The sequence below is a fragment of the Paenibacillus sp. Dod16 genome, assembly GCF_049893405.1.
Classification (GTDB): domain Bacteria; phylum Bacillota; class Bacilli; order Paenibacillales; family Paenibacillaceae; genus Paenibacillus_AQ.
This window is the reverse complement of the sequence record NZ_JBNDYG010000007.1, coordinates 253,161-294,323: the sequence shown is the minus strand read 5'-3', so window position 1 is coordinate 294,323 and position 41,163 is coordinate 253,161. Positions and strand designations below refer to the sequence as shown.

General features: G+C 46.4%; 36 protein-coding genes and 1 pseudogene (1 of these 37 cut by a window edge). 29 read left to right on the top strand and 8 right to left on the bottom strand.

Annotation, left to right across the window (positions count from 1 at the left end):
• Window positions 1-204: transposase (locus ACPV3A_RS09075; RefSeq protein ID WP_426199074.1), on the top strand; the 204-nt coding region annotated here is incomplete at its 5' end.
• A gap of 219 nt (window positions 205-423) precedes the next feature.
• Here the strand turns inward: ACPV3A_RS09075 and ACPV3A_RS09070 are convergent.
• Window positions 424-1,014: a hypothetical protein gene (locus tag ACPV3A_RS09070; RefSeq protein ID WP_426199072.1), complete on the bottom strand. Its 591-nt coding sequence runs from the start codon at window positions 1,012-1,014 to the stop codon at window positions 424-426.
• A gap of 1,077 nt (window positions 1,015-2,091) precedes the next feature.
• Here ACPV3A_RS09070 and ACPV3A_RS09065 point away from each other — a divergent pair.
• Window positions 2,092-2,340, top strand: coding sequence for a helix-turn-helix domain-containing protein (locus ACPV3A_RS09065; protein ID WP_426199070.1), 249 nt, complete (start codon window positions 2,092-2,094; stop codon window positions 2,338-2,340).
• A 41-nt stretch (window positions 2,341-2,381) separates the two neighbouring features.
• Here the strand turns inward: ACPV3A_RS09065 and ACPV3A_RS09060 are convergent, their stop codons facing one another.
• The gene (locus tag ACPV3A_RS09060; protein WP_426199087.1) at window positions 2,382-2,705 is read right to left on the bottom strand and encodes a transposase; all 324 of its coding nucleotides are present in this window, start codon (window positions 2,703-2,705) and stop codon (window positions 2,382-2,384) included.
• A gap of 214 nt (window positions 2,706-2,919) precedes the next feature.
• On the opposite strand from ACPV3A_RS09060, the gene ACPV3A_RS09055 reads away from it, so the two are divergent.
• Window positions 2,920-3,285 carry a YrhK family protein gene (locus tag ACPV3A_RS09055; protein WP_426199068.1) on the top strand — a complete coding sequence of 122 codons (366 nt, stop codon included), beginning with the start codon at window positions 2,920-2,922 and terminating at the stop codon, window positions 3,283-3,285.
• 215 nt (window positions 3,286-3,500) lie between these two features.
• Here the strand turns inward: ACPV3A_RS09055 and ACPV3A_RS09050 are convergent, their stop codons facing one another.
• Window positions 3,501-4,112, bottom strand: a complete 612-nt coding sequence (locus ACPV3A_RS09050) for a hypothetical protein (protein ID WP_426199066.1) — start codon at window positions 4,110-4,112, stop codon at window positions 3,501-3,503.
• A gap of 288 nt (window positions 4,113-4,400) precedes the next feature.
• Here ACPV3A_RS09050 and ACPV3A_RS09045 point away from each other — a divergent pair, with 288 nt between their 5' ends.
• The 4 genes from ACPV3A_RS09045 to rlmD all read left to right on the top strand — a co-directional run bounded on the left by ACPV3A_RS09045 (window position 4,401) and on the right by rlmD (window position 8,226).
• Window positions 4,401-4,691, top strand: a complete 291-nt coding sequence (locus ACPV3A_RS09045) for a YerC/YecD family TrpR-related protein (protein ID WP_053489879.1) — start codon at window positions 4,401-4,403, stop codon at window positions 4,689-4,691.
• A gap of 4 nt (window positions 4,692-4,695) precedes the next feature.
• On the top strand, window positions 4,696-5,460 hold the full coding sequence (locus tag ACPV3A_RS09040; protein WP_426199064.1) for a sirohydrochlorin chelatase: 765 nt from the start codon (window positions 4,696-4,698) through the stop codon (window positions 5,458-5,460).
• An 18-nt stretch (window positions 5,461-5,478) separates the two neighbouring features.
• A complete protein-coding gene (locus ACPV3A_RS09035; protein ID WP_009592325.1) occupies window positions 5,479-6,360 on the top strand; it encodes a diacylglycerol kinase in 882 nt (293 codons plus the stop codon).
• 285 nt (window positions 6,361-6,645) lie between these two features.
• Entirely contained in the window at window positions 6,646-8,226 is a 1,581-nt protein-coding gene (gene rlmD / locus ACPV3A_RS09030) for a 23S rRNA (uracil(1939)-C(5))-methyltransferase RlmD (protein WP_426199061.1), read from the top strand.
• Between the two features lie 362 nt (window positions 8,227-8,588).
• Here the strand turns inward: rlmD and ACPV3A_RS09025 are convergent, their stop codons facing one another.
• Both ACPV3A_RS09025 and ACPV3A_RS09020 read right to left on the bottom strand, forming a co-directional pair.
• Window positions 8,589-10,835 (bottom strand): ATP-binding protein, encoded by a 2,247-nt coding sequence (locus ACPV3A_RS09025; RefSeq protein WP_426199059.1) that lies wholly within the window; start codon window positions 10,833-10,835, stop codon window positions 8,589-8,591.
• A gap of 642 nt (window positions 10,836-11,477) precedes the next feature.
• Window positions 11,478-11,867 (bottom strand): EcoRII N-terminal effector-binding domain-containing protein, encoded by a 390-nt coding sequence (locus ACPV3A_RS09020; RefSeq protein WP_426199057.1) that lies wholly within the window; start codon window positions 11,865-11,867, stop codon window positions 11,478-11,480.
• A gap of 216 nt (window positions 11,868-12,083) precedes the next feature.
• Between ACPV3A_RS09020 and dcm the strand changes: the two genes are divergently transcribed.
• From dcm to ACPV3A_RS09000, 4 genes are all read left to right on the top strand, one after another.
• Complete coding sequence (gene dcm / locus ACPV3A_RS09015; RefSeq protein WP_426199055.1) at window positions 12,084-13,364, top strand: DNA (cytosine-5-)-methyltransferase; 1,281 nt, start codon at window positions 12,084-12,086, stop codon at window positions 13,362-13,364.
• Window positions 13,357-13,815, top strand: a complete 459-nt coding sequence (locus tag ACPV3A_RS09010) for a very short patch repair endonuclease (protein ID WP_426199053.1) — start codon at window positions 13,357-13,359, stop codon at window positions 13,813-13,815. Before dcm ends, ACPV3A_RS09010 begins: the two co-directional genes overlap by 8 nt.
• A 29-nt stretch (window positions 13,816-13,844) precedes the next feature.
• Complete coding sequence (locus tag ACPV3A_RS09005; RefSeq protein ID WP_426199051.1) at window positions 13,845-15,056, top strand: type II restriction endonuclease; 1,212 nt, start codon at window positions 13,845-13,847, stop codon at window positions 15,054-15,056.
• A gap of 244 nt (window positions 15,057-15,300) precedes the next feature.
• On the top strand, window positions 15,301-16,014 hold the full coding sequence (locus ACPV3A_RS09000; protein ID WP_426199049.1) for a nuclease-related domain-containing protein: 714 nt from the start codon (window positions 15,301-15,303) through the stop codon (window positions 16,012-16,014).
• Between the two features lie 36 nt (window positions 16,015-16,050).
• Here ACPV3A_RS09000 and ACPV3A_RS08995 read toward each other — a convergent pair whose 3' ends face one another.
• On the bottom strand, window positions 16,051-16,302 hold the full coding sequence (locus ACPV3A_RS08995) for a helix-turn-helix domain-containing protein (RefSeq protein ID WP_426199047.1): 252 nt from the start codon (window positions 16,300-16,302) through the stop codon (window positions 16,051-16,053).
• 168 nt (window positions 16,303-16,470) lie between these two features.
• Here ACPV3A_RS08995 and ACPV3A_RS08990 point away from each other — a divergent pair, with 168 nt between their 5' ends.
• Together ACPV3A_RS08990 and ACPV3A_RS08985 are read left to right on the top strand one after the other, a co-directional pair.
• Window positions 16,471-16,950, top strand: coding sequence for a hypothetical protein (locus tag ACPV3A_RS08990; protein WP_426199045.1), 480 nt, complete (start codon window positions 16,471-16,473; stop codon window positions 16,948-16,950).
• A gap of 190 nt (window positions 16,951-17,140) precedes the next feature.
• The gene (locus ACPV3A_RS08985; RefSeq protein WP_426199043.1) at window positions 17,141-18,157 is read left to right on the top strand and encodes a carbohydrate-binding protein; all 1,017 of its coding nucleotides are present in this window, start codon (window positions 17,141-17,143) and stop codon (window positions 18,155-18,157) included.
• A 163-nt stretch (window positions 18,158-18,320) separates the two neighbouring features.
• Here the strand turns inward: ACPV3A_RS08985 and hcp are convergent, their stop codons facing one another.
• Window positions 18,321-20,006 carry a hydroxylamine reductase gene (gene hcp, locus ACPV3A_RS08980; protein ID WP_426199041.1) on the bottom strand — a complete coding sequence of 562 codons (1,686 nt, stop codon included), beginning with the start codon at window positions 20,004-20,006 and terminating at the stop codon, window positions 18,321-18,323.
• Between the two features lie 209 nt (window positions 20,007-20,215).
• On the opposite strand from hcp, the gene ACPV3A_RS08975 reads away from it, so the two are divergent.
• The 16 genes and pseudogenes from ACPV3A_RS08975 to ACPV3A_RS08900 all read left to right on the top strand — a co-directional run bounded on the left by ACPV3A_RS08975 (window position 20,216) and on the right by ACPV3A_RS08900 (window position 40,784).
• A complete protein-coding gene (locus ACPV3A_RS08975; RefSeq protein ID WP_426199039.1) occupies window positions 20,216-21,238 on the top strand; it encodes a 2-oxoacid:acceptor oxidoreductase family protein in 1,023 nt (340 codons plus the stop codon).
• Complete coding sequence (locus ACPV3A_RS08970) at window positions 21,235-23,535, top strand: thiamine pyrophosphate-dependent enzyme (protein ID WP_426199037.1); 2,301 nt, start codon at window positions 21,235-21,237, stop codon at window positions 23,533-23,535. Before ACPV3A_RS08975 ends, ACPV3A_RS08970 begins: the two co-directional genes overlap by 4 nt.
• Before the next feature lie 287 nt (window positions 23,536-23,822).
• Window positions 23,823-24,389, top strand: a complete 567-nt coding sequence (locus ACPV3A_RS08965) for an SF0329 family protein (protein ID WP_426199035.1) — start codon at window positions 23,823-23,825, stop codon at window positions 24,387-24,389.
• 60 nt (window positions 24,390-24,449) lie between these two features.
• Entirely contained in the window at window positions 24,450-25,154 is a 705-nt protein-coding gene (locus tag ACPV3A_RS08960; protein ID WP_426199033.1) for a demethylmenaquinone methyltransferase, read from the top strand.
• Between the two features lie 145 nt (window positions 25,155-25,299).
• Complete coding sequence (locus ACPV3A_RS08955) at window positions 25,300-26,289, top strand: tRNA dihydrouridine synthase (RefSeq protein WP_426199031.1); 990 nt, start codon at window positions 25,300-25,302, stop codon at window positions 26,287-26,289.
• A 442-nt stretch (window positions 26,290-26,731) separates the two neighbouring features.
• Window positions 26,732-26,914, top strand: a pseudogene (locus ACPV3A_RS08950) (HNH endonuclease); the annotation flags it as partial.
• Window positions 26,915-27,019: 105 nt separating this feature from the next.
• A complete protein-coding gene (locus ACPV3A_RS08945) occupies window positions 27,020-27,223 on the top strand; it encodes a hypothetical protein (protein WP_426199029.1) in 204 nt (67 codons plus the stop codon).
• 72 nt (window positions 27,224-27,295) lie between these two features.
• Window positions 27,296-28,360, top strand: a complete 1,065-nt coding sequence (locus tag ACPV3A_RS08940; protein WP_426199027.1) for a hypothetical protein — start codon at window positions 27,296-27,298, stop codon at window positions 28,358-28,360.
• Window positions 28,361-28,737: 377 nt separating this feature from the next.
• A complete protein-coding gene (locus tag ACPV3A_RS08935) occupies window positions 28,738-29,898 on the top strand; it encodes a cobalamin-independent methionine synthase II family protein (protein ID WP_260065026.1) in 1,161 nt (386 codons plus the stop codon).
• A gap of 206 nt (window positions 29,899-30,104) precedes the next feature.
• Window positions 30,105-33,476, top strand: coding sequence for a HEAT repeat domain-containing protein (locus ACPV3A_RS08930; RefSeq protein WP_426199025.1), 3,372 nt, complete (start codon window positions 30,105-30,107; stop codon window positions 33,474-33,476).
• A gap of 14 nt (window positions 33,477-33,490) precedes the next feature.
• The gene (locus tag ACPV3A_RS08925; protein WP_426199023.1) at window positions 33,491-34,300 is read left to right on the top strand and encodes an AAA family ATPase; all 810 of its coding nucleotides are present in this window, start codon (window positions 33,491-33,493) and stop codon (window positions 34,298-34,300) included.
• A 216-nt stretch (window positions 34,301-34,516) separates the two neighbouring features.
• Window positions 34,517-35,098: a TetR/AcrR family transcriptional regulator gene (locus ACPV3A_RS08920; RefSeq protein WP_426199021.1), complete on the top strand. Its 582-nt coding sequence runs from the start codon at window positions 34,517-34,519 to the stop codon at window positions 35,096-35,098.
• Window positions 35,099-35,136: 38 nt separating this feature from the next.
• The gene (locus ACPV3A_RS08915) at window positions 35,137-36,426 is read left to right on the top strand and encodes a cytosine permease (RefSeq protein WP_194541050.1); all 1,290 of its coding nucleotides are present in this window, start codon (window positions 35,137-35,139) and stop codon (window positions 36,424-36,426) included.
• Window positions 36,427-36,430: 4 nt separating this feature from the next.
• The gene (locus ACPV3A_RS08910) at window positions 36,431-37,546 is read left to right on the top strand and encodes a DUF917 domain-containing protein (protein ID WP_426199019.1); all 1,116 of its coding nucleotides are present in this window, start codon (window positions 36,431-36,433) and stop codon (window positions 37,544-37,546) included.
• Window positions 37,543-39,120, top strand: coding sequence for an ROK family protein (locus ACPV3A_RS08905; RefSeq protein WP_426199017.1), 1,578 nt, complete (start codon window positions 37,543-37,545; stop codon window positions 39,118-39,120). The genes ACPV3A_RS08910 and ACPV3A_RS08905 overlap by 4 nt, the downstream gene beginning before the upstream one ends.
• A 488-nt stretch (window positions 39,121-39,608) precedes the next feature.
• Window positions 39,609-40,784, top strand: coding sequence for a DUF4317 domain-containing protein (locus ACPV3A_RS08900; RefSeq protein ID WP_194541054.1), 1,176 nt, complete (start codon window positions 39,609-39,611; stop codon window positions 40,782-40,784).
• Between the two features lie 291 nt (window positions 40,785-41,075).
• Here the strand turns inward: ACPV3A_RS08900 and ACPV3A_RS08895 are convergent, their stop codons facing one another.
• Window positions 41,076-41,163, bottom strand: the 3' end of a protein-coding gene (locus ACPV3A_RS08895) for an MBL fold metallo-hydrolase (protein WP_426199015.1). Its footprint extends 674 nt past the window's final position; 88 of the gene's 762 nt are visible here — the last part of the coding sequence; the start codon falls outside the window, past its right edge; the stop codon is at window positions 41,076-41,078.

Below are 41,163 nucleotides of genomic sequence, written 5' to 3'. Positions count from 1 at the left end.
CTCAGCCGATCCGGCAAGTATTTATACCGAAAACGAAAAGAAACGATTGAGCGAAGCTTCGCGGATGCCAAAGAGCTCCATGGGTTTCGCTGTTGCCGGTTGCGCGGGTTGCAAAACGTCAGGGAACAAGCTCTGATGACAGCAACCGTGCAGAATATGAAGAAGATGGCGATCCACTTGGATCGCCTGGAAAACAGGGGGTAATCCCCCCATTTCCCCTCTTGAAGTGACCACTTAAAAAGGAAGAAACCCTGTACTTTGAAAAAAGTGCAGGGTTTCTCGACAATCTGAGGAGCCCTGAAGGGCTCCTTTTTTATATTTTTCTGTTCCAATGAAACCAACGAACAACTAATTTCGTTGGTGATTATTTCTTTTTCTTAGCATTAAGCTAGGATAAATGATTCTCATGATAAACTTCTTTTATTAATTTTCGTAAAGATTGAATGAGTTACCATCAACAAATCCCGTATAAGTGAAGGCTGTAACTGATACTCCCACACCTGAGAGACTATCACCAAAGTTAAGCGCAACATAGTTAGTGTTATTTTCGTTTTTAGAATAAGTCTGATCAAAAATTTTACCAATTCCACCAGAACCTAAAATACCGTAAGCAGTAATCCTTGCTGACACTCCAAGACTGCTACGTTTACCGAGGTCTTTAGTCTGGACATTAATATAACCCTCAAAAGATCCTCCAAAATAACCTATGTCACCTTTAAAAAAACCAAACCCTTCTGTGTTACTCAATGAACCACTAAAGGTTCTATGAATACTTGCCATAGGCTGAGCACTATTTTCAGATGGCGAACTAACATACTCCTTCACAAAACTCGCATCTTCCTCACTAAACTCTTCTCCGACCTCATAACGAGTATTAATTTCATCCAATTTTTCTCGAATTTGAAGATCAGATAATTCTACTTCAGGCGATGCAAATGCCATACCAAATCCGCTAAAAGTAAGCCCCAAAACAAGTAATGGTGTTAAAGCTAGCCTCATGATTTTCTTTAACATAATAATAAATCCTCCCTTGTATGTAATTGTGGTTCTAATAATATAAGCGCTTAAAAAATAGAAAATTTATACAAAATATTAAAGATAATTCCCTTGCAGGTAAATTTAAACTGGATTAGCATCGGAAAATAAAGTTATAGACTGTCACGTCGGCGGACAGCTGCACTGCGAAGCTGCAGCTCGTGCTCCTGGTTGTTCTTCCGGAGGCGCTGATTCAGGGCGATTGGTTAGCCGGCGGTGCTAGCCGACCAGCGAAATTGCAGTTGGCTTTCCAGTCTAATCCTGGGGACTTTAGTCTACCCCTCATGACCATGATTCGTACCCATTTCAAGCAAGGACAAGGTGCTACCAATTTCAATTCGAGGATGGTATGAAGACGAGTGACAATAATGAAGGGAGATGTTAGTGCAATTAGACTGTTATGATACCAATTCATAAGCCGGCCGAAGTAAACCAAGAAATAATGAATAGATAACGAGGGGATTGGAAACGAGAGAACTTGATAATGGTAAAATGTTAAGAGAACAGACCGCCTCCAAATTTGAGGTGGTCTGTTTTTAATAGTCGTTATGTCATTTCGGATTCAGAGATCCTTATAGAATCTGCGACGTCACGCTGCCTCCAGACCAGAAAAGTATTTGCAATTATATGCTAAAGCGTCAATGGAATCCATATTAGGGGCCCTCCTCTGTCCCTCCCGATCAATAACCGAACCGTATTTTCAGCCCACAATCCAGCCAGTAGAGTCAGCTGAGAACCAAGTAAAGACCTGGAGTAGTTTACTGCTCCCTCCGAGGAAATGAAAGTTCTGTTCAGGAAAGAGTTTAAATACCCAGCGGAATAAACGAGCTCTTCTTTTCTCTGACATTCCCACTGTTCCACCAATTGCAATGATCGCTTGATCCTCTCTGACCAAAGATGCCAGTTCATGAATGTTACTCCCTGCATGCCATACCTCAATGGGGTTAAGGCCGTGATTCTTCATGTATTTTGCATTTGCCTTACTAGTGCCCCTTCTGAGATCGTACTTGGGAAAATGGGTAATAACGTATAATCCATCGATTTGAGGTGAGGGACGTGACCGTATTTGTTCGCGATTTATCGAAAGAAGAAAGAAATCGACTTGTACGGATTGCCCGTAAAGGCGCAGATCCGGTGCAGGTTCGCCGTGCCCTGCTTATCCTGGCTTCGGCACAAAAAATGAAAGTGCCGGAAATCAGCCGGCTGTACCATATCTCGGGTGAACATATTCGTCATACCATCCACCGTTTCAACGAGGAAGGCATGGACTCTTTAAAGCCCCGGTACTGTGGAGGGCGGCCATAGACATTCACGGCCGAACAACGGACAAAGATCACGGAACTGGCTCAGATCCCTCCCCAGAGTGCGGGGTACCCTTTCGTAAACTGGTCTCTGTCCAAACTGAAGCCGGCCGTGGAAGACCGACACATCGCCTGAATCGCTAATCCGAGATCTTGGTGTTTGGCAAAGTCACTCCCTTCCAGGACAAACTTCCGAAGCGGTCCAAAATGGCACTCGATTCGATTCAGCCAGGAAGCATAGGTCGGGGTAAACACGAGTTCTACATTGTTCTCGGAGGCCCACTTTTTCACTTTCCTATGATGGTGCGGAGAGCCCTGCAGCTGTAGGCCGGCGCGAGCAGCTCCGGACGGATCCGGATGAGATACCAGGAAGGCGGCCAGCCGACGGCGGATGTACGCGATGGCGGCTTTGGAGCTGCGAGGCCGGCGAGCAGCTGCGTGCGGATCCGGACAAACACTAAGTCTGTGCTATACAGTCATCTAATATATGGTAAGGTTGTCCTGCATCATAAGGCGAATGCTAAATCGCTATCGTTTCTTGTTCCTTCGTAAGGGGTAAAGGCTTGCAGAGGAGGGACTGCATATGAAACTCAGGCTCAGACCACATCCCAAGAAGCGTTCATCGCATCAACCAGATGAGCCTTTGCGTTCCCGGCTGCTGCGCCGGATGCTTCGCTTGGCTTGGAAACGAAAACGAAAGCTCGCCGTGACGAACCGCTATGAGGTGGGCATGGTCATCAGCGAAATTGCGACCGGCCTGTTGTTCATCACTGGCAGCATACTCATGTTCTATCCCCATATGAAACGGATCCCGACCGTGCTGTATCTGATGGGCAGCATCATGATGCTGCTGCGTTCCGGTCTGTGCGGATCCTATTGGTTTCGGTTAAAATCACTCGAAAGCGCCGAGAATAAAGAAGCCGGTCCCGAAGGGGACTGGACGCGCTGATGAGGATATCATAGGTTGATAAAAGGATATGGCTCCAGTCTAGGGGAACCGACTGGAGCCAACTGCATGATGTATGATGGTTCGGATGATTCCGCCTATGGTGAGTTTTAGGGACTTATCTGCTAAACCCATCGAGGCACATATCCTTTGATGATCAGAGGCTGCCGTGTTTTGTGAAACGCACGGTAGGTTTAAAGTTTATCCATTTACATAGGTCAACGACGACGTTTTTTGCCAGAGCCGGATGGTCTGCGCGAGCCGGAGCGGCGCCGGCTTCCCGAGGAACGGCGTCTTCGCGGTTTATATTCGTAGCCGTCTTCATTCTGGTCCGTAAATGCGCTTGGAGAGGATCCGCTGCCGCCTCCGCCTTTCTTCTTGCCGAGCGCGCCTGCAAGCAGAGAAACCATAGGCGCAAGCTGCTGGAAGCCCTGCATGACCTTTTGTACCTTGCCAATGTTGTTGACGATGCCGTCGATGCCCCCCATCCGATCGATGAGGCCTTTGATGTCGCTCATATTATTGACCCCGAGCCCGCCAAGGAGCTTACCTAATCCGCCTCCACCGCCGCTGCTGCCTCCACCGCCTAGGAGACCTGCCAGACCGCCTCCGCCGGAGTTCGTGGATGGAGCCAGAGCCGAAGCTGAAGCCTCCATGTCCGTTACGCCGTCGGTATATGGATATAACGCGGTTTCACCCACTTCCGGATAATCGGTGTATGGAGTAATGCCAGGGTATGGCGATGGCGTCTGCGGCAGTGATTCATATTCATTGAGGGAGCGCTGGTTATTCGTGGGTCGGCGGTGATAATAGTGAGAATGACGCGTCATGATATCACTTTCCTTTTTGAGTTAAGATACTATACTGTATGATACGGGCGGGCGATGGGTTTAGGCGGATGTCCCGATTTTCGGGATAGGAGCGGAATCGGGCGGTAGCCCAGGAAGATTTTGGCGAGCATTGGAGCGGTGAAATGTGAGCGTATATAAGGGATGCTGCCTCCGGGTGATGGTTGTCCTGTAGTGCGTGAAATCGTTAATGCTTGAAAATACTAGTTCGGCTCGGGTACAATGGGAGTGCGAGTGTTATACACAGTAACAATAGGGGATGATCATCCAGTGCAATTAAAGAAGCTAAATGATAAAAGCATCGATCAATTATTCGAAGCGATATTAACCCTGGGCAGTGTGGAAGAGTGCTATGTATTCTTCGATGATCTCTGCACCGTTAACGAAATTCAGTCTTTGTCGCAGCGGCTGGAAGTGGCGCGCATGCTGGGCAAGGGATGCACATACAACCAGATTGAAGCAGAAACGGGAGCCAGCACCGCAACGATTTCGCGCGTGAAGCGTTGCCTGAACTACGGCAATGACGGTTATAAAATGACGCTGGAGCGTCTAGGACGTTAAGAATATGACGAAACCGGGTGTGCTGGTTATTAGTCATGGTTCGCGTGAACAGAAATGGGTGTCGCTTGTGGACGAAGCCGTCCATAGATTGGCGTCCCGTATGGATATACCGGTCGTCTCTTCGTACCTGGAACTGGTAGAGGGCCGTCTGATTCAGGACGGCATCACGGCCTTGGAAGACCAGGGTGTCACCGACATTGTGGTCATTCCTCTATTTGTCTCGTCCGGCAGCACACATGTCGACGAAATAGCTTATGCTATAGGAGCGAAGGCCGTTCCGGACATGGAGACGGACCTGGCGCCGTTTCGGGTCCGGTCCCGGGTTCATTTTGGCACGCCGATGGACGATGACCCCGAGATTGCGGCCATGGTATGGGATAAGGTAAAAGAGCTGTCCGTGAACCCGGCGCAGGAGGTTATTCTTCTCGTCGGACACGGAAGCCGGCATGATCTGTTTCGCAGCCGCTGGGAAAAGGGTATTAACTCTTTGGCACAGCGAGTTAGCGAGATAAGCGGAACAAGCGCGGATTATGCTTTACTCAGTCCCGGCGATGTTCGGGACAAGGTGACAGCATGGATGGAGCGCGGCTGCGATGTGATCGTAGCTCCGCTTTTTTTGAGTGAGGGGTATTTTACGGAGAAGGTGATACCTGATCGGCTCGAGGGGCTGGATTGCCGATATTCCGGCAGAACCTTGCTTCCGCACCCGCTGCTGCCGCAGTGGATGGAGTCGCAGGCCAAACTTCTTCTTCTATCCTTGAAATCATAAGTAGGTGGCGTATCGTTAATGAGAAATGCAAGGTTAATCTATAACCCAACCTCCGGCCGGGAGGAAATGAAGCGTCGGCTTGCGGATATATTGCACCGTCTGGACAGTGCTGGCATCGAAACCTCCTGTCATGCAACGACCGGAGAGGGGGATGCGACCCGTGAAGCGGCGGATGCCGTCGAACGCGGATACGATCTTGTGATCGCGGCCGGCGGAGACGGTACGCTTAATGAGGTCATCAACGGGATGGCCGGCAGGGATAATCTCCCTCCGCTGGGTATTTTCCCGCTGGGGACCACGAACGATTTTGCGCGGGCGCTCGGCATCTCGAAGAACTGGGAGGAGTATTGCGATCTGGTCATTCGGGGCGAGACGCGTCCGATTGATGTGGGCAAAGCGAATGATCGTTACTTCATTAATATCGCGGGCGGCGGTACGCTGACCGAGCTCACGTATGAGGTGCCAAGCAAGCTGAAGACGATGATCGGGCAGCTGGCGTATTATTTGAAGGGGATCGAGAAAATGGTCAGCCTCGCGCCGCAGGAGCTCATCATCAACGCCAGCGGTCATCCGGCGATCCATGACGAGTTCATGGTGTTCCTCATCGCGAACAGCAACTCGGTTGGCGGCTTCGACAAAATCGCGCCGGGCGCGAGCATCGACGACGGCCTGTTCGACGTCATTGCGCTGCGCAAGTGCAATCTGGCGGAGTTCGTACGCGTGGCTACGCTAGCTCTTCGCGGCGAGCATATCAACGACAAGCGAGTCGTGCATTTCCGCACCGACTATATGGAGGTCGTCTCTCCGGGACCGGTTCAGCTGAACCTGGACGGCGAGTTCGGCGGCGTCCTGCCGGGCACGTTCCGCGTCCTGCCGCAGCATTTAAGGATTTTTGGCTGAGATGGGCCATTTTAAATGATGGAACAGGCCGAGGATCGCCGCTTAGGCTCCAGGCTCTTGTAAGTAAATGATTGGATTTGCAGGCGGAATGGATTGAATAACATACGAGGCTCCCGTATAATGATGGACGTGAGCTTGTGCGCTAAGCTCCCTTGGGGGAGCTTTTTGTTGTTTAAGCGAATGAAGTTTAACGGAAGATCATCCGCTTCGATTATGGATGGTGTTCCGATTGGGAATATAGAGTGGTAAGGGACAAGTTGAACGGAAAGAAGTGAACAGCACATCATGAAAAAGAACCGCAAGGGAAGCGACACGCGCCGCAGCGGCAAGCCGGCGGCTTCGGCGGCCCTCCTGGATCTGCCGGTGGCGAAGAACGACGAGGTCGTGATCGATATTATAGGAATGAACCATGACGGGGAAGGGGTCGGCCGTGCCGACGGCTACACCTTGTTCGTTCAGGGCGCCCTGCCTGGCGAGAAGGCCCGGGTGAAGGTGCTCAAGACCAAGAAGCAGTATGGCTACGCCAAGCTGCTGGAGCTGGTCGAGCAGAGCCCGAACCGCATCGCGGCCCCGTGCCCGATCTACGACCAATGCGGCGGCTGCCAGCTGCAGCATATGAGTTATACCGGACAGCTGGAGTGGAAGCGCCAGTTGGTGGTGGACAACCTGGAGCGGATCGGGAAGCTGCAGGTGGTGCGAGAGGCGGAAGGTGCTGGAGAGACGTCTGTGGACGATGTGCGGAGTGGCACAGATGGTGGAGGGAACATTGAGAATTCTAAAACCAACGGGGCGAATCCTGCCGTGTCCGGCCTTGAATCAGATCAAGAGGGGATCCTCGTTCGGCCGACACTCGGTATGAGCGAGCCTTGGCGCTACCGCAACAAGTCCCAGGTGCCGATCGGTGTAACGGAAGGTGGCCTGGTCGGTGGCTTCTACGCCCGGGGCAGCCACCGGATCGTGGACATGGAGACGTGCCTCATCCAACACGAACAGAACGACGAGGTCGTCAGCCGTGTCAAAGCCATCGGACGGAAGCTAGGCATCACCGCGTACAATGAAGAGACAGGTCAGGGCCTGCTTCGCCATGTCGTGGTGAAGATCGGTTTTGCTACCCGGGAGATGATGATTGTACTCGTTACGAATGGTGAGCACATTCCGCGTGTGGATGAGTGGATCTCTGCCATCCGTGAGGAGCTCCCAGCAGTGGTGAGTGTTTGCCAGAACGTAAACACACGTAAAACGAACGTTATTTTTGGTGATGTGACTCGAGTGTTATGGGGCCGCGAGGTTATCCATGACTATATCGGCGACGTGAAGTTCGCGATTTCCGCACGTTCCTTCTATCAGGTAAACCCGGCTCAGACGGAAGTACTGTATGGTAAGACGGTTGAGTATGCGGGATTGACCGGGGAGGAGACCGTGATCGATGCGTATTGCGGCATCGGGACGATATCTCTGTTCTTAGCGCAACATGCCAAGAAGGTGTATGGGGTCGAGATCGTGAAGGAAGCGATCGAGGATGCACGTGCGAATGCGGAGCTAAACGGTATGACGCATGTGGAGTTTGAAGTCGGTGCTTCTGAAGACGTGATTCCGCGCTGGAAAGAGCAGGGAGTTGAGGCTGACGTCATCGTGGTCGATCCGCCGCGTAAAGGGTGCGACCCGCGCCTCTTGGAGACGATTCTTGAGATGAAACCGGAACGGGTGGTGTATGTGAGTTGTAATCCATCTACGTTGGCAAGGGATTTGCGGGTGTTGGAGGATGGCGGGTATCGGACGGTGGAGGTAACACCGGTGGATATGTTTCCGCATACGGTGCATGTTGAGGTGATTGTGAGACTTGAAAGAAAAGATACAGTGAAATAAACTGTACCTAATTTGAGGGGAGAGGGTTGGAAAGATTATAGTGAATCTTTATCTTTCCGCCCTCGAAGACTTCAATTTTGTGGATATCCTTAGGGAGGATTTGCTTCAACACCAGTTCATCTTCAATGTCTAGGTTAACGAAGCGTTCTACTTCTTTTCTAAAGGCTTGTAGCTGTTAGTTGGGGCCCTTCTTTGCTTCTAGGGCTAACTGCAATTTAAGTTTCTTGTTCGCTAGGTCGTTGTTGTTGAGTGATACGCTCATTCTGTTGCTTAAAATTGCTCCGTTGATACGCACGGAAACGGAAAAATCGAATTGGAGGTTTACAACGGTATTTTACAAGTATATTGAGTGTATAAAATTACTATTTCTCAATTACCTGTTTTAAATATGTTTCTAATCTTCCTGTGCTAAAATCTGAACGGTATTCAGATGCGTAAAATAGAGAAACTTCTTCATTGAGGTCGGATGATTCGTTTGAAAGAAACTCATTATAAAATTCACTGTAATTTTCAAAAGATTTCCGACCATTTTTAGAATAAAAGAAAATGACCATTTTATTCCTTTTATTTGTTTCAATATTATATTCTTTTAAAAGTTGTACACTCTTATGAACTAACGTAATATCTTTTTTACTAATTGAGTTTTTATGTATAACCTCAAACAATATATCTGCGTTTCCTTCGATACTATTCCTGGCAATAAAATCATAATTATTTACTCTAATCTTTGATTCAATAGGTTTAGAGACATAAAAGTTGTACTGTTCCAAATATTTTTTTGTAACATAAAAAGTATAGTCCTCATATAGTTGATACAAATATATCGGTAATTTAAAAGTAAATTTATCTACTTTTTTTGTATCTTCCTCACTAATCTCTTCACCATGTCTTAATCTATTATTGAGATTAATGAATTCGTTAATCTGATTACTAGGCCAATTAGTTAACATACCGATTTGAATTAGCGCTTGAATTAATGATCTCAAACTATTTGGTTTCTTATTTTGTGAGAGATGATTTGAAGTTAAGTCATTGTATGCATTTCTTAGAGCTTTTTCAAACTCAATCATATCTAAAACAAATTTGGATTTTATTTGGTTTAAGTCTTTAACATTTACATCAGTTTTAATATTTGCATTTTCACTCCATTTATATTGAATTACTTTTTCACCATCTATATTTTTTTCCATTTCATCCAATAAATTATCTTTCTTTAGTTCTTCTGCTAAAAAAGCGAATATTTGATCCAGTTGTGTAATACACCAATAAGGATAACTTTTCTCTATATAATCCTTTTCAAGGTTATAAATGTCTTCCTTCGAAAAGTATATTTTGTTATATAATTTCATTTTTTGGACCCACTTGTAAATTTGTGAAATAAAAAAGTCTTTAATTCCTTCACTAAGTTCAAGGGATTCAATATGTTTTTCAATAATAGAAGTAATAATATTTAATAATTTAGAATCAGTTATTAAAATCTCTTCATCTTCTTCATTTATTAATATTTTTCCTTCAGAATTCTCCCAGACAATATCTTGTGAAATTAAATTAATAAATTTCCTTAAAACTCTATTGGAATTCAAGATTAAAGAGTCAAGGTAAGCAGTTGCTAGTTTTTGTGAGAGAACATCTTTATTAATAACGATATTACTAAAGATGGTCCTGAAATCATTATTTGATAGTAGTCGAACATGGATTTGTTTTGTAAAGAGACTTGATAATACAGAGTCATCAACTGTATTTGAATCAGTAAATTTATAATAAAGTTTTTGGCCAGAAACAATAATGAAATTCGCTAAATTTGATAATAGAAGTGGTTTTAATTCAGATATGGATTGCTCAATTTCATCTTCATTTTCAATTTTATCCAGCTCATCAAATACAAAAACAATGTTAATCTTGTGTTTCTTTATTACTTTTAAAATATTTATTATATGATATTCAGCTATCTCATCGTCGTATAGTGATTTTATATTCATTTCGTTGGTTTTAGTTGTCCTTTTGGTAAATTTAAAAGTTAGTTTTATAGCCTCAATTGCTGCCCAGAGAGCAGAAAATAATAAAAGTAAAGAATTTAGATGGGTAGGTAATAAATTAAAGGTTGAGTTAAATCCAGCAAAAATAATACAAGCAATGCTTATTAAAAGCTTTTTGAAGTTTGAATCAATTTGTAACTTAGTTTCGAATTCGTTAATAGCTTTATCATTATAGGCATGGTTAACATCATTAAAGGTTCTTTTGTATAATAACTCTAATTGTCCAATTATCTCTGGATCGGAATTTTTAAGTGCTTTATATTGTTGGTGATTAGAGAATGCTAAATAAATTTGTCGAATTAATTTTCTAAGTATTAGAGTATACTTTTCGTATTTCGAAAAATTCATATAAATAAATAAAATATTAGTTTGATCTTTTAGTTTTTTCTCAACTTGATGTATCAAAGACGTTTTCCCAGATCCTCGATAACCCGTTACTAGGAAACATGAGGGGTTACCATATATTAGTTGGTATTCAAATTGTGAAATCATTTCTTGATCACTATAAGTGAATAACTCCGAATTATTAAACGTAGAACTAGATATTTTTTTATAATCTATTTTTATGTTCATGGGGAATCTCCAATAATTTATATTATTTTACTAACAATTATTGTTGGACTACTATAATAATTATAAGTCTTTATTTTTTTAAGTAAAACTATTTTACAGATCTTCTACAATATTCAAGGCCTGAAAATTAAAAAAGCCATTCACAAGTAGGGTGGCAATAATAGTTAGTAATTTCAATCATAAAGCTAACTGTAGTTTACCGATCTAACTGCAAAAAGCTTCTTCAATGTCTTGGTAATGTTAACAGAATTAAGAACTACAAAGTCAGAGGGCAAACTTCATTCCATTAATACTACTGTCTGTACTCCCTGTCACCTCGTCATATGTGGAGTGCGTATTATGGATGGAATGGAGGGGCGAGCCTAAATAGGCTACGCCCCTTGTTTTAGTGGGTCTTGGAAGTTATAACTGATTTCGATAGAACCCTCTTCGTGAACATCTACACGGTTAATCATCTTGTGAATCATATCTCGTAAAATTTCCTCGTTGCTTACATTACTGCCAAATCAGAATTCCTGTTAATTAATCTATTATGCAGACTTCGTGTAATTGTGCTTGATACGATAGATGAGCGTACTTAACATGGGAACTCATCATTAATATTTCAGGTTCGCTACTCTATCATATAGTTCGCAAAACATATTAAAGAACAACCCATTTAGCATAGGTTGTCAAAGTTAAATGTATGACGTTATTTTTTTCATGATTGATTTTAAGTTTCCCATTCTCAGTTCGCTCAAGAATAATTGAGTCACCTGCTTTGATATTATATAAGTTGAAATAATCATTCATAGGTGTCAGTCTGTATTCATCCCTTGTCCCGCCAAAGTATGAATTATTGTAATAGATGAAATCGAATGTCCATGATCTCCCCGACATATCTTCAAAAACCAAAGTAATGCGAGGATTTAGGATATCAGTTCCCAATCTTGGGAAGAAGGAGATGTCACTTTTCAATATATACATACCAGCCTGATGTGCATCTGTTTCACTAACATCATTTCTGCTTAATGTCTTTCTAAGTGTAGACATAGTATTTCATCCTTTCAATGTATAATAAGTATTATATCGGATATTTATTCCAGAATTATGATGATTAATAGGCGAAAAGTCATTATTATTTATTTGAATGAGGGTCTAACGACCTGTAAATATAAAATATAAATTGCGAAAGTGTGTTCGTCATGGTATTCTTATGTCAAAAACGTTCCCCCTGGGAATATTTTTGACAGGGAGGCTAATTAAGCAATGAAAACATTCAAGAACACAGAATTTGCCCACATACGAGAGATGACTGGGTATTCCGTCAAAGAAGTGGCCAAATTATTTGGTAAAAGTGAACGTACTATTTATCGCTGGGAAAACGGTGAGTCTGTGCCAGAAAAGAATTTGCTCAGAGAGCTAACTTCAATTTATAATGTACGATCTGGACAACAGCCTGCTAATGATTTCAACTTTAAATTCATTGATCTTTTTGCAGGAATCGGAGGCTTGCGAAAAGCGTTTGAGTCGATTGGTGGCAAGTGTGTGTTTACAAGTGAGTGGGACTTGGCGTGTAGAAAAACCTATCAGGCTAATTATGATTGTGATCATCCTGTGAATGGAGACATCCGTGATGTTGATCTGGATAATATGCCTCAATACGATGTACTGGTTGCAGGCTTCCCGTGTCAGCCTTTCTCGATAGCAGGTGTTTCTAAGAAAAATTCCCTTGGACGTCCTCACGGGTTTCACGATACTACACAGGGAACGCTTTTCTTCGATGTAGCACAAATGATAGAGCGCCATCGACCAAAGGCATTTTTACTTGAGAATGTTAAAAATCTGGTGAGTCACGATAAGGGGAATACTTTTAAAGTGATCATTAAAACTTTGAGAGAAGAGCTTGGATATCATGTTGATTTTCGAGTGATAGATGCAAAGCCTTTTGTTCCCCAGCATAGAGAGCGTATATTTATTGTAGGGTTCCGTGAAGATGTTGGATTCGCATTTGAAGATTTAAAGCTTCCGGAATCCGGTCCAAAGTTAGGATCAATCTTACACCCTGAAGATGGATCAGAAGAGTCGGAACTTCCTTATACAGAAGCACCTGAGGCAAAAGTTGCTGAAAAGTACACACTAAGCAACAGGCTATGGGAGTATCTGCAGAACTATGCTGAGAAGCATAGGGCAAAAGGTAATGGGTTTGGATTTGGTCTGTTTGGTCCCGATGATGTTGCACGCACTTTGTCTGCAAGATACTACAAGGATGGATCAGAAATTCTCATCAAACAGGAGGGCAAGAATCCGAGAAGACTCACTCCTCGTGAGTGCGCTAGGCTGATGGGTTTTGACAAAGCTGGAGAAAAAAACTTTATCATTCCAGTTTCTGATACTCAATCCTACAAACAATTCGGTAATTCGGTTGCTGTACCTGTTGTTGAAGCTGTAGCTTCGCACATGCTACCTTACATTTTTAAAGTAATGAGAACAACTAAAGATACATATCAGGCAGAACTATTGTTTGATAAGGTTGAATTTTATGCCTGATATTGTATCACCAGATACAAGAAGTCGGATGATGGCCGGAATAAGGAGTAAAGATACAAAACCCGAATTGATTATAAGAAAAGGGCTTCACTGTCTGGGATTTAGATATCGTCTCCATGACAAAAACTTGCCCGGAAAGCCCGATATGGTTTTTCCTAGATATAATGCAGTTATTTTTGTTCATGGATGCTTTTGGCACGGTCATTCGTGTCACTTGTTCAAGTGGCCCTCATCTAATACAGAGTTTTGGCGGACTAAAATTACACGTAATATTGAATTGGATAAGGAACATATAGCTTGTCTTCAGGAGATGGGCTGGAGAACAGGCATTGTATGGGAATGTTCATTAAAAGGAAAATACCGCATCAATACCGAAGAAGTAATAGAACTTTGTGCCCAATGGTTGCAGACAACAGATATGACATCTATAGAGATTGGTGGACAATGTTAATAAACCATAACTTGTGAGGATGTTAAGTAATGCAGAGAGGGTTTCTTTCACAATATTTTGAGGGGATCGCAATCAAGCGTCTCAGTTCAGTAGAGGTCAACACAGAAGTATCTAATCAACATGAATTCAATGGTAGTAAGCCACTGCGCACACTGTTTGGTGATAGTCGCATTTCGCATGAAGCTCGTTTTCTATGGCTAGCAGGAGAGAATGAGGGCTTTTCTTGTGAAGGACATATTACATGGTATGACGCTCGTGAAGCCAATCCTAAACGCTCCGAGTATAGACTTTATTTCAAGAGCAATGATGTGATGGATCAGGCAAAAATAGCAGATATGCTGATTGTTGCCAAACGACCCAATGGTGAGATTTTCATGGTGTTAGTACCCTCGGGAAGTACCTTGGAAAGTCAAATGCTTTGGTTATTTGGAGTAGAGCAGGTTGATTTTGATTTTAATTTCCAAGCTATTGAAGATGGTCATGATCCTGAGGTGGATTTTGCTGTTCGATATATTCTTGAAGAGATGGGCATAGAGGTTGCAGACCCCGATGGTGGTTATTTGGACAGTATACTTGAACCTTATTTCAATGGTGGATTCCCACGTACTTCGGTCTTTTCTGAATTGGCTAGAAGGACACTTAAAGACGTTTCACCATATGAAGAACCGGATCAGACCTTAATGAAGTGGATTGAACAGGAGGAGAAGTTGTTCAAGCGGCTGGAACGCCACTTTGTATCCCAACGGCTTGAGGAAGGCTTTCGGGGGGATGGCAGTACTGATGTTGAAGGATTTATTCAGTTTTCACTGAGCGTCCACAATCGGAGAAAATCACGCGTTGGATATGCACTTGAAAACCATTTGGAGGAAATCTTTAAGGCTCATAACCTTACATATTCTCGAACGCAGATGACAGAGAACAAGTCAAAACCTGATTTTCTGTTTCCACATATCGACAATTACCGTGATCTGAACTTTCCTGAGTCAAGATTGACAATGTTGGGAGTTAAGTCAACATGCAAGGACCGATGGCGACAAGTATTAGCTGAAGCCAACCGAATTGACAATAAGCACCTGTTTACGTTGGAACCGGGGATCAGTGAAAATCAGACAGATGAGATGCAGGCTAATAAACTGCAACTCGTTTTGCCAAAACTACTACATGACACTTACAAACCTTCTCAGCAAAACTGGTTGATGGACTTGGGGGCATTTATCCAAATGGCAAAAGCAAGACAATAATATATTTATAAGCATTCCTAAAATATTCACTTAACCGCCTCCGACATTAATAAAATTGCACTCGGCCTGTAAACCTTCCTACTTCATAATGAAACAGGAAGGTTCACAGGCCGTTACTTTTCTGCTACAGAATACTCTAGTTACAAAGGGTCTGACGGGACCATGTTCCAGAACGAGTTAGAAGCCTGGAAAAAGAAGAAACGGATCGGATGAATCACCATTACTCGTAGAACGGAGCTCTCTTATGTTTGAAAAATTAAAGTCCTTGTTCAAATCCTCTGATAAGCCAAAGAAAAAGCCGGCTCAACATACGAATAAAGCCAAAACATCAGGAAACAACGCCAAGCCCAAGGTTCAGCCTACTCGAATTGGTGAGCTGGGTGAGCATAAAATTAATATTCAACTAGACCAACTCCCCAAAGGATGTAGATATGTAAATGATTTAATGGTGACGAATTCGAAGTCCCGTACGGGCTATTCGCAGATCGACCATGTGGTAATCACGCCACAAGGATTGTTCGTCGTTGAGACGAAGAACTACACGGGAGAGATTAAGGGAACAAGAGAGAATAGGTCATGGACAGTCAGTAACCGGTTTAAAATGTATAATCCCTTTATGCAAAATCACGGACATATTCAAGCGATTAAAAGTTTGCTCCCTGACTACCAAAAGAGCCGGTTCATCTCACTGGTTTCCTTTACGATGCGCTGTAGATTCAGCGTGGATCCGGAACTGAGAAAAATCCAATCGGACGAACTGATTGTGTACGATGTTGAGCTGTCCGAATATATTCAGCGCAAAATGAATCGGATTCAAGCGGAGAAGGTGGATACCGTTCTATCGGAAGCTGATATTCAGAAGATCTATCAATCATTGATAGGGGCGAACATCACTGATGCGAAGATTCGGGCAGAGCATGTGGATAAGGCGGGGAGTGCTGGGAAGGCGAAAAAATGATGTTTAGGATCTACTATTTACTCTAGTCGCCCTAAACTATCTCTTCCCCAACTCCCTCTCATACCCCTCAATCAAAACCGAAGCCTTAACATGAAGCGCCCTTGCTAATGCAATAATCGTTAGCAGAGTGGGCGCTTTTTCTCCGTTCTCAAGTTCACTAATATAAGACCGATCAACACGGGAATAGAGGCTCAACTCATCTTGGGTGAGCTTTTTTTCTTTGCGAATATTTCGAAGAGCTCTGCCGAAGGCTAGTAACTCTATGGATTTATCATTATGATTAGCCACGTTATAACCCCTTAATAGATAGTTAAATTCATCTTATGCGGTTCTATAAGGGAATTTCCGTAGGCTATTGCCTACAAATTGGTTAGAATGATATAATACAGATACTGGAAAATGCTAATTCCGATTACTAGAGTATATTCTTAGTGAAAAATGGGAGTGAAGATAATTATGAAATCGACGGTAACAAGAGAAGCTGACCTTAATATGAATACATCCTCCCAACATGAGGAAGCAGGCGGCTTTTACCAGGATATGATTGTTCTTCATGCCAGCTGCTCTCAAGAATATATGAATTTATCTTTGCATTTCTATGACAAAAACATGCATCACGTCAGTTTATTACTATGCAACAGGGCATTAGAATCCATGCTAACCGCTTTATATATAAAGAAGGAGAGAAGGCAGCCTATTTCAAATATGTTGCTAGAAGAAATACTGCGGATGTTCCCCAATGACTCGGAGATGAATGTGGAACCGTTGATATTTATACAAACCTTGTCCTTTTTATCACAGGAGAACTCCCTCATAAGCAAAATGCAACCCACACATCTAATGAACCTGATTAAGAAAGCGGATGAGTTCCTTCTTCAGATATCTAGCCAACTAGAGTTACCCTATGAAACATACCACTCTGTTTTTGAGAAATAAAGCTAGCCGTTATGTTCATACGACTTAAAATGCCTTTTTGGTCCCGATCTTCATATCCTCCTACCGTATTATTAAAAACAGTGGAATTAATTTAGAAAATGTAAATAAAGTAAGATAATAGTACAGTGAAAACCTGTGGCATGTCTCATGGGAGCGCTACAGATACATAAAGAAACAAGGAGGTTTGAAAATGACTAATAAAAGGTTTTCTTTTAAGCCCTTATCACTTTTGGTAGTTTTAGCAGTATTTCTATCCACATTTTGCGCTGCCTTACCGTCAGTAAACGCAGCCGCTAGAGGAGCATGGGCTCCAAATACCGCATATGCAGTAAATGACACAGTAACCTATAGTGGAAGCACTTATACTTGCCTTCAGGCACATACTTCTCTCGTAGGTTGGGAACCGTCCAATGTTCCTGCTTTATGGCAGAAAGGCGGTAGCGGCGGAACTACGCCACCAACGACACCACCGACAACGAACGGAGTAACATTCTATGCAGATATAAACTATGGAGGAAAAGCAGTGACACTCGGGATAGGAAATTATACACTGTCTCAGTTGAACGCAAACGGAATTCCGAATGACTGGATGTCGTCTCTTAAGGTTCCAAGCGGTTGGACGGTTGAAGTATATGAGAATGATAATTTTGGAGGAACCAAGTGGACCTTTACTTCAGATTCTTCCTGGGTTGGCAACACGATCAATGACAAAATGTCATCGGTCAAGATTTATACGGGTTCACCACCTCCTACAGTAACTAAGCCTGCCGAGGTTCCAAGCCATATATGGACATATGTCTTGAATGCGGATAATGCCTATGGGATAGGCGGAGATTTTGCTTTATTGCTAAGTGCCGTTATCAAAAAGGAAAGCAGCTTTGGCGAAGGATTACCAGGGAGTCCATCGGCCGGCGACGGATTGATGCAGGTAGAACCAAACACACGCAATGCGTATTTATCTCAATTCAGCTCAAAATTTGGCCGTGCGTATAATCATAGTAGTGAACAAGATCAGGTATATCTGGGTGCGTTAATTTTAAATGAGAAGATTACGAAGTTTGGAAATATCTACAACGGATTATTACACTACAACGGTGGAGATAACTGGTATCCGGGAGCTACGGATTCTTATGGCCGTCCTATTCTGGCAGATCAATATGCAGATGCCGTTTACGCTACTTATAAGGGCTATGGTGGTAAGAATTAAGGTGTTTCATTGATAGGTAAATTGAAAAATAGCGACGTGGAAGGATTTCCTTGTTGAGTGGAAGCGACTTATTTAATTTGAAAGGGCATGAGTTACCAAGCAGATCATTGCTTGCATAACCCATGCCCTTTTTTTCTTTATCAGGTTTTCTTCGACTACTAAGTTAGGCACCAAGGAACATCTTCATGTCATCTTCCACATTGGTAATGCCGCCGATACCGAAGTTTTCCACGAGGACTTTGGCAACGTTAGGCGACAGGAATGCAGGGAGCGTAGGGCCCAGATGAATATTTTTAACGCCAAGATAAAGCAGGGCAAGCAGCACGATCACCGCTTTTTGCTCATACCAGGCAATGTTATAGGAAATCGGCAAATCATTAATATCCTCAAGGCCGAATACTTCCTTCAGCTTCAATGCAATCACGACGAGGGAGTAAGAATCATTGCATTGACCAGCGTCCAGGACCCGCGGAATACCGCCGATTTCGCCGAGATCCAGTTTATTGTATTTGTATTTGGCACAGCCTGCCGTTAGAATGACCGTGTCTGTTGGAAGTTCAGCCGCAAAATCGGTGTAATAGTTGCGGGATTTCATCCGTCCATCGCAGCCGGCCATGACGAAGAAACGGCGGATCGCCCCGGATTTCACGGCATCGACGACTTGATCGGCCACGTTCATCACAGCGGCATGAGCGAAACCGCCGATGATCTCACCCGTTTCAAGTTCCGTTGGAGCCGGGCATCCTTTCGCTTGCTCGATCAGTACGGAGAAGTCTTTGGGAGCACCGTCTGTTCCTTCTGGAATATGGCGGACACCCGGAAACCCCGTGTTGCCTGTTGTATAGATACGGTCCTTATAGCTGATTTTCGGCGGAACGATACAGTTGGTTGTCATTAATATCGGTCCGTTAAAGGCTGCGAATTCGCTATTCTGCTTCCACCAGGCATTCCCGTAATTGCCTACAAAATGCTCATATTTCTTGAATGCCGGATAATAGTGGGCAGGCAGCATTTCACTGTGCGTGTACACGTCCACGCCGGTTCCTTCCGTCTGCTTCAGCAGCTCCTCCAAATCCTTCAGATCATGGCCGCTGATGAGAATGCCGGGCCGGTTTCTTACCCCGATATTGACCTTCGTAATTTCGGGATTTCCGTAAACCGAGGTGTTCGCTTCATCCAGCATCGCCATGGCGTTTACGCCGTATTTGCCGGTTTCCATCGTCAAAGCGACCAGATCCTGCACTTCCAGGCTGTCGTCAAGCGTGGCGGCAAGTGCACGGCGCATAAAACGGTTTAATTCGTGATCATCCTTCTCCAGATGAAGCGCGTGGTACGTGTAAGCAGCCATCCCCTTCAAGCTGTAAGTAATCAATTCGCGCAGCGAGCGGATGTCTTCATTGCGGGTCGAGAGGACACCCACCGTACGTGCTTTTTCATCAAAAGCAGCTTCGTTATCCGCCTGCCAGACGGCAGCATCAGGGAGATTGGCGGTTCCTTCCGGATATTGTTCGTTATAATAGGTGCGCACCTCGCCGCGGAGCTCGATCGCTTCCCGGATTCTTCCCACAAAAACCTCGCGGTCAAAGTTGGCGTTCGTAATCGTTGCAAACAAGGAGTCCATCATAAACAGTGATACGCGCTGTTCAAGCTCCTCCGGCAGCCGGACATCCAGACTGAGAAAAGAGATACCTTTCAGCAGATAAATCAGCAAATCCTGCAGGTTTGCCACATCATGCGGTTTGCCGCATACTCCGACAATGGTGCAGCCTGTTCCCTTGGATGCTTCCTGACATTGAAAGCAGAACATGGACGGCTGATGCTCTAAGGTCTCTTGGGCGTTGTTATTCATTATTTTCTCCTCCAATTTCGTGATTTTTTGCCTAAAGGTCAGTATAAAATTGCCTCGCAATTGGACTGTTGAAGACAGTATACTTCGCTCCCACAACCGACATAGTGATTGGAATCACAATTTTTTTAAGTTGTGAGTATAATCACAAACCCGGCCCAGTTCTTCTTTTAAACTGGAATTAATGACCTAAGAAGAAATGAGGAGAGAACATGTCGATTTTACCTCAAAAGAATGAACTGGGATTTTTCGAGATCCGTCTCGAATCCATTGGCGGGCTTGGCGCCAATCTGGCTGGAAAAATGCTGGCCGAAGCCGGGGTTACCGGCTCCGGACTTAACGGTTCGAATTTTTCAAGCTATGGTTCGGAGAAAAAAGGGTCGCCGGTGAAGAGTTTCGTAAGGTTCTGCGATTCCGAGGTGGAAATCCGCGATCACAGTCCCATTGAGCAGCCGCATGTCGTCGGCGTATTTCATGAAGCATTGTATAAGACGATCGATGTCATAAGCGGATTACAGCCTGATGGAACGGTGCTTGTGAATACGGCGCGAGACCTTTCCGAAGTGGCCGTTGATCTGAACATGACCCAGGGAACGCTGGCCGTCGTTGATGCGCTGAACATTTCCGTTGAGGAAAAAACCAAAGTGAATACGGCCATGCTGGGGGCTTTGTTCCGGATTTGCAGCTTCCTAGACCCGGACGATATGCGGCAGGTGATCCGCACGACATTTGAGAAAAAGCTGCCCCACCTCGTGGAACCGAATGTGCGGACCTTTGACAGAGGATATAACGAGGTTCAGTTCCTTTCCTTGGGAAATGGCTCAGAGCTTATAGACAAAATTTCCTTCGCAAGACCGCAGCCGATGCTTGGATATGAAACACAGGAGCTGGGCGGGATTCTGAACGTTACGGCGAACAGTGTCCTGAAGGATCTTAGCAGCTCCAGGCAGGGATATTTGCCAGAGTACAAGATCGAGGACTGCATTCACTGTGCCGCCTGCGATACGGTATGTCCGGATTTCTGCATCGTGTGGGAGAAGAAACCGGATAAGCGCGGGAATATGCAGATGTTTATGAAAGGCATCGATTATCAGTATTGCAAAGGCTGCTTGAAGTGTATCGAAGCTTGTCCGACCACCGCTTTAGCTGCCATGTTAGAAGAGCCGCATTATGCGGAGCAGCACCGTGTGCCGCAATCATTTCCCTATATAACCGCGGAGGGAGTCCGATCATGAATATGCAAATTCAAGAAACAACAACGGAGAACAAGCCGGCGGCCGCTCAAACGGCAGTCTTCGAGTCGGGCAACGAAATGGCTGCCATGGCGGCTGCCCAGATTAACTATCACATGATGGGTTATTTTCCGATTACACCTTCTACGGAAATTGCCCAATATCTTGACATGATGCGTACACGCGGCGAACACGACATCAAGCTGATTCCAGCTGACGGCGAACATGGATCGGCGGGGATTTGCTACGGTGCGGCCGCAGCCGGAGCACGGGTATTCAATGCTACCAGCGCGAATGGTTTCCTGTATATGATCGAACAGCTTCCTGTGCAGGCGGGCACACGTTTCCCGATGGTCATGAATCTGGTGACGCGTGCAGTCAGCGGACCGCTGGATATTCGCGGTGACCATTCGGATCTTTACTACGGCCTGAACACTGGCTGGGTGATTTTGACCGCCCGTTCACCGCAGGCCGTGTATGACATGAATATCATGGCGCTGCGAATCGCCGAACATGAAGACGTACGCCTGCCGGTCATTGTAGCTTATGACGGATTTTTTACATCGCACCAGAAACGCCGGGTACAAGTATTTACGAACCGGGAAACCGTTCAGGCGTTTGTAGGGGAAAAGGCACCTGAATATCCACATGTGCTGGACGAGAACAACCCGATCGTTGTTGGGGCTTACATGAACGGCGACGATTTGATGAACAACCACTTCCAACAGTCCAACGCCATGTACCGTGCGGGCGAGGTATTCAAGGAAGTGGCAGAGGAATACGCAGCTGTATCCGGAAGATCCTATTCGCCGCTTGATCTGTACCGAATGGAAGACGCGGAGGTGGCTTTATTCCTGCTCAACTCGGCGGGTGAATCCTCCAAAGACGTCGTGGATCGGCTGCGGGCGAGAGGAATTAAAGCGGGCATAATCAGCCCCAATATTCTCCGGCCGTTCCCGGCAAGAGAAATCCGCGAGGCGCTTATAGGTGTCAAAGCGCTGCTGGTTGGCGAACGTGCCGATTCTTATGGTGCACACGGGGCCAATCTGACCCATGAGGTCAAAGCGGCCCTGCAGGAAATCCGTGGTCCGCAGCCTATTGTGCTGTCCCGCATATTTGGACTTGGCGGGAAAGACTATTACGCGGATGACGCGGAAGCTTTTTTTGCCCTGACGATCGAGGCCATGGAGCTCGGTTATGCCAAAGTGCCGTTTGATTATTACGGCCAAACACCGGGAGCTGAGGAGCAAAGACTGCAGCCGGTCATTGCCCCGATGAATGGAGACAGCTTTAAATCTGGCCTGATCACCGTAAAGGTGGATGAAGAGACAAGTAAACTATCCGTTAAAGTGCCGCCGATGCGGGCGCTTGCCGCGAAACCGAAACGGTTTGCTTCCGGTCACGGAGCTTGCCCGGGGTGCGGTATTTTCCCAGCGCTGGAGCTCTTTTTCAAGGGGATTGAAGGCAATGTCGTTACTTTATTCCATACTGGCTGCGCTTATATCACAACAACGGGTTATCCGTATAACTCGCATAAGCAGAGCTTCATTCATAATTTGTTCCAGAACGGACCGGCTACTTTATCCGGCACGGTAGAAGCGTTCCTTGAGAAGAAACGCCGCGGGGAAATCGAAGTTCCCGAGGATTTCACTTTTGTCATGGTGACCGGCGACGGCGGCATGGACATCGGGATGGGTTCGGCCATCGGGACGGCGCTGCGGGGCCATAATCTGATCATTCTGGAATATGATAATGAAGGCTATATGAACACCGGTGCGCAGCTTTCGTACTCTACGCCATTAGGGCATATGACCAGTACGTCCGGAGTCGGCAAACAGCAGCAGGGCAAAGCGTTCCATCACAAGGATACGGTGCAAATGATGGCTGCGGCACATATTCCGTACGTATTCACGGGGACGGAAGCATTCCCGCAGGATCTTGTGAAAAAGGCGGCAAAAGCGCAGTGGTACGCTCAGAATGTAGGTACCGTCTACGGCAAGCTGCTGATCACATGCCCCCTGAACTGGAAATCGAGCGACAAGGATGGGGAGAACATCGTCCGCGCGGCCGTGAATTCAAACTTCTTCCCACTGTATGAAGTAGAGCAGGGAGAAACGAACATTACGTACGATCCTGAAGCGAAGAAAAAACAGGTGCCGCTCAGCGACTGGCTGAAATACATGGGCAAATCAAGACATCTGCTCAAGGAAGAAAACAAAGAAATGCTTGGCGAATTTGAAAAAGAAGTGGAGCGGCGCTGGTTGATTCTGAAAGCGAAACACGAGAACCCACTGTTATAAAATATTCAATTCAGCATACTAGGATTTAGCCTAGCAGCTAAATATACCACATCCCGAATCTGGAACAGATATAACAGTCTTAAAAAGTACCTGCTCATCCTTTGAGCAGGTACTTTTTGTGGTTGCAATCGATTAGATTTTTTCTTTTCTATAAAGCGGAGAAGCAGATATTCCATTCAATATGTGGGGCAGGTTAGGGTTGTTTTTTGGCAGGGGTTTATTCATACTGATTAAGATGTGCAGAAGGATACTTGCGCCCCTCAGGGTTTGAAAACATAGGAGGAACCATGTCCTGGAGTAAATTGAAGCAACAGCTGGAGAGCTTTCTCAGTCCTGCATTAGCCGGAAGAGTTGAATATCGCGCAACCGGTTATCGTTATTTACCTGATAAAGCAGGGCTTTGTTATATTTCGGTAGATAAAAAGAACGTACTCCATATGAGTGATAAAACCAGCTCCATAAGGTGGTATCAGACGGAGCTGGAAATTAAGAATGATCCCCATATCCAAATTCCGATCAGCGATGATGAATTAGAAGCCGTCAGAAAGGAAACCAAAGGGACCGTTCCCGAGGATCGTCTCAACGTCATTGCAAGAAACAGAAAAGTATCCGTACTCGCAAAGGAGCTTTTGTCAGCACAGGCTGCATTAAGTAAATCCAATTTTGTCGCCACTGCGAATAAGTTCTTATCGACTTCTATAGAAGAAAGCATGGAGAGCGAAGATATCTTATTGAATATTCTAGCCTTGGTAGACAGGCGAGTTGGCAAAAAGCGGATTGTAAACATGGCAGATAGGATGAAGTTAAAGCATCCGATTGTGCAATATTTTTATGAACTGCGGCGCCGTGCGTGATGAGCATAAATAATTTTCGTTGAAAGAATATTATTGCACTTGTGGAAGAGAGGGAATAACATGTCTGAACAAACAAAGTCGGAAAGAGTTCATCAGGTATTTGAAAAGATATCGGATCAATACGACTCGATGAACTCGGTCATCACTTTTAGGAGACATATCGCATGGCGCCATGATGTTATGAAACGGATGAATGTGAAAGAAGGTAGTAAAGCTCTTGATGTGTGCACGGGAACCGGGGATTGGGCGATTGCTTTAGCAAATGCTGTTGGAACGCATGGAGAAGTCATTGGATTAGATTTTAGCCAAAACATGCTCAAAATAGCACAAGATAAGCAAGAGCAACAAGCTTTAAAGCAGCTTACCCTTATCCAGGGAAATGCCATGGAGCTTCCTTTTGAAGATGATTCATTTGATTATGTAACCATTGGTTTTGGTTTAAGAAATGTACCCGATTATTCAACTGTGTTGCGGGAGATGTATCGAGTAACTAAACCAGGCGGACAAGTCGTTTGTTTAGAAACATCCCAACCCACGTTAATCGGTTATAGACAAGCTTCCCTCTTTTATGTTCGCTATATCATGCCCTTGCTTGGAAAGTTTATTGCCAAAAGTTATGATGAATACTCATGGTTACAAGAATCAGCCCGTCATTTCCCCAATAAAAATGTACTGAAACAAATGTTTGCGGAAGCGGGATTTTCCAAGGTAGATGTAAAAAGCTATAGTGGCGGTGTCGCGGCAATGCATAAGGCGATAAAATAAGTGTCTGCGATTAACATATACTGCCGTTTGATATACGCTGCTTAAATATGCTATAAGTGAAGAAAAAGCAAGGACATGAACAGGTTGTATTTCCTAATTCGGGATAAAGATTTGTCCTGGTATGTATTATAGAGGAGTATTGGATATGACAGATAATTTTTGGCGTGATTTGCCGCGGCCTTTCTTTATACTGGCGCCCATGGAAGATGTGACGGATGTTGTGTTTCGCCATGTCGTAAGTGAAGCAGCTAGGCCAGATGTGTTTTTTACGGAGTTTGCGAATTCCGAGAGCTATTGTCACCCGGATGGGAACCACAGTGTGCGCGGACGTTTGACTTTTACAGAGGATGAACAGCCGATGGTAGCCCATATCTGGGGAGATAAGCCGGAATATTTTCGTCAGATGAGTATCGGGATGGCGAAAGAAGGGTTTAAAGGCATTGATATTAATATGGGTTGTCCTGTAGCGAATGTAGCCGAGAATGGGAAGGGAAGCGGCTTGATCTGCCGTCCCGACATTGCAGCGGACATTATCCAGGCGGCCAAAGCCGGGGGATTGCCCGTCAGTGTAAAAACAAGGCTCGGTTTCACGGCTGTAGACGAATGGCGCGACTGGTTGACCCATATTTTGAAGCAAGACATTGTGAATCTGTCCATTCATCTGCGGACAAGAGAGGAAATGAGCAAGGTCGACGCGCATTGGGAACTGATTCCGGAGATTAAGAAGCTTCGTGATGAGGTGGCACCCGATACACTGCTGACCATTAACGGGGATATTCCTGACCGTCAGACCGGCCTCAAGCTCGCTGAACAATACGGTGTGGATGGCATTATGATTGGGCGTGGGATTTTCCATAATCCATTTGCTTTTGAGAAGGAGCCGAAGGATCATAGCAGTGAGGAATTGCTAGATCTGCTGCGGCTGCATCTGGATCTCCATGATCAATATTCGGCACAGATGCGGCGCTCCTTCAGCGCACTTGTTCGCTTCTTCAAAATCTATGTCCGTGGATTTCGAGGGGCAAGTGAACTCAGAAATAACTTAATGAACGCAAAATCAACAAGTGAAGTACGTACGCTGCTTGATGAATTTGGAAGCAAGAATTCTGATGAGGCAGATGAACGAGGAAATTAAATGAACAGTAAATAGTATTATTAGAAGACATGGCTGACGTAGCTGTGTCTTTTCTTATGGAAACAGGAGAGAAGAATGTTTTAGCAGATATAAGGGCAGAGAATGATTTATTGTCCAGGAATTCGTCAACAGTATACGTTACCTTATTTGTAATAAGATTGATATTCGTTCCATGATAGAGGATAAATGCTAGTTATTGTATGATGGAATAGATAGGTTATCTAAGAATGGTTATGAATACCGAACAAAGAGGAAAGTTTGGAATATCAATCTTGAATATTCTGGCTTTGGTAGACAGATGTGGTGGAAAAAACGGATTTCCGAAACATGTCCGAGAAGATAAAGTTAAAGCATTCATTCGTGCAAAATTTTTATTTGTTAATGCGTGATAAGTAATGAAATAAATAACTTTAATTGAAAAGGGAGGACATAAACATGGGAAATCAAAATATTAAAAGATTATTGGTTTTCAATTGTTGATGAGTGTGGATTAAGTGTAGATGCTTCTGAAGCACTGGAGAGATGCTGGAGATGTTGGTATGAAGAATTTTTAGAAAGGTGTCATATTATTCCTGATTCTTTGGGTGGTGAAGATATTGCTTCTAATCTTGTTTTACTATGCCGTAGATGCCATATAGAGAATCCCAACATTGCTGATAAGGATATAATGTGGGATTGGCTTCGTGCGTATGGCACAACATTTTACGATACATTTTGGATAAAGCAAGGATTGAAAGAATATGAATTTATATATGGAAAGTCATTGGATATAGAGTTTGCAGAGAGAAACATAACCGATGTTGAGAAGTTTTGGCAGATTGTTAGAGAACAGTTTAAAAACACAACATACCATTTTGGACATCCATATCTGAATTCTGCAACATTAGCGGGAATGTTCAGAGTCTCATTAAAAAAATATAATGAAGTTACTTAAATTGGTACGTACTGGGTTAGTAAGAGCAGGATTAGCAGTAAAAAGGGCGGGAATTGAAAGGAGGTTATATATGTGATTCTGTTTGGGACTTGTCACCAAGACGTATATAATTATGTACTTCACCATTTTTTAAAGGTAGAAGTATTTAATGAAGAAACAGATGTTGGAGATATCATTGAAGAGATTCTCCCCAAATATCTATACAGAGAACAGTATCACAAATGTGTGAAAACAATTGAGGAATTATACTTCTGGACAGGAGACAAATTTTATCATGAAATGACTGCGATTCATGAGTTTGTTTTGTATAAATTCATTGATTACATAGGAGAGTTGCAAAAGGAATTTTCTGATTTTAATCAAGTTTATTTTAATGAAAGATGCCATCTACTAATTAAAGAGGCTAGTCAATTAGATTTCAAAGAAGATAGTGAATTAACTCTAGAAGAACACGAAGAATTTTTTTACGATGTCCTTTATTATTCGGATTTATTGTTTACAGATACAGACTTTTTAATGATTGAAACTTTATATAATAATCGTAAACTTGGAAATACAAACATAGACAAGGTATTAGGGATTAACTTAGACTACTATTTTGAGTTACTCCCTATCGATATTCAAGAGCAATACAAAACGAAGCATATTACACTTACGGGTGAAGTTTCTTCAATGTTGAACTATATCACAGAAAGAGTACATTACGGAAACTTGTATAAACTATTTTGGGAAGGCAATGTTCCAGTAAAAGAAGAACGTATACAGCTAATATTAGAAAATATAATGGACGCTTACTTTTATAATCAAGAAGTAGAAATCACTAGAGAAGCTCTGCTGGGAAATGGAAAAGTTGATTTTAAATTATATAAAAATATTAACGAAGACGAGAAGGTTCTAATAGAAATAAAGAGAGCGAGCAGTTCTTATTTGAAAAAAGGATACGAAAAGCAATTAACTGATTACATGCTATCTACCAAATATAAGAATGCATTCTATTTAATTGCTTGTTTTACGGATTTTGAGTACGATAAAAGTATGCGATTTATTAGAGAACATGTTTATACTGATACAGTACAATTGTACATAAATATATCTATATTAGACTTTAGAAAACGTAAGCCTGCTTCTATTTTGTAACTAAGGTAATATTTAACCGATAAAATTGATGCCTGATCTCCTGCCATTAACTTTACAGGCTTCAAAGCCAATTTGAAATTCATCTCCAACAAGTACGTTATATCTTATCGGGGGGAAATTTAGATGTCAGATGAGAATTTGGTGGCTGGAAAATGGTTTTCCTTAAAGGCTGGACGAGGTATATGAACACGCAAATTAAAATGACAGTCAGTGATGAGTGGAAAACATGGCCGACTTGGCTGTGTTTTTTCTTTTGGACAATCTCAGCCGTCATTCTTGCTATAGCTTTTAGCTATAACTAGTTATGAGAATTTGGTATGCCTTATAACTCCTCTCGTCGTGATATGATATCGCTATACAACGAGGGGGTTATGTACATGACTGATAAGTTTCAGATCGTAGGAAGTTTGTTGCGGCCCGAAGAGCTGCTGAAATATAAAACGCAAATAGAACATCGTGATGATATCCAGTATCCGTTCTATGAAAACTTTGAAGGGTATGCCGAGTGCGAGACCGAGGCGATCAAACAGGTCGTGAAAAAGGAAATCGAGCATAACCTGTCGGTTATTACGGACGGCGAATTTTCCAAATCGATGTGGCATCTGGATTTTGTATGGGGCTTTGGCGGAGCCCAGCGTTATATCGCGGATCATGGCTACTTTTTCCGGGATGTGGACGGAACCTCGAAATATGAAACACGCAAAGATATTGGCCTGCGGATTACTGGCAAACTGAGCGGAAAGAATCATCACTTCATTAAGCTGTTCAAACAGCTGCAAGAAACGGCTGGCGACCAGCAAACGAAACTTTGCGTACCATCGCCTTCCCATATCTACGGTGAACTTTCCTGGTCGGATAACATTGGCGGCACGGATGCGGTTTATCAGAACAAACAGGAGCTCAAAGCGGGCCTTGTGAGCGCCTATAAAGAATTCGTGGCTGAATTCGCTGCGGCAGGCGGCAAAATCCTGCAATTCGATGATTGCTTGTGGGAGCTGTTTGCAGACGACAACCCGAATTCTCCGTTTACAGGGGAGCATATTAATCAAGCGGAAGTACAGGGTCTCGCCACCGAATTTATTGAGATTAACAATACGGTGATTGACTTCGGTCACAGCCTCGGCTTGAAAATGTGGACACACAACTGCCGGGGGAACTACGATTCCCGCAACATGGGCGGTGGATCCTATGCAAAAATCGCCAACCTGTTCCTGAAGCAGTTGAAATATGACCGTTTCTTCCTGGAGTGGGATGATGATCGTGCGGGTTCGATTGAAGCACTGGAGGTTTTCAAGGACAGACCGGAAACAGAGATTGTTCTGGGCCTGCTGTCATCCAAAACCAATACGCTGGATGATGAAGCACGCGTCATCCGTCTGCTTGACGAAGCATCCAAAATCATTGATAAGGATCGTCTGCTGCTCTCGCATCAATGCGGCTTTGCGTCCTGCGATGGCGGTAACGAGCTAAGCGAAGCCGAGCAATGGGCGAAAATCGATCAAGGTCAACAGATTGCCAAGCAATACTGGAATAACTAAATTCGGATAAACATCTTGAGCTAATAGGGATGACTCAAAGGGCCGCTTATGGACCCTGAGAGTCATCTTTTTTTGTATGCAGGTTTCCCGCCGTTCAAAGGAGTAGCCTTCGCTTATGAAGAAGTTATATACTTCCAGGAGAGACTGTGCAAATCGATTACGGAGAAATTTTGATCGGTTATAAGAACATGAGGGGAGAGGAAATATTGACATATAACCATGATCTGATGAACAAAGAGCAATTGCTCATGGAGCTGGATTCGCTGGGTTACTCGGACAGGATGAAGAGGATGGCGCTTCTGGGGCGCCAGCATGAAGGAGATGCGGATTATTCTGCGCTGCTCGTATCCTTGCTCGGCAGCGGTACCGCCTATGAGGCGCATTTGGCATTGACCGGAGCAGGTGTAGTGAAGGATGCCCGTGCGGTTTTGTTTGCCTTGAAGCATCCTAAGGCAGGGGTCAGAGGGCGGGCGGCTAGGCTACTGCCGGAAGTGGTGACAGATCCGGACTTTTCGATTGAATCCGAAATTGCTCTGATGTCGTATCATTGCCGTCACCAATTGCTGCGGAGCATCGTGAATACATATCGTCAGGATTGGGCGGAACGGCTGCTGCCGCTCGTGCTTGGCCAGTGGGGCGCACAAGAAGCTTCTTTATTATTGGCCGTGTGCAGTGAAGAGACAGTAAGCAGTAGGCTTTCTGAGCTGGGATATGCGTTACGCAATTGGCCGCTCTTAACGAAGCACTACCCCGATTTGGTTGGAGCGTATTTCAAGAATGCTTTGCAGAACGCAACGCATCGGGAAAAGATCAGTGTATGGTGGACGCTCTCTTCCGCGATTGAGGTACTGAGTGTTTCAAGACCGGCAATCGTGTTGGAATGTGCGCTTAAGCTTGGGCCGACGGATATGATTCATCCCGTACTCAAACAGCAATTGGGCATTCTGATTCAGGCCAGCCCTGAGGACGTATTCGAGCTGCTGACACGTGTGGACACACGGGAATATCTTCTGAATCACGGCGTTCCGGCAGGCGTGTTGAAGAAGAGAAAATGGTTTACCGCAGCGCAGTGGACCACGCTGGCTGCATTGCTCGCAGATCAGCCTGAGCATCTAGCCAAGGTGCTGGATACCCTTGCGCCGTCTTATCGCGAAGCAATGTTTGATGCCGCTTATAAGGAAGACGAGCGGAAGACACGCATTTTCCCTATGCCGCTGCTGGATGTACTGCCGCACCGACTGCGCGACAAGGAAGCTGCCCGCATGCTGGAGCTGCGCGACATTCGTGATCATCGGGATGACATGCTCAAAACGAAGGCGCGCCGTTTCATTGGTAACGCCAGGGAGAAGCTGGAGCAAGCCGTCCAGGTGTCTAATAGCGATGAACGTGCTGCGGCCTATGCCCACCTCGTTCGGAGTACAGCTCTATCCCGAAGCGGAATGGATGAGACGCTGCGCTTCCTGACTCGAATCAAGAACGACCAGGATCCGGTGCGCTGGGCTGTTATGGCCGAGCTCTCAAACTGTCCTGCTCCCATGTTTAAGGAAGAGCATGTGAACGATCTGACTGTGCTGGTGGATAGCGTGGTGGAAGCCAGGGACACTTCGTACGGGACAAGGTCCGCCACGGAGAAGCTGGCTTTTGCCATCCTGCGTGAACATGCATTGGAGCCGAAGGGCGAGCTGTTCAAATTCGCTTTGAGAACGTTTGGAAGATTGACGATGCGGGACGGTCAGTTTGCGCTCTTCTCGATGGATTGGGATAGCATACCAAATACTGCACTGGAAGCATTGTTCGATGAAGTTTATGCCTTTGGTGTAGAAGCGAACAAGCGAGAAAACACAAATGTGGTCCTGCGTATGGCTGATTTGTTCGGAAAGGCCGTGGATCGGTTGCCGAAGCTTCAGCTTCTGCTGGAGGAGTTGCTGGAGGCCAAAACGGTATCGCCGCAGGCTGTCCATTATTGGCTGGCACCGTATAAAACCCGGGATGCGAGGGTTAGAGAACTGCTGGACAGGGACCCATCCTTCATCTCTTTCCATGACGTATTTATGCATCTGCATCTGAAGCGCCAAGAGTGGTTAGACCCGTTCATCTCGGGGAAAATCATCGATGGCAAGCATTTATCGGGAAAAACGATTTATGTTGTGCCTGCCCATAACGGGTTTCACCGGTGGCTGCCGCGTCAGCAAAAGGCACTAGCTTCCCTCTTGGAACGGGTGGCCTTGGATGCCAAACGAAGTTTCCATGAACGTGCGGCTGCGATGCGGAGCTTGGCCGTCATGCCGGATTATCTCTCCGATCAACTGGAGATTCTGCTGCAGGTTCAGGCAGTGCATGTCGTCGAGGCTGCGCTCTACGCCTATTCGTTATGGGAAGAGCCGGAGAAGGCACTGCCTGTATTATTGAACAACCTGGATGGGGACCGTGCTCGGGTGGCGATGTACTCGATCCCCAGATGCATGCGCAGGGTGAGCCCGGTGATGTTGACATCCATGTTGTCGGACTTGCTGAACCGCGAGAAATTGAAAATCACGGTCAGAAAAGAGGCCATCCGATTGCTTGGGGCTTATAAAAGCAGTGAGGGCATGGCGCTGCTCATCCGTGAATACGAGAAACCGAATGTACACAAAGACGTGATGATCGCCATAGGACACGCTGCCAGACAATGGCTTGATGATGAACGCAGCTGGACTCTGATGCGTGCCATGGCTGCTTCACCGCAGCGTGATATCGCAAGAAGCCTGCTTAACCAGTATGCTGGCGGACTTCCGGCGGAGGCTCGGCCAAGGTATTTGCAATTGATTATCGAGATTGCAGGGCACGCCGATCCCGTTGTGGCCAAAGAGGCTTTCCAAGCCATGAGCCGTTGGGTGAATGGAAGTGAGGAGAAGGTGGCGTCTTCCGCCTGCCGAGCGATTCTTGATTTGGAGGATAACACCAGATGGAAGGCGGCGATGGATACCCTCATTGTGGCTTGCCGTGACGGGAAGGTGAATGAGCAGGTCATAAAGGTTTGCACACAATTGGTGTACACGGAGACGAAAGCCGAATGGAATGCTGCACCGGAGAGGGACCTTCCAGAGCGGCAGCGTCTGGTGGCATTGATTGACAAGCTGACCTCGTTACCTCTCAATGCAAGGCGGATGCTAGTTCCTTTATATACGGGCATGATCGATGCTCTTAAGTCCAAAGAAACCATGAAACCAGCCGTGATCAAGTTATATTTGGCGCTTGTCGAATGGAACCAGGCGGATCAGGCTGCCCTGCAGTTGGACCCTGTGATTCAAATGGCGGACACGTACCAGCATCTGTTGGATTACGCCTACAGACAGATCGCTCGGGCAGCCAATGCCAACCAGGCGTATTGGAGACCGGAGACGATTCTGGAACTGGTGGATCATTTGAGAGATCGGCAGTCGTTTGCGGCCCAATATATCGGGCTTTCTTTGCTGAAGGTTGCGGGAACATCGTTATTGTGGAACCAGGCTTGTACCGACCGTTTAAGAACGTACCGGAATCATGAGTTTGAGGCAATTCGTCTGGCGGCCCTAGATATTTGGACCGTGCTGGAATGAGGTGGGCAAGGGCGATGCTATATTTAAGTAACTTCAAACTCTCTCCATACATTTCCAGCAACCCGAATATATATCCCGATCATGTATTCAGACACATGGCAGGGGAAGTTCTGCTGTTTGATCGAATCACGGTATTATACGGCAGTAATGGCTCCGGCAAATCCACCTTGCTGAATCTGATCGCCAACAAATTGGGGATTGCGGGCGCTGAGCGAATGACAAGTTATGGTCACAACGTGTACGCGCAGCGGTTTATCGAGGAGAGCAGCTATCAACTCGGGCATGATGAACAGGAGCGTCCCATATATAAGCTTCCCGACGGGAGCCGGTACATCAAGTCAGAGGATCTATTGTATGAAATCAAGAAGATACAGCAGGAAAACGTGCTTCGCGAGGGGCTGCTGCATGAGCAGCTCGTTCAGGGAAAGAGCAAGGCCGAGGTAGAAGAGCTGGAGCAGTCGTATGAATTCAAGAAGAAGATGGATATCATTCAATTCGCTCAGGAGAAGTATTCGAACGGGGAAAGCTCGATGCAGTTTTTTGAGGAACATTTGCTTCCCGGGAAACTGTATTTATTGGATGAACCGGAAACGTCGCTTTCTCCGGCGAATCAAATCAAACTGGCCGAGCAAATGAACGATCTGGCGCGTTATTTTGACAGTCAATTCATTATTGCTACGCACTCCCCCTTTGTTCTGGGCACGCTTCATGCGAAGATCTACAATCTCGATGCCAAGATTTTGCAAACTGCAGAATGGTTTGAACTGGACAATGTCCAATTCTTTTACCGATTTTTTCATAAACATCAAAGATTGTTTGAATGAATGGTTCATGTTTTCAGAAGAGGTATCCTTCGAGTAAGGATATCTCTTTTTGTGGTATGAGGATTTTATCCACCTTAGTACATGGTCCCGCTTGAATGCTAAACGTATAAAGATTGGAAGATCATTTGGCAGAGTAATCAAATGGATTGATTTTTATGCAGAAAGTTGTATAATATACTTAATTAACGTTAATTAAATAATGAAAAGGGGATGAACATGACCAGAACGAAGCTGAAAGAAGCTGCGCTGAGGTTATTCGGACAGAAGGGCTACGACGGAACGGCATTATCGGAAATCGCGAAGGAGGTCGGCGTCAAGACACCGGCAATCTATGCCTTTTTCGAGAGCAAGGAAGATCTGTTCATGACGGTCTTCGAAGAATCGATGAGCGCTTACAACGAATATATCCAAGCGATGGCAGAAACCAGCAAAGGAATGAGTACGGAGAAAAAACTGCATGCACTGCTGCTTCGCCAATACGATTTCCACCGGGACAAGCGGGAGCTTGCCGCATTTGCCTTCCGGTACTTAATTTTCCCGCCGGATTTCCTAATGGATCGGATGCAGGAGGCGTTTGGGCGTTTCGATACGCTGCTCAGCAGCATTATCGGCGAGATCATGCAGGAAGGTCTGGATCGCGGCGAATTGGCCATCGTCCCGATGGAGACGCTGGTGGATTCGTACCTCACCTTGATGGACGGGCTGGGCATGCAATATTACTACTATAAATCGCCGGAGCTGTTCGAACGGAAACTGAAACATGCCTTTGAGATGTTCTGGAGATCCGTCGAAGCTTAGGCAATCAACAAGATGGTACAGAAAGCAGAGGGTGGAACATGAGCAATGATACGAAAATAGAAGATTACGAACGGGAGCCCGTACCCCAGCATTTGCGGAAATCGTGGCTCTCGATGGCATTTGTCTGGATTGCGATCGGCATTGACCTGTCCGCCATGTTTCTGGGTGCGCAGCTCGGCGCGGGCATGAGCATCGGCGACTCGTTTACGGCGGTCATCGTTGGTTCAGCCATATTGGGGATTATCGGGGCTGTCTGCGCATATGTGGGAGCCAAAACGGGTCTGTCGACGGCCATGATCAGCCGGTTTCTGTTTGGGAATCAAGGGGCGCTGATCGTCTCGGTCATTCTCGGCATTTCATCGCTGGGCTGGTTCGGCGTTCAGGTCGGCTTCTTCGCTTCCAACTTCCAGACGGCGTTAAGCGAGCTATGGGGTTGGCATTGGTCGCTCTGGGTACTGTCGATCATTGGCGGACTTCTCATGATGTCCACGGCGATCTGGGGCTACAGGGCGATTGAAAAATTAAGCGTCTGGTCGGTACCGCTGCTCGTTGTGTTTATTATTATCGCGCTGGTCATGGCGCTTAACGGGGAAGGCGGAAGCACCGTCTGGTCACCGTTCGAGGGTGAGGCCCTGCCGATGGGGACGGCGATATCGTTGGTCATCGGTATCTTTATCCTTGGAACGGCGCTGTCCCCTGACATCGCGCGCTGGGCCAAAACGCCAAAGCATGCGGTTACCGCCGCGTTTATCGGTTTCTTTGTCGGCAACAGCTTCATGACCATCATTGCGATCTTCCTGTCGCGTGCGATGGATTCCGACGATCTGACGGGCATTCTTCTGACGCTCGGACTGGGTATTCCGGCGATTATCGTGCTGACACTGGCACAATGGACGACCAATACGAACAATTTATATTCCGCGGGGCTGGGTTTCTCCGTCGTCTTCAAACGGGTGCCTAAATCCGTGATCACGATTATTGCAGGGTTGATTGCGACGGCACTTGCTTGCTTTGGCATTTATGACCGTTTCATGACGTTCCTGACGTACATTACGATGCTTGTTGCACCGCTGGGCGGCATATATACGGCTGAGTATTTGTTGGTGAACAAAAATAAATTCTCGTTTGACGGGCTGGACAGCAATCGGAGCTGGATTCCCCGCTCCATCGTCGTATGGGTCATCGCCACGTTCTTCGGGTTCATGACAACGATGGCCCCGGATGGGCTCGGATGGTTCCATGTGACGCAGGTTCCGGCGCTGGACAGCTTCTTGATGGCATTTATCGTACAAGCAATCATAGGCAAATGGGTCGTAAAGAAGGGATGAAAGCATGAACAAGGCAACCAGATTAACCACATTGGATGAACAAGCCATTGAATATATCGCGACAGGAGCTGCGGTGCTTGGCACGGGCGGCGGTGGAGATCCTCATGTCGGAAAATTGATGGCCATGGAGGCGATCCGCAAGTATGGCCCGGTTCGAATCGCCCAGCTCGAAGAGCTGGACGATGAAGGGCTTATCGTGCCGGTATCGATGATCGGAGCACCGACGGTGATGCTGGAGAAAATCCCTTCGGCTGAACAGCTGACCAAACCGCTTGATCTGATGGAGAGAGAGCTCGGGCGCAAGGTGGATGCTGTCATGCCGATCGAGGTCGGCGGCGGCAACTCGCTCGTTCCGGTCATTGCGGCGGCGCAGCGCGGAATTCCGCTCGTCGATGCCGATGCGATGGGGCGTGCGTTTCCCGAATCGCAGATGGTGACGTTCCATCTGGAAGGCATCCCGTGCAGCCCGGTGGCGATGGCGGACGAGCGCGGCAACAGCGCGCTGATGCATACGATTGACGGCGTGTGGGAAGAACGGATGGCGCGTGCGCTGACGGTGGAGATGGGGGGATCTGCCTCCATCTGCGATTATCCGGTATCCGGCGCGCAGGCGAAGCAGAGCGCGATCGGCGGCACGCTGACGCTAGCCTATGAGATCGGGCGGACGCTGTTCGAAGCGAAGCAGCAGAAGCTGAATCCTGTGCGCGAATTGCTCGCGAAGCTGAATGGCCATGCCCTGTTCCATGGCAAGGCCGTGGATATCCGTCGCCGCATGGACGGCGGTTTTACGCGCGGCGAAGCGGTATTCGAAGGTACCGGCGAGAACAAGGGAAAAACGATGCGGCTGTTTTTCCAGAATGAGTTCCTGCTCGCTACCGTTGACGATCAACCGCTCGCCATTACGCCTGACCTGATTACGCTGTTGGATCAGGATACGGGGATGCCGGTGACGACGGAGAACTTGAAGTATGGTGCCCGGGTAACGGCAGCAGGTTTACCGTGCGATGACAAATGGCGCACGCCGAAAGGCATCGAGACAGCCGGGCCGAGATACTTCGGTTATGACTTTGATTATGTGCCGATCGAGACGTTGGCTTCGAAAGGAGGTGCGGCGAAATGACCCAGGTAACTACGACTGACACAAACCAGGTCTACCGTATTGGGATTGACGTGGGTGGAACGAATACGGACGCTGCCCTGCTGGATTCCGACTTGCGCTGCGTGCACAAGGTGAAGGTCCACACGACGGCCGACGTGAACGAAGGCATTGTGGAGGCCGTTCGTCGGCTGCTGCAGGAGAGCGGCGTGAATGGAGCAGACATTCGCTATGCGATGCTCGGCACCACGCATTGCACCAATGCCATCGTGGAGCGCAAGCATCTTGGCCGGGTCGGCCTGATTCGCATCGGCGCTCCGGCAACAACAGCCGTTCCGCCGCTTGCTGGCTGGGACGAATCGCTGCGCGCGGCAGTTGGGCCGCATAGCTATATCGCCTCTGGCGGCTATGAGTATGATGGCCGCAAGATTGCCAATCTGGACGAAGAGGAGATTGCCGAACTGTGCCGCCGGATGAGCGGAGAAGTTGATGCCGTGGCGATATGCGGCGTATTTGCCCCAGTGAATCGTGAGCAGGAGAAGCGCGTTGGAGACATCGTGCGCGAGGTGTTGGGTTCGGACATGCCGGTTACCTACTCCAGCGAGATTGGCAGCATCGGATTGCTGGAGCGGGAGAATGCCTCCGTGCTGAATGCGGCGCTGCTGCAAGTCATTGCAGGCGTGGTGCGCGGCTTTGAGGAAGCGCTGAACGGGTTCGGCATCCATGCCCAGCTGTACATTTGCCAGAATGACGGCACGTTGATGAAGAGCGAATATGCACTTCGTTACCCGATTCTGACGATTGCGTGCGGACCGACGAATTCAATTCGGGGCGCGGCGCATTTATCCGGGCTTAGCGACGCGCTGGTCGTCGATATCGGCGGCACGACGACGGATATCGGCGTGCTCGTGCAAGGCTTCCCGCGCCAGTCGTCGGCAGCGGTGGATATCGGCGGCATTCGCACGAATTTCCGGATGCCGGACATTTTGTCCATTGGCCTTGGCGGCGGTACAATCGTCCGGCTGGACGACGCAGGCGGCGTGAAGGTTGGCCCGGACAGCGTGGGCTACAAGCTGACGACACGGGCCCGCATCTTTGGCGGAGATACGCTGACGACGACGGACGTAGCCGTGAAGCTGGGCCGTGCAGAATGGCCGGGCACCAACGCGAATGCCGTGGACGAAGCGGTATGCGGCAAGGTGGATGCCGTCATGCAGCAGATTCTGGAGGATGCCATAGACCGGATGAAAACGAGTGCCGACCCGGTCGATGTCATTCTGGTCGGCGGCGGCAGTCTGTTGGTACCGGATACGCTGGCAGGGGCAAGCCGAATCATCCGGCCGGACAACTATGATGCGGCGAACGCGATCGGCGCAGCGCTGGGAGAGGTTAGCGGCGAGTCGGAGCGGATCTATTCGCTGGACGACTGGAGCTATGACGACGTCATCCGCGATGCGAAGGAAAGCGCCATGAACGAGGCAACGGCAGCTGGCGCGAATCCGGAGACCGTACAGATTGTGTCCGTCGAGGACATTCCGATTGCCTATTTGCCGGGCAATGCGCTGCTTGTGAAAGTGAAAGCTGCGGGTAAGCTGTAACGGGCTAGGCATGCGCCTCGCTCGGCAGCATTGGCGGCCGCATGAGAAGTGTCTGGCAGCCATCGGGGGTCCATTTAATGGTGCTCGGCGGCGAATGGCATTAAACAGAGTAACATGAAATGGTGGTACGGAACGAATCCCGTATCGCCATTTTTTTATTTCCGAGAGCATGACTCCCCTGATGAACTTGGTGCAAGATAGGCAGGGAACCACCCTTAGAGCGATAATCAACCGGCTTATCTTCCTTCTTTGATATTTTCCATAATTCTGCGTGTCCGGAAAAAGGAAAATACACACAATGAAGTCAGATCTTATTCAAGGAAATCTCCTCGACTCGGGTATTCAAATATGCCACAATAGAGGATCAGGGCCGCAGGAGAATTGACCCAAGGCGCAGCAATGCAATCCGCAAGATCGCTTACCAATTTACGATCCAATAATTTATACTAGATAAGCCAGATTATATTGAAGGAGCTGCCGAATCGGATATGAACAAAAAAGAAGTCGCCAATATACGCAAGCAATTTAAGCTGGATCACGATTTAATGAATATTTACGATATTCTCAATGTCTATATTACAAAGGAAACGAATGAAATCTACCACTGGGAGCGCCTGCCGTTCGAGCTGGTGGATCGGGAGAAGCAAGAGTTATACATGGGTAATTTCAAAAAACTGCTGACCGGCGAACTGGATCAAAAATTGTTCGAATTGAGGTTTCAGGAAGCAGCGGAGGAACCGGCGCAGGTCATGCTTCACCAAGCGCTCGTGTCGGGTGATCCGGAAGAATGGCAGGACTTGATGCTGATGCTGGTGGATCGAATGCTGAAGGATGCCCAATATGAGCGGGATATGGTAGTCACGTTCGTTCGGGGACAGTATTATTTGCCGACGAAGGCGAGAAACGATGAAGCGGAAGAGAGCGAGAAGAACGAGGTGTTCGCCCATCCATTCATTTTATGCAGCGTGAATTCTACGGAGAAACAACGGAAGACGCTCTTGTTCGATTATGTGGAGCGGGAGTTCAAGTACAATGTCATCGTAGATCCGATTATCAAGTTAAGCACGCCGGAGCAAGGATTCCTGTACCCTAGCGTGACGGACAATTATTCCGATGTGAATCGTATTTTGTATTGTACGGGAAAATCGAATTTTCCGGATCCGCATTTTGTCGAACAGGTCTTGAACGGGGAAAGATCCGTGACGGCACTAGAAGAGCGAGCGATTTTCGAAGATATCGTCAAGGAAGTGGCCGGCGAACAGCTCGATTCAGCCACCATTGCCCAGGTGTACGAGGAAATCAACCGGGTGATCGAAATGAACGAAGAGACGAAGGAGGAAGAACCTCCGAAGCTGGATTATAAAGATCTCGAGCGTGTACTGACCGCAAGCGGCGTAGAGGACGTGACGACCGAGAAGGTGGAGCGGGCATTCGAAACCATCGTGGACAACAAGAACTATGAGATGAAAGCAACCAGCGTCATGCCGAAGTATACTTCCAAATCCATTAAGATCGAAACCAAGGTAGCTACGATTTCCATTAGCCCGCAGGATTTAAGGTATGTCAAACAGGTGAATTTCCAAGGTAAACGTTGCATCATGATTGAAGTCGACGAAGATGTTGCGATTGAAGGGTTTACGCTGGCTTCAGAGACGCTTTTATAGACTCGTTCATCGTACAAGCTTCGGCGCGGTACGGAAACCGGAGAATATATAGATATACCATGAGTAAAAGAGGCTTGTGTTGCACTTTCGGATGGGAAGCATAAGAGTCATGTAGGCGTTGTAAACCTATATGGCTCTTTTTGTGTTAAGTATGCTGTGGGAGAAGCGGCGATAAAGACCATAATTCCTGAACCCGCTTTTGTGGTTATTCAAAAGCATGTTTTGGCAAGAAAAAAGACCCTAGAAGCTCTTAGGGTCTTGTAGGAACTTTGGCTTTAATCCATCGATACACTAAAACGTGTAGGATTCCCCGTCTTTTGGAATCAAAACATTAGAGGAGATTCCTTTTTCGTCAGTAAAGATATTTAATTCTTCCCTT

Bases quoted from the DNA above. Each gene is read 5' to 3' on its own strand.
- ACPV3A_RS09070 (WP_426199072.1), bottom strand. From the start codon at position 1,014: ATGTTAAAGAAAATCATGAGGCTAGCTTTAACACCATTACTTGTTTTG.
- ACPV3A_RS09055 (WP_426199068.1), top strand. From the start codon at position 2,920: ATGAAACTCAGGCTCAGACCACATCCCAAGAAGCGTTCATCGCATCAA.
- ACPV3A_RS09050 (WP_426199066.1), bottom strand. From the start codon at position 4,112: ATGACGCGTCATTCTCACTATTATCACCGCCGACCCACGAATAACCAG.
- ACPV3A_RS09040 (WP_426199064.1), top strand. From the start codon at position 4,696: ATGACGAAACCGGGTGTGCTGGTTATTAGTCATGGTTCGCGTGAACAG.
- ACPV3A_RS09035 (WP_009592325.1), top strand. From the start codon at position 5,479: ATGAGAAATGCAAGGTTAATCTATAACCCAACCTCCGGCCGGGAGGAA.
- rlmD (WP_426199061.1), top strand. From the start codon at position 6,646: ATGAAAAAGAACCGCAAGGGAAGCGACACGCGCCGCAGCGGCAAGCCG.
- ACPV3A_RS09025 (WP_426199059.1), bottom strand. From the start codon at position 10,835: ATGAACATAAAAATAGATTATAAAAAAATATCTAGTTCTACGTTTAAT.
- ACPV3A_RS09020 (WP_426199057.1), bottom strand. From the start codon at position 11,867: ATGTCTACACTTAGAAAGACATTAAGCAGAAATGATGTTAGTGAAACA.
- dcm (WP_426199055.1), top strand. From the start codon at position 12,084: ATGAAAACATTCAAGAACACAGAATTTGCCCACATACGAGAGATGACT.
- ACPV3A_RS09010 (WP_426199053.1), top strand. From the start codon at position 13,357: ATGCCTGATATTGTATCACCAGATACAAGAAGTCGGATGATGGCCGGA.
- ACPV3A_RS09005 (WP_426199051.1), top strand. From the start codon at position 13,845: ATGCAGAGAGGGTTTCTTTCACAATATTTTGAGGGGATCGCAATCAAG.
- ACPV3A_RS09000 (WP_426199049.1), top strand. From the start codon at position 15,301: ATGTTTGAAAAATTAAAGTCCTTGTTCAAATCCTCTGATAAGCCAAAG.
- ACPV3A_RS08990 (WP_426199045.1), top strand. From the start codon at position 16,471: ATGAAATCGACGGTAACAAGAGAAGCTGACCTTAATATGAATACATCC.
- ACPV3A_RS08985 (WP_426199043.1), top strand. From the start codon at position 17,141: ATGACTAATAAAAGGTTTTCTTTTAAGCCCTTATCACTTTTGGTAGTT.
- hcp (WP_426199041.1), bottom strand. From the start codon at position 20,006: ATGAATAACAACGCCCAAGAGACCTTAGAGCATCAGCCGTCCATGTTC.
- ACPV3A_RS08975 (WP_426199039.1), top strand. From the start codon at position 20,216: ATGTCGATTTTACCTCAAAAGAATGAACTGGGATTTTTCGAGATCCGT.
- ACPV3A_RS08970 (WP_426199037.1), top strand. From the start codon at position 21,235: ATGAATATGCAAATTCAAGAAACAACAACGGAGAACAAGCCGGCGGCC.
- ACPV3A_RS08965 (WP_426199035.1), top strand. From the start codon at position 23,823: ATGTCCTGGAGTAAATTGAAGCAACAGCTGGAGAGCTTTCTCAGTCCT.
- ACPV3A_RS08960 (WP_426199033.1), top strand. From the start codon at position 24,450: ATGTCTGAACAAACAAAGTCGGAAAGAGTTCATCAGGTATTTGAAAAG.
- ACPV3A_RS08955 (WP_426199031.1), top strand. From the start codon at position 25,300: ATGACAGATAATTTTTGGCGTGATTTGCCGCGGCCTTTCTTTATACTG.
- ACPV3A_RS08935 (WP_260065026.1), top strand. From the start codon at position 28,738: ATGACTGATAAGTTTCAGATCGTAGGAAGTTTGTTGCGGCCCGAAGAG.
- ACPV3A_RS08925 (WP_426199023.1), top strand. From the start codon at position 33,491: ATGCTATATTTAAGTAACTTCAAACTCTCTCCATACATTTCCAGCAAC.
- ACPV3A_RS08920 (WP_426199021.1), top strand. From the start codon at position 34,517: ATGACCAGAACGAAGCTGAAAGAAGCTGCGCTGAGGTTATTCGGACAG.
- ACPV3A_RS08915 (WP_194541050.1), top strand. From the start codon at position 35,137: ATGAGCAATGATACGAAAATAGAAGATTACGAACGGGAGCCCGTACCC.
- ACPV3A_RS08910 (WP_426199019.1), top strand. From the start codon at position 36,431: ATGAACAAGGCAACCAGATTAACCACATTGGATGAACAAGCCATTGAA.
- ACPV3A_RS08905 (WP_426199017.1), top strand. From the start codon at position 37,543: ATGACCCAGGTAACTACGACTGACACAAACCAGGTCTACCGTATTGGG.
- ACPV3A_RS08900 (WP_194541054.1), top strand. From the start codon at position 39,609: ATGAACAAAAAAGAAGTCGCCAATATACGCAAGCAATTTAAGCTGGAT.